Source organism: Pseudomonas sp. LB3P93, from assembly GCF_054898025.1.
The window spans coordinates 4,759,442-4,815,715 of the sequence record NZ_CM142713.1; the positions used below are offsets into that span (position 1 = coordinate 4,759,442).

Genomic DNA, 56,274 nt, shown 5'->3' on the forward strand with positions numbered 1-56,274 from the left:
ACAACTCGCCGCGCATCGCGCCTTCGCAGAGCACCAGGATGCGGTCGGAAATGCCCATCACTTCCATCAGGTCGCTGGACACCACGATCACCGCAATGCCGCTGGCGGCCAGGTTGTGGATGATCTGGTAAATCTCGGCTTTGGCGCCGATATCGATGCCGCGAGTGGGCTCGTCCAGCAGCAGGACTTTCATCGGCATCGACAGCCAGCGGCCGAGAATGGCCTTCTGCTGATTGCCGCCGGACAGGTACATGATTTTCTGCGCCGCGTCAGGCGTCTTCACTTTCAGCGCCTTGATCTGCTTGTCGGCGTTGCCCTTCTCCCACAGGCCGCGCAACAGGCAACCGAAAGTGGAGTGGGCGCCGCGCGCGCTGATGTTGATGTTCTCGGCGACACTGGCGAGCGGAATGATGCCTTCCTTCTTGCGGTCTTCGGGGCACAGCAGAATGCCGGCAGCGATGGCGTCGCGGGGGGAACGCAGTTTCACCTCATGACCACGAAGCTCCAGGCGTCCGGCGGTATTGCGCGTCAACCCACTGAGCATCCGGAACAGCTCGGTACGACCGGCACCGACCAAGCCGAACAGCCCGAGAATCTCGCCCTTGTGCACCTCGAAACTCACCGGTTCACGCAAGCCCGGCCCGAGCAAACCGTCAACCTTGAGCGCCACGGCGCCACGCTGGCGATTGCGGTAATCGTAAATGTCCTGAATGTCGCGACCGACCATGCACGTCACCAACTGGTCGTGGGTCAGTTCGTTCATGTCCTCGAACGTGCGCACGTAGCGGCCGTCCTTGAACACCGTCACCGCGTTGCAGATGCGGAACACTTCCTCCATGCGATGGGACACATAAAGCACCACTTTGCCTTCGTCGCGCAGGCGACCGATGATCGCCATCAGACGATCGATCTCCCGCGCCGACAGGCTGCTGGTGGGTTCGTCGAAGGCAATCACATGCGCGCCACGGGACAACGCCTTCGCAATCTCCACGAGCTGTCGCTGACCGAGGGACAGGCGCCCTACTTTCTCTTGCGGATCGATTTCATCGGCCAGGCCTTTGAGGCAGGCCAACGCTTGTTGTCGCAGCGCGCCACGATTGATCAGGCCGAAACAGGCCGGCAGATGACCGAGGAACAAGTTCTCCGCCACGGTCATTTCCGGAACCAGGTGCAGCTCCTGATGGATCACCGCCACCCGGCTGGCGATGCTGTCGGCGGTGGACTTGAAGACCATCGTCTGTTCGCCGATTTGCAGGTCGCCGCTGCTCGGCGTGTAGGCACCGCCGAGGATTTTCAGCAGGGTCGATTTGCCGGCGCCGTTCTCGCCCATCAAGGCATGAACCTGCCCCGGATGAGCGACGAAGCTGATGCTGTCCAGCGCCTTCACCCCGGGAAAGGTTTTGCCAATCCCGTTGAAGCGCAAGCTGCCGCTGACGCTGTGCTCATGTGTCTGTAATTGCGCGTGCATAAAACCACCTCATCACACAGATCAGGCAGCCCTGTCGCCAGGGCCGCCGATGAAATCAACCAGCCCTCAGTTCCACAGGCCGATCTTTTCCAGTTCCTGCTTGAAGTTCTCGCGAGTGATCAGTGTCACGTCGTCCATCGCGGTGTATTTCGGTGGCTCTTTGCCGGTGGTGACCCACTCGAACATCATGCTGGCGGTGTTGTAGCCCTCGATGTGCGGGCTTGGCAGCATCGAACCGAAGAAACCGCTGTTGGCTTTCTTCAGCTCGCCGATGGCGTCGGTGCCGTTGATGCCGATGCCGATCACGTTGGCCGCAGCAAAACCGGCACTTTCGGTGGCGCGCACGCCACCCAATACGGTGTTGTCGTTCATGCCGCCGATGATCAGGTTTTTCGCCCCTCCGGGCAGTTTCACCAGCGCCGAGTTGGTGGCGTCCATGCTGCCGGGTACGTCGAGGGTTTTCTGCGCGGTGAAGAGGATGTGATCTTTAGGAAAACCTGCATCTTCCAGCGCCTTGGCTGAACCGTCGGTGCGTTTCTTGCCAGTGTCGAGTTCGTTGAACGTGTTGATGACCGCGTAGGTTTCTTTCCAGTCCCAACCGCGCTTCTTCGCTTCGGTGGCCATGGCATTGCCTTGTTTCTGGCCGACCTCAAACGCGGCCATGCCGAGGTACGGAACGTCTTCCATAAACTTGCCGCTGGCATCGACGAAACGGTCATCGACCGCTATCACTTTCAAACCGTTGGCCTTGGCCTTGGCCACGATGGCCGGGCCGAGGCCGACGTCCGGCGGGCAGATCACAAAGCCCTTGGCGCCGTTGGCCGCGAGACTGTCGATGGCCGAGAGGGTTTTCTCACCGTCCGGCACGGCGATCTTGATCACGGTGAAGCCCTTCTCTTTCCCGGCCTTTTCGGCGAATGCCCATTCGGTCTGGAACCAGGGCTCTTCCGCCTGCTTGACCAGGAAGCCGATTTTCACTTCCTCAGCCGCCAGCAGCGTGCTGCTCAGGCTGACCGCAGTAACCGCCAAAGCGGCACAGCACAGGGAACGGATCCCACGACGACGATTCATAAGCTGACTCCTTGTTATTTTTTTTGAGCGTTATTTTGAAAGCCGGTACCGCAAATAGTCATATCGTATGATGATTGGATTTCAGACAGAGTTACGCGTCTGAATCCGGTTTTATTCAGTCGTGATACATGACCGAGCGACCACCATCGATGGTGATGCACGAGGCATTGATAAACGGCGCTTCATCGCTGGCCAGAAATACGGCAGTCATTGCCACTTCCATCGGCTGCCCGATACGGCGCGGCGGATGCAGGTCGAAGGCCCGCTGACGTTCGGCGTGGGGGTCGGCAAAACCGTTCCAGTAATCGACGTTCAATTGGGTTTCGATGTAGCCCGGCGCGATCGCATTCACGCGAATGCCCTTCGGCGCGTATTCGATGCCCAGTGCGCGGGTCAGCCCGAGCAAGCCGTGTTTGGCCACCGGGTACGGGAAGCAACCCGGGATGATGTGCGTGGAATGGGTCGAGGCGATATTGATGATGCTGCCGATGCCCTGCTCGATCATCTGCGGCAGCACAGCCTTGCAGCCATACCAGGCGCCGTCGAGGTCGATCGCGAAGCAGCGATGCCAGTCTTCTTCGGTCATTTCCAGTGGATCGCGGAACACGTTGACCCCGGCGCAGTTGACCAGCACGTCGATCCGGCCATGTCGCTCGAGGGCCAGTTCAGCCATCGCGTGCAGATCCTGCTGACGAGACACGTCAGCCGTGATCGCATGAACGTTGCAGCCTTGATCACGCCACCTAGCCGCGACTTTTTCAACTTTGTCGCCCTGGATGTCGCTGATGATTATTTTGGCCTGTTGATTGACGAAGGCCGCGACGATCGCCTCGCCGATGCCCTGAGCGGCGCCGGTGACCAGCACGACCTTGTCTTTCAGGCGCTTACCCTTCGGCGGTTCGATCATTGGCGGCAGGGAGAGACGTTCAGCCATGAATCAGGGCTCCCTTTTCCAGGCACGACAAAAACCGGGCATCTGTCGATGGCCGGTCAAAAGTCTCTTTGGAAAATCGCTGCATCACTTCACCTGTTTTGTTTTTTTAAGTGTGAGTGCGTGTAACTGATGGCCGACTATAAACCCGACCACCAAATAATCTCAATATATAATTTTACATCCCATATTTTGGGATTCATCCAGCAAAGCGAGTGCAGGCTTTTCCTGGCACATCGACTCGAATCGACAGCAGCGCACCGTCCAGCGGATGGTTGAGCGGGCTCGCCGCGCTGGTGATGTACAGGGTTTTCAAATCTTCGCCGCCAAACACGCAACTGGTGGGACGACTGACCGGCAGCTCGATCACCCGGTCGACATAGCCGTCCGGCGTCAGCCTGATCAGGCAGCTGCCGTCCCAGCGAGCATTCCAGATGAAACCCTCGGCATCCATCGCCGAGCCGTCCGGGCCGCCTCGCTCATGGGGACCGAACCAGACGTACGCCGTGTCCAGGTTACCGTCGGTGTGGACGAAATAGCGGTACAACGTTTTGTCCATGCTGTCGGCGAAGAACAGCGTGGTCTCGTCCTCGCTCCACAACAATGTGTTGGGAATGCCCAGCCCGCGAAGCAGCGGCGTGACCCGGGCATCGCGGTCGATGCGAAACAGGCCACCAGAGCGACGCACGATGGGCAGGTCTTCACCGTTTTCGCCGATGTTGTTTTGCATGGTGCCGAGCCACAACCGGCCCTGCGCATCGCAGCGGGCTTCGTTGGCGCGATTGCCGGGTTGCGGGTCGGCGACGCAGAGCAAGGTCAATCTAGGTTCAAGCCCTGGTGAATCCAGGTCCAGCCGATAGACGCCGCTGCTTAACGTCACCAGCGCATCGCCGCTTTCGCAGGGGATGAACGCGGACACGTGTTCCGGCATTTCCCAGATCTGCACGTTGGCACCGATCAAACGCAGGGCTTGCTTGCCGGCGATGTCCACCCAGTACAGCGCCTGGGTCGGCACATCCCAGAACGGGCCTTCACCGAGTTGCGCACGGTGTCCGGTAACCGCATTCCACGTCATGAAACCTCCTGCTGTTGTTTTTATGTGGGCCTGCTCGAGAAATCGGTGTGTCAGACGACATCAATGTTGAATGTCCTGACCTCATCGCGAGCAAGCTCGCTCCCACAGGGTTGTCTGTTGTCAGCTGGCTTTTTTGTCGGCCATGACTTTGGGGTAGAAACGTTTGATCGCCAGGTCCGCGTTATCGATCAGGGTCATGCAGGCCCAGACACCCCGCGCGGCATCCCGGGCGGCGATGGCATCGGCCATGTCTTTGTGAATCGGCAGCGTGCGACGCAGTTCGTCCGGGTCGGCGGCGGATACTTCGAAAGATACCGCCAGCAGCGCACCGAGGGCCGGGACCATTTGTTCGATGAACTGATTGTGACTGGCGGCGAGAATGCACTCATGGAAAATCTGGTCGGCGTGGTTGTAATCGATGCCGCTGTCCACCGCCCGTTCCAACGCGTTGTAGGCCTGCAATATTGCCTGAACCTGTTCGACCGTAGCGCGCTCGCACGCCCAGCGCACTGCCATCGGTTCGATGGTGCGGCGCAGGTCGAGCAAGTCGTCGACGAAGTTTTCCGGCAAGCCACTGCGCGACAGCCACCCCACGACTTGCGGGTCGAAGAGATTCCAGCGTCGCACCGGCAACACCCGCGTGCCGACCTTTGGCCCGACTTCGAGCATGCCTTTGGCGACCAGGGTTTTGATGGCTTCGCGGATAACCGTGCGACTGACACCGAGTTGCTCACCCAGGTCGGCTTCGACCTTGATGGTTTCACCGGGCCTGACCTGGCCTGCGGCTATCCAGCAACCCAGCCAATCGACGGTCGACGCATGAAAACTGCTGGACATGGGCACCTCGATGCAGGAACGGCACAGAGTCGTTCGCAAGGTGTTCAAGCTAATCATCATACGATTGGGTGTCAATTTGATTTTTTGCCTGACCGCATCCAGGCAAGCGATTTGAAGGATCTCACTTTGTGACCTACGGTTAGCCGCGACAGATCAAGCAGTCAATAGCATCTGTTCCACTTGAGTCCGCTATCGACAGGTATAAGCATGAACATGGATGCGTCTACGCAATACCCGATTGTTTTGGTCCACGGTCTTTTCGGTTTCGACAAGATCGCCGGTTACCCCTACTTTTTCGAAATCAAGGAAGCGTTGGAACACGCGGGCGCCAAGGTGTTTGCCGTTAACATTCCAGCCGTCAACGGTAACGAGGAGCGCGGTGAAAAACTGCTCGAACACGTCAACCGCATTTTGCAGAAAACGGGAGCCGCCAAAGTCAATCTGATCGGCCACAGCCAAGGTCCACTGGCCGCACGCTACGTCGCGGCGCTACACCCGGAAAAGGTCGCTTCAGTCACTTCTGTCAGCTGCCCCAATCATGGCTCCGAGATTGCCGACCAATTGCATAAGGCGCTGACGCCTGGCGAATTGCCCGAAGCGCTCGTTCTTGCCCTGTTCAAGGCAGTCGGCACTTTCATTTCGTTGATCAGCGGCCATCCGGAAAACCCTCAGGACGCTCAAGCAGCGTTCGAATCCCTGACCAGCGCGGGATTGGCCGCCTTCAATCGCAAATACCCGCAAGGGATACCGAAACAATGGGGCGGGGAAGGCAATGAAATTGAAAATGGCGTGTACTACTACTCATGGAGCGGGATCGTACAAAACTCCCAAAGCCTGCAACCTCTCGATCCGTCCCACTTGAACTGTATCGTGCTGTCGAAGTTATTTTATAAAGAGAAAAACGCCAACGACGGGCTGGTCGGTCAATACAGTTCGCATTTGGGGAAAGTGATTCGCTCGGATTACCCGATGGACCACTTTGACGCAGTCAATCAGATGGCCGGGATTACCAGCTGGAATGTGAGCCCGGTCAGGCTGTACCTTGATCATGCGGCTCTGCTCAAGAGCAAAGGTTTGTAACCTCAATAAAACGGCCCGCTTATAACGGGCCGCTTTCCAGAACAGAGCAACTCAGCGGTTTCACGGCTCAAGACCGATCGGAAAGAACTCACCGCCGCTCCACACGCCAAGCCAGCGTTGCCCGTCAATTTCACGGGTCACAGCCAGTTCCACCAGTTGGTAGAACACGTTGCGATGGATCAGGGCTTCGAGGTTGGTGCGCACATGCACATACGGCGCAGGTTCCTGGGTGACCGGATCAATCACCACACGGATCGGGTGTTCAGTGCCGGCTTCCGTGGTCTCGTCGACGTTGGTAGTGAAGCGCAGCAGCTGGGATTCACCCTCGCCCTCCACGTCCACGGCAATCGCCACAAACGGCGCGTCATCGACCTTGATGCCAACCTTCTCGACCGGGGTGATCAGGAAGTAATCATCGCCATCGCGACGAATGATGGTGGAGAACAGCTTGACCATCGGTTTGCGTCCGATCGGCGTACCCAAGTAGAACCAGGTGCCGTCGCGGGCGATGCGCATGTCGATGTCGCCACAGAAGTCAGGGTTCCACAGGTGGACCGGCGGCAAGCCTTTGGTTTTGGGGATTTGCCCCAACAAGTCGTTGGCTTTTTGCGGGCCACTCATGGCGTTCTCCTTGAATTACTGGTCGCTGAGCCCGATCAGGCTGCGCGCGTACTGCTCCAGCGGCGGGCCAATCAGGTCTTGTGGCTTGTTGTCGTGGAACGTCAGTAAACCGCCACGACTCTTGATACGTGCAGTATCAATCAAATACTGGGTGCTGGTCTCGATCAACATGATCTGAATCACGCCGCTGTCGATGCCGAGGCGATCCACGTATTCCTGATCGAGCCATTCGTCCGAGTTACCAATACGGTCATCAGCCTTGGCAAACCGCGTGTAAAGCAGGTAATGGGCGCCGGCGGCGCGAGCTTCACCCATGGCCTGGTCGAGGCCTTCGGGAGTGCGCGCGCGGCGAACCATCGGAAAGTATTCGATGAAGCCATTGAAGGCTTCTTCAGCGACCACGTTCGGTCGCGGATAGGCACTGCCCGGCGGTGCGAAGGCACCTTGGGCGATGTAGATGAACGAGTCCGGCTGGATGCGCAGGTTATTCACCCGACGGCTATCGCTGTGATCCAGCAGCCCTGCATCGCTCATGTGGTAGCGAGTTCCTTCAGCCATATCGCTGACATTCATGCAGCCACCAAGCGCCAAAACGGCCAGCAGCAAAACCAGGCTACGCATCCTACCCTCCAGAGGCCGGTGACGGAAAACCGGCGAATGGCCATGGGATGCAGCTTCCGCGCCAGCTCGGCCTCCCAGACATTTCAGATGGATTATGCCGACTTGTGGCGAGGGAGCTTGCTCCCGTCCGCGGCTGCGTAGCAGTCGTAAATACTGAGGAATGCGGTGACTTTGATAATTTGGGGCCGCTTCGCGCCCCAGCGGGAGCAAGCTCCCTCGCCACAGGCCGGTTCAGCCCCCGATGATTTTCATGACCGTCGCACCACCCGAAAACGCCACTTCCTGCTTGTCCCCCAACGCTTTCACCAGAAGGCGCTGCAACGCCGGCAATGCCTGATGGCGTGGCTTGTCCAACAGATCGCCGACATAGTGGCGATTGCTCGACGACAAACAGCCATGCAGCCAACCGGTGGATGACAATCGCAGGCGCGAGCAGGTCCGGCAGAAGGGAACGCTTTCATTGGCAATCACGCCAAAGTGCCCTAACCCCGGTATTTCGTAGCGCACGGCAGTCGCGTCTACAGGCGCATCGGCTTGCAGGTATTCGTAGCGCTCGCCGATCAGGCTCAACAACTGCTGAAGGCTGACGAACTGCTGCAGGAAGGCGTTGTTGTCGCTGGCCAGGTGTCCCATGCGCATCAGCTCGATGAAGCGCAACTCATAGCCACGCTCCAGGCAGTAATCGAGCAGCGGCATCACCTGATCGAGGTTTTGCCCGCGCAGGGGCACCATGTTGACCTTGATCTTCAGGCCGGCCGCTTTGGCTTGATCCATCCCGTCAAGAACGGTCGCCAGATCACCGCCGCGGGCAATGCTACGGAACGCGCTGGCATCCAGGGTATCGAGGGAAACGTTGATGCGACGGATGCCGGCGTCCACCAGCAATGGCAGTTTCTTTGCCAGCAGCTGACCATTGGTGGTCAGGCTGATGTCTTCCAGGCCCATCTTGCCGACGGCGGTCATGAAAGCTTCGAGTTTAGGGCTGACCAGCGGCTCGCCACCGGTGATGCGCAAACGCTCAATGCCCGCCGCTTCGATCAGATACGCCACGCCGCGTGCCATGGCCTCGGCCGACAATTCATCCTGCGCAGCCACCAGCCGCTTGCCGTTAGGCACGCAGTAAGTACACGCGTAATTGCAGGCTGAGGTGAGGCTGATCCGCAAATTGCGGAAACGCCTGCCTTGACGGTCAACGATCATGGATCACTCCGGCAAAAGGAATTCGAACGCGCAAAACTTGACTCAAAAATCAAGTTTTAGCAAGTCCTATGCCTGAGTATATTCCTGAGGTACTGCGCCATATAGCGAAATCATGGCGCGATAAGGCAACTGAATGGTTCAGCTGCTTGGCGTGTCGGTATCGCGTTTACGCTTGTTGCCCATGCGCACGCCGATATCCATCAGGAACTGGAAGAAACCTTCCTGATCTTCCAGCACATTGCTCCAGAACGGCGAGTGATACAGCGCCACAGCGCCGTGCACCAGCGCCCAGGACGCGCAGTAATGGAAGTAAGGCGGCACGTCTTCGAGCTTGCCTTCGCTGATCCGGCCTTTGATCAGCAAGGTCAGGCGTTCGAAGTTCGAGGCGCGGATCTTGTGCAACTCCTCGACCATCTCCGGGACCTGGTTGCCCTTGACGACCTTCTCTTCCAGACGATCGAACAACCGATAGCGTTGCGGATCGCGCATGCGGAATTCGAAGTAGGCCCGGGACAGGGCTTCCTTGTCCTTGTCGACATCTGCCGAATGCAACAGCTCGTTCAGATCACGCTCGTAATCGAGCATCAGGCGCAGATAGATCTCCGCCTTGGATTTGAAATGCTTGTAGATCGTGCCTTTGCCGATACCGACGGCATCAGCAATCATCTCGACGGTGACACTGTCTTCACCTTGGTCGAGGAACAGCTTGAGCGCGGTATCGAGAATTTCTTGCTCGCGGCGACGAAACTCACGGACCTTACGAGGTTCTTTATGCATAAGAAAAGGTCTGTTGGGGGTCAAAATTCGAAGCCGCGTATTATGCCTAACTTACGCAAAAATGCACGGATCATCCGACCATATCTGTGTTTCTTGACCATTTCACACAGGGTCGCCCGTTGATGAGAACACTTCCGAAGCGGGCGTATTCCAAAATTGTTTAAAAACCTGGGTCGGTAAACTGGACTCGGCGCAATACTGATCAATACTTGAACTGTCGGCGGGGCATCTCCCCCAAGTGTCGCGTCGATATAGGTACCAACGGACCGCGTGCCTTTGTTTTACTCCTAATGGTCTTAACCCGGATTCACCCCCCAGAACCCGGGTTTTTTTTGCCTGCGATTTAGCCTTTCACATGCGCCAGCGGGAACAGCCGCTTGAAGTTTTCAGTGGTCTGCTCGGCAAATCGCTCATAGGACTCACCACGCAACATTGCCAGAAATTCCGCAACCTCGCGTACGTACTGCGGCAGGTTTGGTTTGCCGCGATAAGGGATCGGCGCGAGATACGGCGAGTCGGTTTCCACCAGTAATCGATCAGCCGGCACTTTGCTGGCGACATCACGCAACGCATCGGCATTGCGAAAAGTGACAATGCCGGACAGGGAAATGTAATAACCCATATCCAGCGCAGCCTTGGCCATGTCCCAGTCTTCAGTGAAGCAATGCAACACGCCTGCCTGAGGCAACGCGGCCTCGCGCAGCAAACTCAACGTATCCTCGCGGGCGCCACGGGTGTGGATGATCACCGGTTTGCCGGTTTGCTGAGCGGCTTGCAGGTGCAAGCGAAACGATTCCTGCTGCAACTCGGCAGCTTCCGGCTCGTAGTGATAATCCAGACCGGTTTCACCGATCGCTACCACTCGCGGGTGATTGAGTTCACGCAACAGCCAATCCAGCGCTGGCGCGGCACCCGGCTGTACATCCAGCGGATGCACACCCACCGAACAGTCGACATCGTCATAACGCTCGGCCAGGGCTTTGACGTCTGCGGCATTTTCGACGCTGACGCCGATACACAGAAAGTGCCCTACCCCGCGCTCACGAGCCGCATCGAGGGCGGCATCCAGTGAGCCGGCGTGGGCGGCGAGGTCAAGACGATCAAGGTGGCAATGGGAATCTACGAGCATAAAAGGGCTGCAACTTACATCGTATGAGTGGGACGGTCGGACTTCATGGCTCCGGCCAGATGGGTTTCGATTCGACTGCGCGCGGTGTTGTCGCCGTCGTTGAATTGTACGCCGACACCGGCTGCCCGGTTGCCCTGAGCGCCTTTTGGGGTAATCCAGGCAACCTTGCCGGCGACCGGGATCTTCTCGGCATCATCCATCAGGTTCAGCAGCATGAATACCTCATCGCCCAACTTGTAGCTTTTGTTGGTCGGGATAAACAGGCCTCCGTTCTTGATGAATGGCATGTAGGCCGCGTAAAGCACGGAGTTGTCCTTGATGGTCAGGGACAAAATACCGTTGCGTGGCCCCGGATTGACGGCTTCGTTCATGCTGACCTCCATTGCTGATGATCAGAGTCTAGGCGCAGACGATCACTTCTGGGTAGGCAGGGATGCCCATTGCACCAGCAGCGCCTCGAGCAACAATGCCGGATTGAGGTTGGCTTTGCTCATGACCTTCTGGCGCTGGGCGAGAATCCAGTCCTGGATACTCAAGACTTTGTCCTGAGCGGTTTTCTGCGCCAGGTATTGAATGACCTTGCGCATGTCCGTCAATCCAAGCCCTGCTTCATCCTGGGTCAACTGATAGCGCAGGATCAGACTCGACCAGTCGCAGAACCAGTCGAACAACAGCAACTGGGGAACGGTTTTCCATTCTTCGGCCAACTGCGTCGGCGATTGCTGTTGCTTGAGCAACTTCTTCACGCCTTCGACCACCAGCGCCCGCTGCTCGCGCACGCCCTGTGCCTGTAACTTGACCGCGGCCAGCGGGGAGCCGGCGGCCAGGGTCAGCAGTTCGACACGCTCTTCTTCCGAGCTGTCCGGCAAGGCCTTGGCCAGCCAGGCAAGACTCATCGCTTCGCTCGGCAGTGGGCAGGCCTGCTGCACGCAGCGGCTCTTGATGGTTGGCAGCAGACGACTGGTCTGGTGGCTGACCAACAGTAAAACGGTATCGCCGGACGGTTCTTCAAGACTTTTGAGCAAGGCGTTCGCGGCGTTGACGTTCATCGACTCGACCGGCTCGATCAACACCACCTTGCGCCCGCCCATTTGTGCGGTCTGAACCACGAAACTGACCAGGTCACGCACCTGATCGACCTTGATCGCCTTGTCGGCTTCTTCCGGTTCCAGGATGTAATTGTCAGGGTGGCTGCCGGCCTTGAGCAGCAGGCAGGATTTGCATTCGCCGCAGGCGTCCTGCGCGGTCGGACGCTGGCACAGCAGACTGGCCATCAAACGCTCGGCCAGCGCACGCTTGCCGATCCCGGCCGGGCCATGCAGCAGATAGGCGTGCGCATGTTGCTTGCGACCGGCCAACTGCTGCCAGAGGCTGTCCTGCCACGGATAGGCTTCAGCCACGGGTCAGCTCCAGCAAACGTGGCAGCAAGGCGTCCAGCGACTGCTGAACCTGCGGCAGCGGCTGAGCGGCATCGACCAGCACATAACGCGCCGGGTCAGCGTCAGCGCGCTTGAGGAACGCACTGCGCACGGCATCGAAAAAGGTCCGGCCTTCGAGTTCGAAACGGTCCAGGCGACCGCGAGCATTGGCACGAGCCAGACCCACTTCTACCGGCAGATCAAAGATCAACGTCAGGTCAGGACGAAGATCGCCCTGGACAAACGTTTCCAGAGTCGCGATGCGCTCCAGCGACAAACCGCGACCGCCGCCCTGATAGGCATAGGTCGAATCGGTAAAACGATCACACAAGACCACCGCACCGCGGGCGAGCGCGGGGCGAATCACCTCGGCCAGATGCTGGGCCCGCGCGGCGAACACCAACAACAACTCGGTGTCGGGGTTCATGACTTCATCAACCGGCGCCAACAACACTTCGCGAATCCGCTCGGCCAATGGCGTACCACCCGGTTCGCGGGTCAGCACCACCTCGATACCGGCGGCGCGCAGACGCTCGGCCAGGTATTCGCGATTCGTGCTTTTGCCGGCGCCTTCCGGGCCTTCCAGGGTAATAAACAAGCCAGTCACAGGCAGTCCTTAATCAGGGTCATTGCGGGTTTTGCGGCGCGGTTGCATCCGGCTCAGGCACGGGGTCTGGCTGCGGAGCAGGCTCCGGAGCAGGTGCAGCAGCGGGTTCTTGCGGCGCTACGGGCGGCACAGCCTCGGCTTCTGGGTTGGGCGACGCGACCGGAATCGGCGCCTCGGCGTCCGGTGCTTCGCCATTCTGGAATTCGGACGCCGAGGCCGGCGCCGGGCTGGAGCGGTAGTCGGCACGACGCTTGAGCTGGAACTCACGCACCGCATTGTTGTGGGCATCCAGATCATCGGAGAACACGTGGCTACCATCACCGCGAGCGACGAAGTAGAGGCTGTTACCCGCCACCGGGTTCAACGCGGCGTGGATCGCTTCGCGGCCGACCATGGCAATCGGGGTCGGCGGCAGGCCCGAAATCATGTAGGTGTTGTACGGCGTTGGCTCCTTGAGGTGGGCACGGGTCAATTTGCCGCTGTAACGATCACCCAGGCCGTAGATCACCGTCGGATCGGTCTGCAGCAGCATGCCAATCGCCATGCGTCGCACAAACACACCAGCAATCTGACCGCGCTCTTGCGGCACCCCGGTTTCCTTTTCCACCAACGAGGCCATGATCAGCGCTTGATAGGGTTCGGTATACGGCACGTCAGCAGCACGTTGCTCCCATTCCTTGGCAAGGACTTCGTCGAGGCGATCGTAGGCTTTTTTCAGCAGATCGAGGTCGGTCATGCCACGCACGAAGCGGTACGTGTCGGGGAAGAATCGACCTTCGGGAAAGATCCCGGCGTGGCCGAGCTTTGTCATCACTTCGCTATCGCTCAAGCCGTTCAGGGTCTGCTCAAGTTTTTCATCCTTGGCCAATGCCGCCCGGACCTGATGAAAATTCCAGCCTTCGACCAGGGTCAGGCTGTACTGAACGATGTCCCCGCGCTTCCACAGGTCGATCAGCCCTTCGACGGTCATGCCGGGCTGCATGCGGTATTCGCCCTTGTGCAAGGGTTGTCCGGCCAAATTGAAACGCCAATACACACGCAACCAGAAAGCATCCTTGATGACGCCATCGGCTTCGAGTCGATAGAAAGTGCGGGTGGGAGTCGTGCCTTTGGGCACTTCCAGCAGTTCTTCCTGGGTGATGTTCAGCGGCTGTTCCAACGCCGAATGAATTTTCCAGGCGGCAGCGCCCAGACACAGCCCTGCCAGAACCAATCCGGTTTCCAGCAGCAGCAAGAATTTACGTCTCACGTATCAAGCATCCAGTAGCGCGCGGGCAATGGTTTGGAGTTTACGGGTGAGCGGCCCAACCGACCAGCTCAGCGCAGCATAGGCGCGCACCGGCCAAACGCCATACACGCTGTTGCAGACAAAGACTTCATCGGCCCATTGCAGCTGATCCAGACTGATGTCGGTGATTTGCGTGGGAATCCCCAGCGACTCGGCTTGAAACAATAATTCGGCACGCATCACGCCAGCCACGCCACAGCGCTTCAAATCAGCCGTGATCAATACACCATCGCGGATCAGGAACAGGTTGCTGAACACACCTTCGATCACGCGCCCCGCCAGATCGAGCATCAAGCCTTCGGCGTGCTCCGTATCTTGCCACTCGGCGCGGGCGATCACTTGCTCCAGACGGTTGAGGTGTTTGAGACCGGCAAGCAGTGGCTGCCTGGACAGACGTGTTGCACAGGGGAACAGGCGAACGCCCTGCTCGCCATGAACGGCAGGATAAACAGCGGGAGGATTGCCTTGCAGAATACGCCGGGCCTGAGCCGAAGGATCGGGGGCGTAACCGCGCAGACTGTCGCCACGGGTGATGATGAGTTTGAGCACACCCTCATCCAGTGCGTGGGCATAGGCCAGCAGCTCACTGCGGATCAATTCATGATCGGCAGCGATTGCCAGGCGCGAACAGCCGTCGACCAGACGCGCCAGGTGTCGGTCCAGCAGCAACGGTTGCCCGCCACGCACGGCGATGGTCTCGAACAGACCATCACCGTAAGCCAGGCCGCGATCCTTCAGCGACAAAGCGTCAGCCGGCTGACCGTCGACCCAGCTGTCCATCAGTCAGCGAACCGGCGGAACACCAGCGAGCCGTTGGTACCGCCAAACCCGAAGGAGTTGGACAGCACCACATCGATGTCCATGTTGCGCGCAGTGTGCGGTACGAAGTCGAGGTCGCAGCCTTCATCCGGCTCATCGAGGTTGATGGTCGGTGGCGCCACCTGGCTGTTGATTGCCAGCACGCTGAAGATCGCCTCGACCGCGCCCGCCGCACCCAGCAAGTGACCGGTCATGGACTTGGTCGAACTGACGGCCAGTTTGTAGGCGTGATCGCCGAACACCGACTTGATCGCACAGGCTTCGGCGAGGTCACCGGCCGACGTCGAGGTGCCGTGGGCGTTGATGTACTGGACCTGATCGCTATTGATCTTCGCGTCACGCAGGGCGTTGGTGATGCAACGCGCAGCACCTGCGCCATCTGCCGGAGGCGACGTCATATGGAACGCGTCGCCACTGGTGCCGAAACCGATCAGCTCGGCATAGATAGTCGCGCCACGCGCCTTGGCGTGTTCCAGTTCTTCGAGAACCAGAGCGCCGGCACCGTCGGACAACACGAAGCCATCACGGCCCTTGTCCCATGGACGACTGGCGCGGGTCGGCTCGTCGTTGCGGGTCGACAGCGCACGGGAAGCACCGAAGCCGCCCATGCCCAGACCGCAAGCTGCCATCTCGGCGCCGCCGGCAATCATCACGTCGGCTTCGTCGTACATGATGTTGCGGGCAGCCATGCCGATGCAGTGCGTACCAGTGGTACACGCGGTGGCGATGGCGTAGTTAGGTCCCTGTGCACCCAAGTGGATGGACAGGAAGCCGGAAATCATATTGATGATCGAGCCAGGCACGAAAAACGGAGAGATCCGTCGTGGGCCGGAATCATGCAGGGTGCGGCTGGTTTCTTCGATATTGGTCAGACCGCCAATACCCGAACCCATGGCCACGCCGATGCGCTCACGGTTGGCGTCGGTGACTTCAAGGCCTGCGTTACGTACCGCCTGAAAACCTGCGGCCAGACCGTACTGAATGAACAGGTCGAGCTTGCGAGCTTCCTTGACCGACAGGTATTCCTCGACATTGAAGCCCTTTACCGAGCCGCCAAAACGGGTGGAATAGGCAGAAAGGTCGGTGTGTTCGATCAGACCAATGCCACTGCGGCCAGCCAGAATGCCCTGCCAACTGCTTGGCACATCCGTGCCCAGTGGCGACAACATACCCATACCGGTGACTACGACGCGTCTACGCGACACAGCACTCTCCTTTTTCAAATGACGACTTTGCATCAGGCCTAAAGAAAAAACCGCACGCCATGAGGCAGTGCGGTTTTTCCATGACAGCAAGCAACGATTACAAGCTATTAAGCCTGGTGGTTTGTAACGTAATCGATTGCAGCTTGTACAGTAGTGATCTTCTCAGCTTCTTCGTCAGGGATTTCGGTCTCGAATTCCTCTTCCAGAGCCATCACCAGCTCAACGGTGTCAAGGGAGTCGGCACCCAGGTCTTCAACGAAGGAAGCAGTGTTGACCACTTCTTCTTCTTTAACGCCCAGTTGCTCAGCAACGATTTTCTTGACGCGCTCTTCGATGGTGCTCATACCTTGTTTTCACTCCTAATGGACAAATTCAGGCAGCTGGCCAGTGGGTAAGTGTATAGAAAGACTTTTCAGTTTTTCAACTGAAAGCTTCACTCCTCAAACCCGACAGCCCTCTGCCTATAAATAGATTGCAGCTTTATAACGGATTTTAGACAGCTCGTATGACATTTTTTTGAAGCAATCCGTCACATTTAACTCATGTACATCCCGCCGTTCACCGGGATTGTAGCCCCAGTAACGTAAGCCGCACCGTCGGATGCAAGAAAAGCGACCACAGACGCGATCTCTTGTGCTTGCCCCAGACGGCCCAGCGGAATCTGCGTCTGCAAGGCTTCACGCTGTGCCTCGGGCAGTTCGCGGGTCATATCGGTGTCGATGAACCCAGGAGCCACCGAGTTTACCGTAATCGAACGCGAACCGACTTCACGCGCCAGCGCACGGCTGAAACCTTCCAGACCGGCCTTGGCGGCTGCGTAGTTTACTTGGCCTGCGTTGCCCATGGCACCCACAACAGAGCCAATACTGATAATTCGTCCCCAACGGGCTTTGGTCATACCGCGCAAAACGCCCTTGGACAGGCGGAACAGACTGTTCAGGTTGGTATCGACGACGTCATGCCATTCGTCATCTTTCATGCGCATCATCAGATTATCGCGGGTGATACCGGCATTGTTGACCAGGATCGCCGGCGCACCGAACTGTGCAGAGATGCTTGCCAACACCGCAGCAACGGATTCGTCGCTGGTGACGTTGAGTTCCAGGCCAGTGCCTTGAATACCGTTTTCTTTAAGGGTGGCGGCAATTTTCTCGGCGCCGGAAGCGGACGTCGCGGTGCCCACAACGATGGCGCCCTGACGACCCAGCTCCAGGGCGATGGCTTGGCCAATACCGCGGCTCGCGCCGGTGACCAATGCAACTTTACCTTGCAGACTCATGCAAGTTTCTCCTGATTCAGGCCAGCGCTGCACGGGCGGCAGCGAAAGCGTCTGGGGTATTGAGGTTGGATGTCGACACGCCTTCGGCGCAACGCTTGTTCAGGCCAGCCAGCACTTTGCCAGGGCCGCATTCGACCAACTGGGTTGCGCCCTTGGCAGCCAGCGCCTGGACCGATTCGACCCAGCGCACAGGCTTGTAGAGCTGCTCAAGCAGATCGCGCTTGAGGGTTTCCAGATCGGCCGGCACGGTAGCACTGACATTCTGTACAACCGGAATCTGCGGCGCTTGCCAGTCGATCGCAGCGATCGACTCGGCGAAACGCTCGGCTGCCGGACGCATCAGCTCGCAGTGAGAAGGCACGCTGACCGGCAGTGGCATGGCGCGCTTGGCACCACGCGCCTTGCAGCCTTCGATGGCGCGCTCGACCGCCGCCTTGGCACCGGCGATAACCACCTGGCCCGGGGAGTTGAAGTTGACCGCACTGACCACTTCGCCTTGCGCCGCTTCGGCACAGGCTGCCAACACGTCAGCGTCGTCCAGACCGAGGATCGCGGCCATGCCGCCCTGCCCGGCCGGAACTGCTTCTTGCATCAACTGGCCACGGCGTTCAACCAGTTTGACGGCGTCGCCCAGGCTCAGACTGCCAGCCGCGACCAGCGCGCTGTATTCGCCCAGGCTGTGACCGGCAACGTAAGCCGGACGCGCACCGCCTTCAGCCAGCCACAGACGCCACAAGGCGATCGAGGCGGTCAGAATGGCCGGCTGGGTTTTATCGGTTTGATTGAGTTGCTCTTCCGGCCCTTGCTGGGTCAGTGCCCACAGGTCGTAACCCAGAGCATCGGAAGCTTCTTTGAATGTTTCGAGGACAACCGGATGTTGCGCGCCCAACTCGGCCAGCATGCCGAGGGACTGCGAACCCTGTCCTGGAAAGACGAATGCGAGGGAAGCAGACATGTAACAAGCCCCTAATGATCTTGTCGTCGGAGAATTTGACGTCCCGCTTGGGGGACGCAAGAAACTGACAGTTGGATGGCCAATTGAACTGAGCGGTCACATTTAAGCATTGTCCGACGAAAACGCCTAAAGCAACAAATCCTCCAGACGACCGTGAATGCGTTCCGGCAGGTTTTCCTGAATCTCGATCAGTGCACGTGAAATCGCACTCTGGAAACCCTGAACCCCAGCCGAACCGTGGCTTTTCACCACAATGCCCTGCAAACCCAGGAAACTTGCGCCGTTATGCCGCGCAGGTGCCAGATCGGCTTGCAGACGCCTCATCAGCGGCAACGCCAACGCGCCAACCATTTTCGAGGCGAGGTTTTTCTTGAACAAGGCTTCGATGCGTCCGGCAATCATGGTCGCCAGGCCTTCGCTGGACTTGAGCAGGATATTGCCGACAAAGCCGTCACACACCACCACGTCCGCCTCGCCACGGTACAAGCCGTCACCTTCGACGAAGCCGATGTAATTGATACCACGGGCACTTTGCAACAAGGTTGCAGCCAGCTTGACCTGCTGATTGCCCTTGATGTCTTCGGTGCCGATGTTCAGCAAGGCCACACGCGGGCGAACGACACCCAGTGTCTCCGCCGCCACCGACCCCATGATTGCGAACTGCAACAGGTGTTCGGCACTGCAATCAACATTGGCGCCCAGATCGAGCAACTGGCAATAACCCTTCTGCGTCGGAATGGCCGCAACCATCGCCGGCCGATCAATGCCCGGCAACGTCTTGAGCACAAACCGCGACAACGCCATCAGCGCACCGGTATTGCCGGCACTGACACACGCCTGGACCTTGCCATCACGCAACAGCTCGAGCGCCACACGCATCGACGAATCAGGCTTGCCGCGCAAGGCCTGGGCAGGCTTTTCATCCATGGTGATGACTTCGGATGCCGGAGCAATCGACAGGCGTGAGCGATCCACAGCCGATTGGCCAGAGAGCAGTTCTTCAAGAAGGGAGGGTTGACCGACGAGGGTCAGGTGCAGCGAGGGTGTAGCAGACAGGCAAGCAAGGCTGGCCTGAACAATGCTGCGGGGACCGAAGTCCCCGCCCATTGCGTCAATCGCGATGACTTGAGCAGACAAGTGATTACTCGTCAGCGCCCTTATCGATCACTTTACGGCCACGGTATACGCCTTCTGGCGATACGTGGTGACGCAGGTGAATTTCACCGGTGGTTTTTTCTACAGACAGAGTGCTTGCCGTCAGGGCGTCGTGCGAACGACGCATGTCACGGGCAGAGCGGGATTTTTTGTTCTGCTGAACAGCCATAATTGATTAACTCCTAAACGTTTGGGTCACGCTTTAACTGCGCCAATACACTGAACGGGTTGGACCGCGTTACCTCGTCCTCGCTCGGTTCGGGCTCATCGAGACCCGCCGGCTGCTGGCATTCTTCCGGATGATGAGCAGGCACAATGGGCAAGGCGAGCAGAAGCTCCTCCTCGATCAGTGACTGCAGATCCAAAGGATCTTCGCCCAGTTCCAGCACGTCATAACCTTTCGGCAACGACTGGGTATTCGCACCCTCCTTCACCACAGCATAACTGCATTCGCTATGGATCGGCAGGGTGACCAGCTCAAGACAACGCTGGCAAACCATTTTGACTTCGGTGTCGATAAAGCTGTGGATTACCACAGACTTACGTTCATCTCGTTCAAAAACGAATTTAGCCTGCACCGTACCGACAGTGTCGGAAAGCGGGTCGCAGAGTCTCTCCAAATCGGCCAGCAGCAGTTCACCTTGAAGGGTGGTGCCACGATCAGCCAATTTGCGCGGGTCAACGTGAGGTGGAATCGGGTCATTCAACATAGGCGCAGCATTATAGGGATGCACCCAGCCATGTCAAAGGAAATTCAGCCCTGTCCGTCACTTGGAAGCCTCGGTAGAATTCGCGCCTGTCTTCCGGAGATGCGTATGCTGCCTTTATTACTCGCTTCAAGCTCGGTTTATCGCCGGGAATTGCTGGCCCGCTTGCAGCTGCCATTCACCTGCAGCTCACCGGATATCGATGAAAACCATCGCCCGGGCGAGTCCGCCATTGAGCTGGTAAAACGCCTCGCCACAGAAAAAGCCCGGGCACTGGCCGACAGCCACCCCGCTCACCTGATCATCGGCTCAGATCAGGTCGCAGTCCTCGGCGAGCGGATTATCGGTAAACCTCACACCTTCGAAAAGGCCCGTGAGCAACTGCTGGCTTCGAGCGGTGCCAGCGTGACTTTCCTGACGGGCCTGGCGCTGCTCAACAGCGAAACCGGCGACTGCCAGGTTGACTGCGTGCCGTTCACCGTGCACATGCGCACGCTGGACCCTGCACGCATCGAGCGCTACCTGCGCGCCGAACAACCCTACGACTGCGCTGGCAGCTTCAAGGCTGAAGGCTTGGGAGTCAGCCTGTTTCAAAGCACCGAAGGCCCTGACGCCACCAGCCTGATCGGCCTGCCGCTGATTCGCCTGATCGACATGCTGCTGGCCGAAGGCGTGCAAATCCCCTGAACGCAAAAAAACCGGCCACTTGGGCCGGTTTTTTTATGCCGCAGGAGAACTCAGCGCATCGACGGGCCGCTAAAACCCATCCACATCGCCAGATGCTCAGCCACGCTGGCACCGAGTTTTTTCGAGAAGCGATCGAACGGCGATTCCTGAACGGTGAAGTCCACCAGTTCTTTCTCGCCAATCACATCACGCGCCACCGAACTGGCATTCCCCAGACCATCGATCAGACCCAGCGGCAATGCCTGCTCGCCGTTCCAGACCAGCCCGGAGAACAGCTCCGGATGCTCTTTGTCCTTGAGACGGTCGCCACGGCCCTTTTTCACGCTGTTGATGAACTGCTGATGCGTGGTATCCAGCACACCCTGCCAGAACTGAGTCTCCTCAGGCTTCTGCGGCTGGAACGGGTCGAGGAACGACTTGTGCTCGCCCGACGTGTAGGTCCGACGCTCGACACCGAGCTTCTCCATGGTGCCGACAAAACCGTAACCGGCCGCCGTCACACCAATGGAACCGACCAGGCTCGCCTTGTCGGCGTAAATCTGATCGGCTGCGCTGGCGATATAGTAAGCACCGGAAGCCCCCAGATCGGAGATCACCGCGTAGACCTTGGTATCCGGGTGCAAGCCGCGCAGACGAGCAATTTCGTCATACACATAACCCGATTGCACCGGACTGCCGCCAGGGCTGTTGATGCGCAGGATCACACCCTTGACCTTCTCGTCCTCGAAAGCCGCACGTAGACTGCCGACGATGTTGTCAGCACTGGCCGGTTCCTTGTCGGCGATCACACCCGTCACGTCGATCAACGCCGTGTAGTGGGAACCGCGGGTCGCGCTTTTTTCCATGTCCATCAGCGGCGTGAACAGAATCAACGCGCCAATCAGGTACACAAAGGTCAGCAGCTTGAAGAAAATCCCCCAGCGACGAGACCGGCGCTGCTCCTGGACACTGGCCAGCAGGGTCTTTTCCAGCAGCTTCCAGCTTTTTTCGTCACCGTTCTCTGCGCTCGCCTTGGCAGGCGCTTTCCATTCGTCGGTCATGACATCTTCCCCAGCAAAAACTTATTAAGCCCGCTGACTCAGCCAGGCACGCAACTCTGAAAAACGATCAATGGCCAGTACCGGCTCGAACAGCTTCAGCGCGTCGATCGATTGAGCGCCATAACTGACCGCCACCGAATCCATGCCGGCGTTACGCGCCATCTGCAGGTCGAAGGACGAATCGCCGACCATCAGCGCCTGCTCCGGGCGAACCTCGCAGTGGGCGAGAATCTGCTCAAGCATCAGCGGATGGGGCTTGCTGGCGGTTTCATCGGCCGCGCGGGTGATATCGAAATACTCTTCCCAGCCGTGAGCTTTCAGCACCCGATCCAGCCCGCGACGAGCCTTGCCCGTCGCCACAGCCAGATGATAACCCTCGGCACGAAACGCCTCCATCGACTCGAGCACACCCTCGAACAGCGGCGAAGGCACGGCTTCGGCGGCGATGTAGTGATCCGCATAGTGCTGACGGAACGCTATCAGCTCAGCATCGCCAATGTCGGGGTACAACGTGCGAATGGCCTCAGGCAAGCCCAGACCGATAATGCCTTTGACCGCAAAATCATCACGCAACTGAAACCCGGACCGCTCGGACGCGACGTGCATCGCCTCGACAATCCGACCAATGGAGTCAGCCAGTGTGCCGTCCCAATCGAAAATCAGCAGTTTGTAATCAGAGGGGTGCACTCAGGCGCTCCACAGTCTTGGCCCACATTTCGTCCACTGGCGCCTGCAACTTCAGCTCACCACCATCCGGCAGCGGCACGGTCAGCATGTAGGCGTGCAGGAACAGGCGCTTGCCGCCCAGATCACGAATCTCCTTGCTGAAACCTTCATCGCCATACTTGGTATCGCCAGCGATGCAGTGCCCGGCGTGCAGGGTATGGACGCGGATCTGGTGCGTGCGGCCGGTGATCGGCTTGGCTTCGATCAGGGTGGCAAAGTCGCCGAAGCGGCGCAGGACCTTGAACACGGTCACAGACTCCTTGCCCTCCTCCTCATCGACCTCGACCATGCGCTCGCCGGAGCGCAGGTTGCTCTTGCCGAGCGACGCACGAACCTGCTTGATCGAGGCCGCCCAGTTACCGCGGACCAACGCCATGTAGCGTTTATCGACGCCATCGCCGCGCAATGCCGTATGCAAGTGGCGCAGCATGCTGCGCTTCTTGGCGATCATCAGCAGGCCGGAGGTGTCACGATCGAGACGGTGAACCAGTTCGAGCTCCTTGCAATCCGGGCGTAACTGACGAAAGGCTTCGATCACCCCGTAAGTCAAGCCGCTGCCGCCATGAACCGCGATGCCGCAAGGCTTGTTGATCACGATCAACGCCTTGTCCTCGAACACAATCGAGGCTTCGAGGCGTTGCAGCAGGCCTTGGGCCAGCGGCACCGGCTCGTCACGCTCGGGCACACGAACCGGCGGCACGCGCACGATGTCGCCCGCCTGCAGCTTGTATTCGGGCTTGATCCGGCCTTTGTTCACTCGCACTTCGCCCTTGCGCAAAATGCGGTAAATCAAGGTCTTGGGCACGCCTTTGAGCCGAGCGAGAAGGAAGTTATCAATACGTTGGCCGGCATATTCCGGCGAGACCTCCAGCAGTTGTACGGCTGGGGTCGAAGGGGCAGTAGTCGTCATGCCGCGGATGATAACAATTTTTTATGGAATTGAAGCACTTAATCATTGCTGCTATAGTCGCGAACGCCGCCAAAAGCGGCCTGGACAGCGGACTAACGGTCAACAACCGGCCCTGACCAACGCAATTCACCAGGGCGCGAGGCCGTCCTACGGGGCTTTCGCTACGTAACGGTGGAGTTTGCAGCTGTAACAAGCGCAGGTGACATGAGGCCTGAATCAAGCCGCAAAGCAGAGTTTTCACTCGCCTTGCGAGCCAATATTCACGGCCAGTTCACAAAGTGCAGTCGGCTACGGACGACCCCGAGCGAACGCTTCGGAAACAACGCCTAAATTAGCCATGATGCGTGACCTCCCCCTTCGGAGCTCACGGTAAATGCCAACCCGCTGCGGATTCTGCGCGCGGCAGCACCCGAATTATCAGGGATACGTGTAGGGTGGAGATGCACAACCGCTGGACTGTGTAGCAATAGGCTTTATCAAGACGCTTCATCTCGTCCACAGCCGCTGGTTGATTCCTCCTCCTGACTGAGTGCTTAAGTAGCCACAGCAAGCAGGACGCGTACGTCGCGATAACGGCCCAATTGGCCGGACATCGCTGGACACGGGAATGGCCAACCACTCCCGACGCACCTGACACCGACCGTGAGAAGTCGTGTGTGCCGAACGCCGTTTCCGGCAGCCCGGAAACCGACGGTACTACATGAAAAGAATGCTGATTAACGCAACTCAACCCGAAGAGTTGCGTGTTGCACTGGTAGATGGCCAACGCCTCTACGACCTGGACATCGAATCCGGTGCACGCGAGCAGAAGAAGGCCAACATCTATAAAGGCCGGATTACTCGCATCGAACCAAGCCTTGAGGCTGCCTTTGTCGATTTCGGCTCCGAGCGCCACGGCTTCCTGCCCCTCAAAGAAATCTCCCGCGAATACTTCAAGAAAGCCCCCGAAGGCCGCGTCAACATCAAGGACGTCCTGAGCGAAGGCCAGGAAGTCATCGTTCAGGTGGAAAAAGAAGAACGTGGCAACAAGGGCGCAGCCCTGACCACTTTCATCAGCCTGGCCGGTCGTTACCTGGTTCTGATGCCGAACAACCCGCGTGCCGGCGGCATCTCCCGTCGCATCGAAGGTGAAGAGCGCAACGAACTGCGTGAAGCCCTGAACGGCCTGGTTGCCCCGGCCGACATGGGTCTGATCGTTCGCACTGCCGGCCTTGGCCGCAGCAGCGAAGAAATGCAGTGGGACCTCGATTACCTGCTGCAACTCTGGACCGCCATCAAAGAAGCCTCGCTGGATCGCTCCGCGCCATTCCTGATCTACCAGGAAAGCAACGTGATCATCCGCGCCATCCGCGATTACCTGCGCCAGGACATCGGCGAAGTGCTGATCGACAGCGTTGAAGCCCAGGACGAAGCCCTGACTTTCATTCGCCAGGTGATGCCGCAGTACGCCAGCAAGATCAAACTGTACGAAGACAGCGTTCCGCTGTTCAACCGTTTCCAGATCGAAAGCCAGATCGAGACCGCCTTCCAGCGCGTCGTTGAACTGCCTTCCGGCGGCTCCATCGTTATCGATCCGACCGAAGCCCTGGTGTCCATCGACATCAACTCGGCGCGCGCCACCAAAGGCAGCGACATCGAAGAAACCGCCCTGCAGACCAACCTTGAAGCCGCCGAAGAAATCGCCCGTCAGTTGCGCTTGCGCGACATCGGCGGTTTGATCGTCATCGACTTCATCGACATGACCCCTGCCAAGAACCAGCGCGCCGTGGAAGAGAAAGTCCGCGAATGCCTGGAAGCCGACCGCGCTCGCGTGCAAGTCGGTCGCATCTCGCGCTTCGGCCTGCTGGAAATGTCCCGTCAACGCCTGCGTCCATCGCTTGGCGAAAGCAGCGGCATCGTTTGCCCGCGTTGCAACGGCACCGGCATCATCCGTGACGTTGAATCGCTGTCTCTGGCGATCCTGCGCCTGATCGAAGAAGAAGCCCTGAAAGACCGCACCGCCGAAGTCCGCGCACAAGTGCCTATTCCGGTCGCAGCCTTCCTGCTCAACGAAAAACGCAACTCGATCACCAAGATCGAACTGCGCACCCGTGCCCGCATCGTCATTCTGCCGAACGATCACCTCGAAACGCCGCACTTCGAAGTTCAGCGTCTGCGCGATGACAGCCCGGAAGCCGCGGTCGGCCAGTCCAGCTACGAAATCGCTGCTGCTGCTGCCGAAGTCGAAGAAGTCCAGCCAGCCGCTGCGACCCGCACCCTGGTTCGCCAGGAAGCCGCGGTCAAGACTGCACCGGCTCGCGCCAACGCTCCGGTTCCGACCGAAGTCGTTGCCGCTCCGGTTGCCGCGCCAGCCGTTGTGCCAGAGCCAAGCCTGTTCAAAGGCCTGGTGAAGTCGCTGGTCGGCCTGTTTGCGACCAAGGAAGCGCCTGTTACTCCGGCCGCTGTTGAAAAGCCGGCGACCACCGAGCGCCCTGCCCGCAATGAGGAGCGTCGCAACGGTCGTCAGCAGAGCCGCAACCGTAACGGTCGCCGCGATGAAGAACGCAAGCCTCGTGAGGAACGTGCACCGCGTGAAGAACGCGCACCACGTGAACCGCGTGAAGAGCGTCAACCACGCGAAGCCCGTGAAGAAACCCCAGCAGTAGCCCGCGAAGAACGTGCTCCACGTGAAGAGCGCGCACCACGTGCCCCTCGTGAAGAACGTGCACCGCGCGCGCCTCGCGAAGATCGCAAGCCACGTGGCGAGCGTGAAGAACGAGTGCGTGAACTGCGCGAACCTCTGGATGCCACGGCTCCAGCCGTTGCCGCTACTGCTGCGACCGCTGAAGAGCGTCCGGCTCGCCAGCCACGTGAAGAACGTGCTCCGCGCCCACCGCGTGAAGAACGTCAGCCACGTGCCGAGCAAGCTGCTGCTGCCGTTGCCGAAGAAGAACTGGTGACCAACGAAGAGCAACTGCAGGAAGACGGTCAGGAAGGCGCCGAAGGCGATCGTCCACGCCGCCGCTCCCGTGGTCAGCGTCGTCGCAGCAACCGTCGCGAGCGTCAACGTGATGCCAACGGCAACGTGATCGAAGGTTCGGAAGAATCCGAGTCCGCCGAAGGCAACGAAGCTGACGAAAGCAACGAAGCGCCAAGCACTTCCGATCTGGCCGCCGGCCTGGCTGTTACCGCAGCCGTTGCCAGCACCGTGATCAGCGCACCTGCTGAAGCACAAGCCAACGAGCAAGCCGAACGCGCAACTGCCGCCACCCTGGACACTGCTCCGGTTGAAGCGCCAGTGGTAGAAGCGACGACTGCGGTCGAGGCTACTGCTGCTCCGGAAATCGAAGTGGCGCCGGTTCGTGAAGCTGAGCCGGTTGTTGAAACGGCTCCAGTTTTCGAGCCAGTGGTTGCTGCCGAGCCAGCGGTCGAAACTTCCAGCGAAACCGTGACCGAAGCTGTCCGCGAAGTTCGTGAAGAACAAACCGCGTTCAACTGGGTTGCCGAGCCGGTTGCGGTTGAAACGCCTGCGCCGGTTGCTGAAGCCCCAGTGGCTGAAGCTGTGTTCTCCGAGCCAGTGGTTGCTGCTGCCGAGCCTGCTCCGGTGGTTGAAGCGCCGGTTGTTGCCGAAGTGGCTGCACCGGTCGTCGAAGCGGCTCCAGTCAGCGCCTTGACCGAAAATGGCCGTGCGCCGAACGACCCGCGTGAAGTGCGTCGTCGCAAGCGTGAAGCCGAGCGTCTGCAGAAGGAAGCCGAACTGGCTGCCACTGCGGCTCCGGTTGAAGCGCCTGTCGCTGCCGAGCCTGCCCCGGTTGTGGCTGAAGTGGTCGAAGCGACACCTGCTGCCGAGTCGGTCATCGAAGAAGCGCCGCGTTCCGTACAGGAAGCGGTAGAGCAACACGAGCAAGCCCTGGAAAAAGAACACGAGCCTAAACCGCTCGTCTGATTCCATCGGCCACTAAAAAGCCCCGCCTGGTGATCCAGGCGGGGCTTTTTTATGTCTGTAAACATCACCGCGCTCACCCTGTGGGAGCGGGCTTGCCCGCGAAAGCGGTAGGTCAGCTTGCATCAACGTCGAATGATAAACCGCCTTCGCGAGCAAGCCCGCTCCCACAGGGTTAGGCGGCGATTACAAAACAGTGATCACACCGCAGATCCAATGTGGGAGTGAGCCTGCTCGCGATGACGGTAAATCAGGCGAAAACCAGCCTCTCAGGTGTATCCACATCCCACAACACCCCGACATCCTCCACCGCCACTTCAACCACCCTGCCCTGCGCAAACAACGGCTTGGCCCCATGATCACCCGACAACGCCATCAACCCCGGCCCAAAACTGCGACCGAAGCCCACCGGATGCCCATACTCACCCGTCTGCACTGGCACACTGACGCAATCTTCAGCAATCCCAGCCACCACCCGCTCAATACTCGACGGCAGAATAAACGGCATATCCCCCAGCACAATCAACCAGCCACTGAGCTCTGGACACACCTCCACCCCGGCTGCAATGCTATCGCCCATCCCGGTCGACTCGATCACCACAATTTCGAAGCCATACGCCTGAGCCATGCGCATCACTTGCGGGCGATCTTCAGTGGTCACCAGCACGCGCTTCCCAAGGCCGGCCGGCAAATTCACCAGCACCTGTTCGATCACCGAACGAACGGCGCCATCGCGACCGGCACAGTCCGCCAACAGCTTGTCCTTGTCCTCTCCCGCCACCTGCCTGAAACGACTGCCCTGCCCCGCCGCCAGCACAATGACGCCGATGGACTCACTCATACAACCTCCCGCAACGGCTTCTTCTGCTTCAGTTCGACGCCGTTCTTGATCGCCACAATCTCGGCCAGCAGCGACAAGGCGATTTCCGCCGGGCTATGGCTGCCGATATGCAAACCGATCGGGCCGTGCAGCCGCTCGATGGCCTGTTGCGACAAGCCTAGCTGAGCGAGGTTTTCCCGACGCTTCCGGCTGTTGACCCGCGACCCCAGGGCACCTACATAAAAAGCCCTGGAATCCAGAGCCGTCAACAAGGCCATGTCATCCAGGCGGGGATCGTGGGTCAAGGCGACAATCGCCGTACGTTCGTCGGTCTGGATGTTCAGCACCGCTTCATCCGGCATACCCGAGACGAAACGGCCGTGCTGCTCTTCCCAACCGTAGACGAACTCGCTGCGCGGATCGCAGATCAGCACTTCGAAATCCAGCAACCGCGCCATCTCGGCGACATACCGGGACAGTTGCCCCGCACCGATGAGCAATAGCCGCCAACGCGGACCGTAAATGGCGCGCAGCGTGTTGCCGTCAAAGTTCAGCACGTCGCTTTTGTTCGCCGCGTGCAAAACCACTTCGCCGGTCGCAAGATCCAGCGAGCGAGCCACGATTTCATGAGCCTCGCAGCGCGCCAGCAACTCGGCGACCCACTCTGGATCGCCGACCCGCTCCTCGGTCAGGCGCAACGTGCCGCCGCACGGCAAACCAAACCGTGCGGCCTCCTCACGGGTGACGCCGTAGGTGATCAACTGCACCGGCGGCCCGTCAGGCGGAATCCGCCCATCGTGCAACCGGGCAATCAAATCATCCTCCACACAGCCACCGGACACCGAGCCGATCACCACGCCATCTTCACGCAACGCCAGCATCGCGCCCGGCGCCCGGGGCGCGGTGCCCCAGGTCTGGACCACGCTGTACAACACCACCCGCTGACCGGCGCGGCGCCATTCCAGCACGCTGCGCAGGACATTCAGATCCGCGCTGTCCATCAGGCCTGCGCCTTCTGCCAACCTTGCAGTTGAAAGCGAACCGGCAAGCTACGAATTCGCTGGCCGGTAGCAGCGAAGATCGCGTTACACAGTGCTGGCGCAATCGGCGGTACGCCCGGCTCGCCGACACCGCCCAACGGCACAACGCCCGGTGGCGTGACCAGATGCACCGCCACTTCCTTCGGTGCCAGCGACATGCGCGCCACTTCGTACATGTGGAAGTTGTCCTGCTGCACTTTGCCGTCCTTGAAGCTGATTTCCCCGACCACCGCATTGCCCAGGCCCATGACGCAGGCGCCTTCGAATTGAGCGCGAATCCGTTCGGGGTTGATCTGCGGACCGCAATCCACAGCGATGTCGGCCTTGTGCACGATCAGCGTGCCGTCGTCTTTGACTTCGACCTCGATCACCGCCGCCACATAAGTGACGAAGCTGTAATGCACCGCCAGGCCCAGGCCTCGGCCCTTGGGCATTTCACGCCCCCAACCGGCGGCTTTGGCAGCGGTTTCCAACACCGTGCGCATCCGCCCGGTGTCGATAGGGTAACGCTCGGGGGATTCGCCGTAGTTCCATTCTTCACTCAAGGTACGCGGATCGATCTGGCGGTCCGGGCCGAGCAATTTGATCTGGTACTTGAGCGGATCTTGCTTGGCCTTGTGAGCCAATTCATCGACAAAGCTCTGAATCGCAAACCCGTGGGGAATGTTCGACACCGAGCGATACCAACCGACCCGCGTATGAATCGCCGCTTCCGGGTTTTCCAGGCGCACATTGGGAATCGCATAGGCCATGTTGGTGAAGCCCATGCCCAACTCGAAAGCCGCCTCGTGGTTCATGCCCGGGGCGAACAGTGCGGTGATGCTCGGGGCGACGGTGCGGTGCAACCAGCCGGATGGCAGGCCGTCCTTGTTCAGACTGGCCTTCAGGTACTCGGCGGACACGGTGTGGAAGTAGGAGCAGTGGATGTCGTCTTCACGGGTCCATTGCACCCGCACTGCCTTGCCGGGGAATTCCTTGGCGAGGATCGCCGCTTCGATGATGAAGTCCGGCTTGGACTTGCGACCGAAACCGCCGCCCAGCAAGGTGACATTGAAGGTGACCTTATCGAACGGAATGCCAAGGCGTTCGCCAATCCGCTCGCGACTGACTTGTGGCGCCTGACTCGGCGCCCAGGCCTCACACACACCGTCCTTGAAGCGGGCGATGGCGACCATCGGCTCCATCGGCGCCTGCGTCAGGTGCGGCAGGTAATAAGAGGCTTCGAGGGTGCTGTCGGCCCCTTTCATGGCGTCGTCGATGTTGCCGGTATTGCGCACCACTTTGCCGGGCTTGAGGGACGAGGCTTCCAGCTCTTTGCGGTAGGCGATCGAGTCGTAACTGGCATGAGGGCCATCATCCCACTCGATTTTCAGCGCCTCGCGGCCCTTGATCGCAGCCCAGGTGTTGCTGGCCACCACGGCCACGCCACCCAATGGCTGGAACTCGGACGGCAGCGGACGGCCTTCGATCTGAATGACTTTGAGCACGCCCGGGACTTTCATTGCGGCACTGGAGTCGACGGATTTAACCTTGCCACCGTAGACCGCCGGACGCGCAATCACCGCATAGAGCATGCCGTCGAAATGCACATCGGCCCCGTAAATGGCGCGGCCATTGACGATGTCGGCACCGTCGATCGCCTTGCTGCCTTCCTTGCCGATGTAGCGAAATTCCGACGGCTGTTTGAGCCGCAGGCTGTCGCGCGCCGGCACTGCCAGCGCACCCGCAGCGGCGGCCAGCGCACCGTAGCCCAGTTCGCGACCGGTCGGTTGGTGAACCACTTTATGCAGTTGCGCATGGCACTCGCTGACTGGCACTTTCCACTGCTCGGCAGCCGCTTGTTCCAGCATGGTCCGCGCGGCAGCACCGCAACGGCGCATCGGTTCGTACCAGTGACGCATGCTGCGCGAACCGTCGGTGTCCTGGTTACCGAAACGAACTTCGTCGCCCGGCGCCTGTTGCACTTTCATCATTGCCCAATCGGCATCCAACTCGTCAGCCACCACCATGGTCAGGCTGGTGCGCACACCCTGGCCCATTTCCGAGCGGTTGCAGACCACCGTCACCATGCCGTCAGCGGCAATGCTGATGTACACCTTGGGATCATCGATCCAGCCATTGGGCATGCCGTCGGCGCCGAACTTTTTCTCTTTTTCTGCGGCGAAAGCGTCTTGCCAGCCCCAACTGGCCACCAGCACCAACGCACTGGTGGCGCCGACCCCTTTCAAGAAGCCACGGCGGCTGAGGTTGCTCAGCGCAAAGTCATTCGGTAACTGGCTCATGCCTTGGCCTCCTTCAGGTGAGTGGATGCCTGGCGGATGGCGGTCTTGATGCGGTTGTAGGTGCCGCAACGGCAAATATTGCCGACCATCGCCTCTTCGATCTGTTCGTCACTGGGATTGGGGTTGGTCTTGAGCAGCGCCGTCGCCGACATGATCTGCCCGCCCTGGCAGAAACCACATTGGGCCACGGCGGTGTCGAGCCAGGCTTGTTGCACGACTTGCCCGACCGGGTCGGCGTGCAGGTTATCGATGGTGGTGACGTTCTGACCGACCACCGAGCCGATCGGCGTAATGCAACTGCGCGCCGGGGCGCCTTCGATATGAATGGTGCAAGCGCCACACAGGCCCATGCCGCAGCCGAATTTGGTGCCGTTGTAACCGGCCACGTCGCGGATGGCCCAGAGCAGCGGCATGTCCTCGGTGACGTCGAGTTGATGGTCTTGACCATTGAGCTTCAGGGTAATCATGGGCACGCCCGCATAGTTGTTTGTTATGGGGTCGAGCAATCTGCCGCCAGGGGATGGCGGTTGGCATCACGCAGATCGGCTCAGGCTAATGAGGCTCTCTTATGCGGACGATAGCGTCTGCATCGGGCCTTTGATGGAGCAAACGCTTGCATCGTTAGGGGGCTAAGTTAACCCAGCATTAACAAAAAAGCCCTGCACAGTTGAAGGTGTGCAGGGCTCTGAAAATCAGTTAATAAAGCGTAGCTTCAATACTGATTTGGCTCCATTTCCAGGTCGACCTTGAAACGTTCGGAAATGTCTTTTTGGATGCGTTGCGCGAGGCTCAGCAATTGGAAGCCGCTGGCAGTGCCGTAGTTGACCAGCACCAGCGCCTGCAACTTATGCACGCCAGCATCGCCATCACGAAAACCTTTCCAGCCAGCCCGCTCGATCAACCAGCCTGCCGCCAGTTTCATCTGTCCATCGGGTTGCGCGTAGGCCACCAGGTCCGGGTATTGGCTTTTCAACTGTGCGACCAGCGCCGCCGGCACCAGAGGGTTCTTGAAAAAACTGCCGGCATTGCCGAGCACGGCCGGGTCCGGGAGTTTTTCGTTACGAATGCTGCAGATCGCCTCGCTGACATCGGTGGCGGTCGGATGATCGATGCCTTGCTCGGTCAGGCGCTGACGAACCGGACCGTATTCCAGGTGCAGGTGCGCGGCGCGGTCCAGGTTGAAACGCACGCGCAGGATCAACCAGCGCCCCGGTTCCTGTTTGAACAGGCTGTCGCGATAAGCGAAGTTGCACTGTGCCAACGTGAAGTCGCGCAGCTCGCCGGTCTGTCGATCCAGCGCGGTCAGGCCGGCGAACACGTCTTTGATCTCGACGCCGTAGGCGCCGATGTTCTGCATCGGCGCCGCACCGACCGTGCCGGGGATCAGGCTGAGGTTCTCCAGCCCCGACAAACCCTGCGCCAGTGTGTCTTGCACGAATGGATGCCAAGGCTCGCCGGCCTCGGCTTCGATCACGACCTTGTTGCCGTCATCGCTGAGGATCCGAATCCCGCGGGTGGCCATGCGCAGCACCAGCGCCTGGATATCTGCGGTCAACAGCAAGTTGCTGCCGCCACCGATCACCAGCAACGGCACGTCATGGGCCGAAGCATACGCCAGGGCTTCACGCACATCGGCATCGCTGCGGGCTTCGGCGAACAACCGGGCCTGGACGTCGACACCAAACGTATTGAACGGCTTGAGCGAAACCTGGGGTTGAACCTGCAAACTCATAACCGCCCCTTCAGTTCGATCACCAGCCGATCACTGGCGCGCTCGATCAGGTCAAGCACCTGCTCGAAACCCTGATCGCCGTCGTAATACGGATCCGGCACTTCATCGATTTCCGAATCGTAGCGACGCAGGAACAGGTCCAGTTCGGCCTTGCCCTTGGCCGGTTGCAAGGCCTTGAGGTTGCGCAGGTTGCTGTTGTCCATCGCCAGAATCAGGTCGTAGGTGGCGAAATCGGCGCGGGTCACTTGCTGAGCGCGTTGGGCGGACAGGTCATAACCGCGCAGTCTGGCGGCGGCCTGGCTGCGTTTGTCCGGTGCCTTGCCGACATGCCAGTCACCGGTACCAGCGGAGGCGACTTCGATGTGATCGGCCAGCCCCGCTTCACGCAATTTATGCCGCAGCACACCTTCGGCCGTCGGAGAACGGCAGATGTTGCCCAGGCACACGAACAGAACGCGCATCAGGCCTCCAGCAGGCGACGAACGCGCTCGAGGTCTTCGACGGTGTCGACACCGGTCGGCGGCGCGATCAGCGCGTCGGCGACGTGAATCCGCACGCCGTGCCACAGGGCACGCAGCTGCTCCAGGGACTCGGTGTTTTCCAGCCAGCACGGGCCCCAGCTGACGAAGTCATGCAGGAAACCGGCGCGGTAGGCATAAATGCCGATGTGGCGACGATACGGCACGCCTTCCGGCAGTTGTTCGCGGCTTTTGGCGAACGCGTCCCGGGCCCACGGCAATGTGGCGCGACTAAAGGTCAGCGCCAGGCCATTGAGGTCGCTGACGACCTTGACCACATTAGGATTGAACAGGGTTTCCACGTCTTCGATCGGCTCGGCCAGGGTGGCCATGCGCGCCTCGGTGTGGGCGGCCAGGTTGGCGGCAACCTGATCGATCACGCTCGGCGGGATCAGCGGTTCGTCACCCTGGACGTTGACCACGATGGCGTCGGCGGCCAGGCCCAGCTTCTCGGCGACTTCAGCCAGACGATCAGTACCGGAATTGTGATCTTCGCGGGTCAACACCACTTCGGCACCGAACGCCTTGCACGCCTCAACGATGCGCGCGTCGTCAGTGGCGACCACCACACGTTCGGCGCTGCTTTTGCTCGCCTGTTCCCAGACGTGCTGGATCATCGGCTTGCCGGCGATCAGCAGCAGCGGCTTGCCCGGCAGACGGGTGGAGGCATAACGCGATGGAATGACAACGGTAAAGGCTGTGGTCATTTATCCAGACGCTCGTCGGTGGTCAGGGTGCGGGCTTCGGTTTCGAGCATCACCGGGATGCCGTCGCGAATCGGGTAAGCCAGGCCGGCGCCCTTGCTGATCAGCTCGGTCTTGTCGGCGCTGAGCTTGAGCGGGCCTTTGGTGACCGGGCAAGCGAGGATATCGAGCAATTTGGTGTCCATGAGCATTCCCTGGATAAAAACGGAGTTAAGGCAAAAGACGAGCCGGCAACAGGCGCATCAACTGCGTATCGAACCAGGCCACGAAGGCCGGCGATGGCGCAGCATCAACCGCCAGGTACCACCAATCGGCGGCGGCGAAGGCACGGCACTTCACCGCGTCTTTTTCAGTCATCACCAACGGCAATGACGGTGTGAAATTCAAGGCCTGCACGCTGTACTCGGCGTGGTCGGCAAACGCATGCGGCACTGGCCGCCAGTGTAGCGTTTCGAGGGTCGTGAAGAAACGCTGCGGATTGCCGATCCCGGCCACCGCGTGTAACGCCTGGCCTGCGGGAAAATGGTCGAGGGGACGACGTTCACCGCTTTGCAGGTTGACCAGTTCGGTAGGTTGCAACTGGAAGGCAAAACCGCCTTCGCGATCATTGGCGGCGCCGTTGTACAGCACCGCATCGACGCTTTGCAGGCGCTCGACCGGTTCACGCAAAGGGCCGGCCGGCAGGCAGCGTTTATTGCCCAAGCCTCGGGCGGCGTCGATCAGCACCAGCTCGAGGTCTCGCGCCAGACGGTAATGCTGCATACCGTCATCGGACAGGATCAGGTCCAGCGGCTCACTCGCCAGCAACGCTTTGACGGCGCTGCTGCGATCCGGGTCGATCATCAACGGTACGCCGGTGCGCTGGACGATCAACAGCGGCTCGTCGCCGGCAATGTCGGCGCTTTGCTCGGCCTCGACGCGCCACGGCAATTGCGGCGGTTTGGCGCCGTAACCCCGGCTGACCACGCCGACCCGCAGGCCGCTGCGCTGGCAATGCTGGATCATCCACAGAATCAGCGGTGTCTTGCCGGTACCGCCGACGGTGATATTGCCGACCACGATCAGCGGCACGGGCGGCTGATAGATCTCGCCCTCACCCGCCAGAAAGCGCTTGCGCTTGTTCATGACCACGCGCCGATACAGCCACTCGAGTGGCTGCAACAGCTTCAGGGCCGGATGCCCCTGGTACCACGCGGCGAGCAAGCGATCAGACATGGCCATCAGGGCGCGGGCGGCGCCGCTTCGACTGTGGTCATGCGCAAGTGGCTGAAACCCAGCTTGCCGGCGGCGTCCATGGCGGTGACGACGGACTGATGCTGGGTCTTGCCGTCCGCGCTGATGGACAGCGGCAGGTTGGTGTCGCCATTGGATTCTTTCTGCAACGCCTCCATCAGGCTGGTCAGGTCGTTCTTCGGCAACAATTGATTGTTCACCGAGAACACGCCTTCGGCACTGATGGCCACGTCCAGGTGTTTGACCTGCTGGTCTTCGGCAGGCGAACCGCTGACCGCTTCCGGCAGATCGACGCGCAACTGGGTTTCACGGGTAAACGTAGTGGTGACCACGAAAAACAGCAGCAGGATGAACACCACGTCGATCAGCGACGCGAGGTTGATGTCTACCGTTTCCCGCGGTTTGCGGCGGAATTTCACGCTTTGCCCTCGGCCAGGTCCACATCACGGTCGCCCTGCACCACTTCGACCAGTTTGATCGCTTCCTGCTCCATGCCCACCACCAGCTCATCGATCCGGCGTTGCAGGAATCGGTGAAAGAACACTGCCGGGATACCGACCATCAGGCCGGCGGCCGTAGTAATCAGTGCCTTGGAGATACCGCCCGCCAGCACCGCGGCATTGGTGCCCATGCCCGTGCCCATGAACGCGCTGAAAATATCGATCATGCCCAGCACCGTGCCCAAAAGGCCCAACAACGGGGCCATCGCGGCGATGGTGCCCAGCGCGTTGATGTAGCGTTCGAGCTCGTGAATCACCCGCGCGGCGGCTTCTTCGATGCACTCTTTCATGATCTCGCGACCATGCTTGGAGTTGGCCAGGCCCGCCGCCAGGATCTCGCCCAACGGTGAGTTGGCGCGCAGTTCCTTGAGCTTTTCCTTATTGAGCTGCTTGTCCTTGATCCACACCCAGACCTGCCCGAGCAAATGCTCCGGGGTCACACGGCTGGCTCGCAGGGTCCAGAGACGCTCGGCGACGATCGCCATGGCCGCGATGGAACTCAAAATGATCGGCAGCATCATCCAGCCGCCGGATTTGACCAATTCCCACACAGTGACAGTCCCCTCGAAAAAGTGCGCCACTCTAACATAGGGGCTGGACGCACCGAAGACCGTGATGTCGCATCCGGTCGGGGTTTCATAACTCATGGTTATGGGTCGGCCGGTGGAGGATCGCGCCAGAAACGCCGTTCCAGACGCATTGTCCACGGCGGCTTGAAGCGTCCCAGTTGCAGACGAATGGCGCCATGGGCGGCACTGTCGTAGATCGCCATCCCGCGCTTTCGGTAGCGCGCCATGACTGTGGGATGCGGGTGACCAAAAGAATTGCCCTGGCCACGGGAAATCAGCACAGCCCTGGGTTGCAACGCAGTGAGCAGTGCCATTGAAGAAGAACTGCGGCTGCCGTGGTGCGGCGATTGCAGCCAATCGGTAGGCACGGCGAGAGGACTGTCGAGCAGTGCCCGTTCGGCAGCGGCATCGATGTCACCGGTCAACAGCAGTCGCTCGCCATTGGCTTCGACCTGCAAGACACAGGATTTCTGATTGCTGTCGTGGGCTGATGTCCATTGCCAGAGCTGGAAATTCACACCGTCCCAGGTCCATTGCTGGTCGCTTTCACAGCCCTCGGCGCGCAATTCGGCTGGCAGCGCGTCGGGATCGCCGCTCAGGACCCGCGTCACCGACAATCCATTGGCAACCGCTCGTGCACCGCCAGCGTGATCGGCGTCAGCGTGGCTGATGAGCATCAGGTCGATCCCGGCCACGCCCAGTTTGCGCAATGACGGCAGCACCACCCGCTCGCCGAGGTCGAAATCACCAAAACGCGGCCCGGTGTCATACAACAACGTGTGATGGCGGGTGCGCACGAGGATGGCCAGGCCTTGGCCGACATCCAGTTGCCAGACTTCGGCGATGCCTTCGGGAAGCAGTGGGCGCGGTGGAAAGGCCAGCAACAGCAGCAGCGGCCAACCTAACGGGCGCAATGGCACGCCTTTAGGTAGTAATAGAAGAAAGGCGCCCAGCATGCCGAGCGCCCAAATCCACAACGGCACCGCGACCGGCACCCAGGCGGGCAATTGTCCGGCCATTAATGCCAGCCCCTTGAACAACAGGTCGACCAGCCCGCCCGCCAACCACAGCAATCCCTCACCCACATAAGGGACGGGCAACAACAATGTCCCGAGCAAGGCTGGTGGCAAGACCACCAGACTGACCCAGGGCACCGCCAGCAGATTGGCCACCGGCCCGCTGACGCTGATCGGCAACCCAAGTATCAACAGCAATGGGCACAAACCGATTGCGATCAGCCATTGCGCACGGGTCCAGGTTTGCCACCAGCGCCAAGGGCCCAGCCGTCCCCCGAAAGTGAAAATCAGCACCGCCACCGCCGCGAAGGACAACCAGAACCCCGGCTGCAGGCTCGCCAGCGGATCGAACAGTAAAACGCCGTTGAGCGCCAGCAACAGCGGCCACCAGGCACCGAGTTGACGAAATCGCAGTCGCCACAACAGCACCAGGCCGATCATCACGCAGGCCCGCCGCACCGGCACCTCAAAACCGGCCAGCAGTCCGTAACCCAGCGCCGCAGCAAACGCCAGTCCGCAGGCCCATGGCAGCCAGGGCAAACGGCTTGGCCACAAACCATAGCGGGCCAGCCCGGCGATCAGCAGATACACCAGCCCCGCCAGCAGCCCGATGTGCTGCCCGGAAATCACCAGCAGATGCACGGTGCCAGTGTCTTGCAGTACCTGCCAATCCTCGCGACTCAGCCCAGCGCCGTCACCCAATACCAAGGCCGTCAGCGCCCCCGTCCGGCCTTGGGCATCTACTGCCTGCAACCGTTGGCGAATGCTGTCGCGCCAGGCCCATTGAGCGGCGGCAAGCCGCTGGGCATCCTTGACCGTCCCGGTCGCACCAATTCGTTGGGCCAGCAGCCAGGCGTCGTAGTCGAAGGCATGCGGATTGAGCAGCCCGGCAGGACGTTTCAATTTGACCGCCAGTCGCCAGCGTTCGCCACTGTTGACGGGCGGTCCGTCATACCAGGCCAGACGCAGATGTCGGGGCAGCCGGGTGCTTCGGGACTGACTGTCCGTCAGCTCGAAGCGCACCACACCTTCGGCATTCTGCGGCAGCCCCGTCACCCGACCTTCGACCCAACGAGTCTCGCCATCGAGCCTCAGTGGCAGGCGATCATCCAGCGACCACTGCGCACTCGCGCACGCCCAACTGAAGCCGAACAGGAAAAACGCCAACGGGTAAGTCCGAAACGGCAACAACATCAAACCGACAACCGGCAGCAACATCCATAACCAGACCGGCGGTAAAACCGGTAAAAAACGCAGGGCTAGCAGACCCAACGCCAGCGCCATCATCCCTGTGCGCATACGCCCGTCCTTGAGAGTCCCCCCCTAGGCATAGCTGGCCGACCGCACGCACACGGTTATTAATTGTCACAAAGTCTGAATGGGCGGTTCATAGAATCCAGACATACTTGCCGCCTTAACCGACCGAGAAGCCTTATGCCCCGGCGCTTATTCAAACGTTACATGCCAGACCCGACCAGCATCAGGGAACACAAATCCTTACGCTTTCTCGGCACCCTGCTGCATGACCCGAACCTCTGGCACCTCAACCGTCACTCGGTCGCACGGGCCATGGCGGTGGGTCTGTTCGCGGCATTCCTGCCCATTCCGTTGCAGATGCTGGTCGCGGCCGTCCTTGCGATCGTGGTGCGCGGCAACATGCCCATTGCCGTCAGCCTGGTCTGGCTGACCAACCCGATCACCATGCCTGCCGTGTTCTTCTGCACTTATCAGACGGGAGCGTGGCTGATGGATGTGCCGGCCAGGCATTTGCCGGACGAGTTGACCTGGGAATGGATCAGCGGCGAGCTGTCCACTTTGTGGCAACCGTTTTTGTTGGGTTCAGTGGTGACGGGGCTGGTGCTGGGCGCCCTCGCCTATTGCCTGGTGATGATGTATTGGCGCTGGTGGGTGAGCCGGCAGTGGAAGCGGCGTAAGCAACGCCGGATGCAGTAGATGCAAAACGGCCTCCAATTATGGAGGCCGTTTTTTTTGTTGTGTCTGGACTGACGCCATCGCGGGCAAGCCCGCTCCCACATTGGATTGCTGTTGCCCACATCATTTGTGATCGACACAGATCCCTGTGGGAGCGGGCTTGCCCGCGATGAAGTCGACTAGGTCTTTCTTAAGTACGCATCCCGCGCCCACTCACCAGCAACCGTGCGCAGCCGACGTACAACACAACCGTCGCCACCAGCATGAAGGTGATCGCCACGCTGATCCTGATGTCCGAAACGCCAAGAATGCCGTAACGGAAGGCGTTGACCATGTGCAGCACCGGGTTCGCCAGGGACACGGTCTGCCAGAACGGCGGCAGCAAGCTGATCGAGTAGAACACCCCGCCCAGGTACGTCAGCGGTGTCAGCACGAAGGTCGGGATGATCGAGATGTCATCGAAGTTGCGTGCAAACACGGCGTTGATGAAACCCAGCAGAGAGAAGATCGTCGCCGTCAGCACCACCACCAGAATGGTCACGCCCAGGTGATGCACCTGCAAATCGGTGAAGAACAGCGACAGCAGCGTCACGATGACCCCGACCATCAACCCGCGCAGCACACCTCCCAAGGTGTAGCCGATCAGAATCGTATGTGGCGAAACCGGCGAGACCATCAATTCCTCGATCGAGCGCTGGAACTTGCTGCCGAAGAAACTTGAGACCACGTTGCCGTAAGAGTTGGTAATCACCGACATCATGATCAACCCCGGCACGATGTACTCCATGTAGGTGAAGCCACCCATGCCACCAATTTGCTTGCCGATCAGGTTGCCGAAGATCACGAAGTACAGAACCATGGTGATGGCCGGCGGCAGCAGGGTCTGCGGCCAGATCCGGGTAAAGCGCTTCACCTCACGGTAAACGATGGTGTTGAGGGCAACGAGGTTGGGTTGCAGCTCGGAACTCATACCGCCACCTTCGACAGATTCTTCTCCACCAGGGACACGAACAACTCCTCAAGGCGATTGGTTTTGTTGCGCAGGCTCAGCACTTCGATGTTCTGCTGCGCCAATTGAGTGAACAGCGCGGTGATGCCCATGGCCTTGTCGACCTGAACTTCAAGGGTGTGGCTGTCGAGCAGCTTGGTCGGATAACCGAGCAACTGCGGCGCGACGTTCAGCGTGTTCTTGAGGTCGAGCAGGAAGGTTTCCACATGCAGCTGGCCGAGCAGCTGTTTCATGCTGGTGTTCTCGACAATGGTGCCGTGGTCGATGATGCCGATATTGCGGCACAACTGCTCAGCCTCTTCCAGGTAGTGGGTGGTGAGGATGATGGTGATGCCTTTCTGGTTCAGCTCGGTGAGGAAGCTCCACATCGAGCGACGCAGTTCGATGTCCACACCCGCCGTCGGTTCATCGAGGATCAGCAGGCGTGGTTCGTGGACCAGTGCGCGGGCGATCATCAGGCGACGCTTCATGCCGCCGGACAACGAACGGGACGGCACATCGCGCTTGTCCCAGAGGCCGAGCTGGGTCAGATACTGCTCGGCGCGTTCCTTGGCGATCTTCGGCGGGATGCCGTAGTAACCGGCCTGGGTCACGACGATGTCGAAGGTTTTTTCGAACTGGTTGAAGTTGAATTCCTGGGGCACCACGCCGATGGAGCGCTTGAGCTGCGCAGGATTTTTGTCCAGGTCGTGACCGAAGATATTCACGGTGCCGCTGGTCTTGTTCACCAGGGTCGAGAGAATGCCGATGGTCGTGGATTTGCCGGCACCGTTAGGGCCGAGCAAGGCGAAAAAGTCACCTTCGGCGACGTCCAGATCGATACCACTCAGGGCCTGGAAACCGTTGCCGTAGGTTTTGGTTAGCTGCCGGATGGACAGAGCGGAACTCATATCGGATTTACGCACCAAGAAGGGAAGAAAGGGATAACTAAGGGCGGGCGGCGATCAATGCAACCGCGGCGCGTGAGCGCAATGGTGCTTGTCGCTGCCACACAAGTACAGTCAAGTGTGTCGATAGTGAGTATTAAGTCAACGCGGTCATAACGGCTTTTTTATACGCCGGACGCTGTTTCAGTCGTGCGTACCAGGCTTCGAGATGCGGCTGCTTTGCGCGCTCGATCGGCATCTCGAACCAGGCATAAATGAAACTGCCGAGGGGGATGTCGCCCATGCCGATTTCGTCGCCGGACAGATACGGCTTGGCCGCCAACGCCTCGTTGGCCATCGCCAGCAGGTCATCGCATTCCTTGATCGCGGCCTTGATGGCGGGCCAGTCCTGTTTGTCTTCGGGGGTACGCAACACGCCCCAGAACACGGTGCGGAACGGACCGGCAAAACTTGAGGTGGTCCAGTCCATCCACTTGTCAGCCGTCGCGCGGGCCTTTATATCCGCCGGATACCAAGCAGTGTTATCGGCGTGACTGGCCATCAGGTAACGCACGATGGCGTTCGATTCCCAGAGCACGAAGCCGTCGTCTTCGATCACCGGCACACGGCCATTGGGATTCATCGCACGGTACTGCGGCGTATCTACGACACCAAAGGCGCCGCCCGCATCAATGGCCTCATAAGCCAGGCCCAGTTCTTCGGCGGCCCACAACGGCTTTCTGACATTCGACGAATTTTTCCGACCCCAGATCTTCAGCATGACCGCCTCTTTATGGATGAATGCGCAGGCAGCATACGCCGGATCAGGCGCGGCTCAAATCACTCTGCATATCCCCCAACTGTGCAGGCAATTTATCGCTGAACAGATGCGGATAGCACTTTTCCAGGTGCTCGAAAAAGAACGTTTCGGGCACGTCGGTGAACTGGCCGTGATCGACCAGGTACTCCATCAGCTGCTTGCCGTCGCGGTTGAAGGGATGAAAAACACTGTCGTTGATGCCGTCGAACTCCAGCGGCGCCACGTTGAACAGTTCGCAGAGTTTTTGATTGAAGGCCGGCGTGGCTTTGACCCAGCGACCGTTCAGATACAGTTCCGTATAGCCGTGCATGGCGAATACATCGCTCTTGAGCAACTCGAGCAAACGCGGTGTCGACAGGTGATTGCGCACGTCCGCCAGACCGATGCGGGCCGGGATCCCGCAATGTCGCGCGGCGCCGGCCAGGAGCGTGGCCTTGGGTACGCAATAACTTTCCCCGGTTGCCAGTGCATAACTGCCACGCAAGGTCTGCGGGTCGCGACTGAACGTGTAGGGGTTGTAGCGCACGGCTTCGCGCACCGCGTAATAGAGGTTGATCGCCTGCTCAAGCGGATCGCGACTGGCACCACGATGTTTTTCGGCGAACTCCACCACCGAGGGGTGGTCACTATCGATGAAGCGGCCGGGACTCAGATACTCGTGCATGAGAACAATCTCCTGGGGAAGCCACGAGTCTAGCGACACCTTCAGCACAGAGATAACGACGTTTCGGCCAAACATGGGCGCATAGCCGCGTAGGAAACGAACGATTTCCCGGGCGTGTTGCCAACCCAACCTACAAAACTCATCGATGGTTTCCCACGAATTCAATCACCTCGCTCCGACCACCCTGTTTTGCGGATGCCGTCTAAGCTCTGAAGGTTGGTTTTGCCCTGGTTCACGGAGGATTAAATATGCTGCTGTTGTGGATACTGGTTCTGGTTGTCGGGATAGCTTTTTTAGCCCACCGTCGTATCGCTCCCCTGCCCGCCTTGTGCATCGTCGCTGTCTATATCGTCGCGATGGGTGCCTTCAGCCACGCTCCAGGCTGGCTGCTGCTGGTTTTATGGGTGTTGATCGCCGCGGTGGCGGCGCCATTGTTGCTGCCTGACCTGCGCCGTAAATTCTTCAGCGCGCCGCTGTTCAGCTGGTTCCAGAAAACCCTGCCGCCGATGTCGCAGACCGAACGCGATGCGATCGATGCCGGGACCGTGTGGTGGGACGGTGAACTGTTCAGTGGTCGCCCGGACTGGAACAAGCTGCTTTCTTATCCAAAAGCGCAGCTGAGTGAAGAGGAACAGGCCTTTATCGACGGCCCGACTGAAGAACTCTGCGCCATGGTCACCGACTGGCAGATCGGGCAAGACATGGACTTGCCTCCCGAAGCCTGGACTCATATCAAGGAAAACGGCTTCTTTGCGCTGATCATTCCCAAGGAGTTCGGCGGCAAGGGCTTCTCGGCCTATGCCCACTCCCAAGTCGCGATGAAACTGGCGACCCGCAGCGGCGACCTCGCGTCCACCGTGATGGTCCCTAACTCGCTGGGCCCCGCCGAACTGCTGCTGCATTACGGCACCGACGAACAACGCAACCATTACCTGCCAAGGCTGGCCCGTGGTGACGACATCCCGTGCTTCGCACTGACTGGTCCACTGGCCGGTTCCGACGCCGGCGCCATGCCCGACACCGGGGTCATCTGCAAAGGTGAATGGGAAGGCAAGGAAACCCTCGGTCTGCGCCTCAACTGGGAAAAGCGTTACATCACGCTGGGCCCGGTGGCCACCCTCCTCGGCCTGGCCTTCAAGGCCTATGACCCGGACCATTTGCTGGGTGACAAGGAAGACCTGGGCATCAGCCTGGCGCTGATCCCGACAGACACCGCCGGTGTTGAAATCGGCCGTCGTCACCTGCCGCTGGGCGCCGCCTTCATGAATGGCCCGAACTCCGGCAAGGACGTATTCGTGCCGCTGGACTTCCTCATCGGTGGTCAGGACATGCTCGGCAAAGGCTGGATGATGCTGATGAACTGCCTGTCGGTCGGGCGTTCGATCTCCCTGCCTGCGGTCGGCACCGGCGCGGCCAAGTTCACCAGCCTGGTCACCGGCCAGTACGCGCAGGTGCGTGAGCAATTCAACGTGCCACTGTCGGCATTCGAAGGTATTCAGGAAGCCATGGCACGCATCGGTGGCAACGCCTGGATGATGGACGCCGCCCGAATGTTGACCGCCAACGCGGTGGACCTTGGCGAGAAACCGTCGGTGCTGTCGGCGATTCTCAAGTACCACCTCACCGAACGCGGCCGCGAGTGCATCAGCCACGCCATGGACGTACACGGCGGCAAGGCGATCATCATGGGGCCGAACAACTACCTCGGTCGCAGCTGGAATGGCGCACCCATCTTCATCACCGTGGAAGGTGCGAACATTCTCTCGCGCAACCTGATGATCTTCGGCCAGGGCGCCATTCGCTGCCATCCGTTCGTGTTGAAAGAAATGGCCCTCGCCGGTCGTGAAGACAAGGATCAGGCACTCACCGAGTTCGATGGCCTGCTGCTCAAGCACATCGGTTTCGCCGTGAGCAACGCCGCCAGCACGCTGGTGCTGAACCTCGGCTTCGGACATTTCGAACACGCGCCCGGTAACAAGCTCAGCCAGAGTTATTTCCGCGCACTCAATCGTCAGGCCGCCGCGTTCGCCATGCTCGCCGACCTGAGCATGATGCTGCTGGGTGGTGAACTGAAACGTCGCGAGCGTCTGTCGGCGCGTCTCGGTGATGTGCTCAGCAACATGTACCTCGCCTCCGCCGCGCTCAAGCGTTACCACGACCTCGATTCGCCGGAGCACATGGCGCCGCTGTTTACCTGGGCCATGGAAGAAAGCCTTGGCCAGTCGGAACGTGCGCTGGATGAACTGCTGAGCAACTTCCCGAACAAGGTGCTGGGTTGCCTGTTGCGGGTGATCGTGTTCCCGTTCGGCCGTCGTCACAAAGGGCCATCGGACAAACTCGGCGCCGAAGTTGCGGCGGTGATTGGCCGGGCCAAGGGCGATCCAACCCTCGAAGAACTGCTTGGCGGTTGCTATCGTCCGCAATCGGCAGACGACGCGGTCGGGGCCTTGCAACATGCCTGCAACCTGTTGAACGCGGCGCAGCCATTGCAGAAAAAACTGCACGTGGCGCTCAAAAACGGGCAGGTCAAACCGACTGCCGGTGAACACGTCATCGATGCAGCGCTGGAGGCCGGGGTGTTGCAGCCGGTGGAAGCGCAGACCTTGCGTGAAGCAGAAACGGCGCGGCGCAAGGTGATCGATGTCGATGATTTCGACAAAGAGGAGTTGGCGCTGGCCGACGGAAAGGTCCGCTGATCCTGTAAAAAGGGGCGTGGGGGCTTTATACTCCCGCGCCCGTTTTGCTCTTGAGGACTTATCTCGTGTCCAACGTCGTTGCCGATCATCTTGTCTTGCTCGACCACCTGCGCAGCATCCTGGTCGCCGTAGGTGAGGCCGAACAGGTTCCCGAAGAAAGCCATGCCTTGTTCCTGGAGCGCTTTGACGAACTGCGTGCCTTGTTGCCGGTCGACCCGATCGAAAGCCAGTACCTGGGCCAGGACATTCTGTGCCAGGTAATCACCCGCTATCCGCAAATCGCACACCTGGTCCCGCGCGACCTACTGTGGTACTTCGCCGGTGACTGCCTGCATTACATGCCCGATGATGAAATCGATTTGTACCAGGCACTGGAAGAGCGTCGTTTCGAAGCCGAGCAGAACGACGAACCTTTCGACTGGAATCAGGAAAAACAGTTGCTGGCGATGTCGAACGACGACAGCAAGCACTGATCAGAAATGTAAAAGGCCCGCATGATTAATCATGCGGGCCTTTTTTTGTGGCATTCCCCACTGATGCGGCGTCAGTCAGAGCAACCCATCACTCTCAGGCAACTCATACTCCGTCGCCCCCCTGCCCAGTGCACTTGGCTTCCCCGGCTTGCCCAACGTCGGCTCCTTCTCCAGACACTCCACCAGATAATCGATAAACACCCGCAACTTCGGCGGCAAATACCGCGTTGGCGAATGCAGCAACCAGGCGCCACCATGGTAGGAAGCGAGAAAGGTCCAGTCCGGCAGCACTTGCACAATCAGCCCCTGCTCCAGCGCATAACGCGCAGTGAAGTACGGCAGACTGCCAATCCCGATGTGCTGCAACACCGCCCCCAGTCGCACGCCCGTGTGATTCGCCGCGTACCGCCCGCGTACGCCGACCGTCACAGCCTTGGTGCCTCTCTTGAATTTCCACCGCGCATCGCTCGGGGTTTCCCCCAGGTAAATACAACTATGGTTGAGCAAGTCATGGGGATGCGTCGGCGTGCCATGTTCGGCCAGGTACTGCGGTGTTGCGCAGAGCAAATGGTCGATGGTCAGCAACTGCCGCCCGACCAATCCAGCGGGGGGGCGATCGGTAATGCGAATCGCCAGATCAACGTTGTCGTCGATCAGATCCACCTGCCGATCCTCAAGCAACAACTCCACATCGACTTTGGGATAACGGCGCAGAAATTCCGGCATATGCGGGTGAATCACAAATCGACCGACCGCCTTGGGGACGCTGACCCGCACCAGACCTTCTGCTTCATGGGTGAACTGCCCGCTGATTTCCATCACTGACTTGGCTGCACTGACCATTTCCTGGCAGCGCTTGAACACCTCTTCGCCACCGTCACTCAAGCGCAGTTTGCGCGTGGTTCGCTGTAGCAAACGCGTGGCCAGCGCTTTTTCCAGACGTGAAATGCTGCGACTCACCGCCGAGGGTGAAGAACCCAATTGGCGAGCCGCTTCGGAAAAGCTGCCGGTCTCGACAACCTTGACGAAAATCGCCATTTCACCCAGCAGTGGAAGTGGGAGATTTATGCTCACAGCGCAACAGTCCTTTGATGTTTGAACGGATTATCACGCAATTCCACGCTTCATATAATAAAAAAAGAAACTTTAATGAGGACATGGAATATGACGCTTCGCCTCTTTTTCCATAGTGATGACCTCAAGGCCAATGTGGAAGTCCTGGATTGCACGCCCCAGGAGAACGAATTTGCAGTGGTGCTGCGCGCCACATTGTTTCACCCCCAAGGTGGCGGTCAGCCTTGCGATACCGGCTGGATCGGCGAAAGCCAGGTGCTGCGCGTGATCCAGGACCCGGACCGGATCATTCACTTCGTCGACCGCCCGGTGAAACCGGGCATGACCCAGATTCGTATTGACGAGCAACGCCGTCAGTTCAATTCGCGCATGCATTCGGCCGGCCACCTGATCGGCCACTTTGTCCAGGCGCTGGGCTGGATGCCGATCAAGGCTCATCACTGGCCGGGCGAAGGACGCGTGCAATTCAAACCCCTGGAGTCGGCAAAAGAGGTGGATGCCGAGATCCTTCAGCAGGGGATCGAGCAATGGGTTGACCATGACCTGCCACGCCTGACGTCGATGCGCGAAGGCGCCCGGGAAATCGGTTTCGGTGAACTGCCCGCCTACGGCTGCGGCGGCACCCATGTACGTAGCCTGAAGGATTTGGGCACGGTCACGATCGCTTCCCTTTCACTGAAAAAGGGAACGCTGTCAGTCCACTACAGCGTGGATTGAGCTTTTGGGCGATGCCGTCCCCGTCATCGCCTGACGCCCGGGGGAGCCCGCGTTCGCGGGTTCTGTTGACTATCTGATAGATGGACCTAAGACATGATGCTTGACGTCGAGCGTCTCGATGAGACGTGCATAAAAAAACTGGCCAACGAAGAAGTCCTCGCCATACGCGTCAAAGGCCTGTTGCCCCGGCCGCTGGCGATTCAGATTGGCGACAAGATCCTCGCCCCGGGCTTCGAAGGCTATATCAACGCGCCGAGCATCGGTCGCATCGGCATGGCGTTTTATGAGGCGGAAAACCAACCGCTGCTGATCGAAGACTACTTCGAACGCGCCACCCGCAACATCGCGGAGTTGCGCAGTCGTTGCGCCCCCTACTCGTCCCCGGTCGATACCCTGCGCTGCATGCTCGATGAGTCCTGGCCCGCGGGTGCGCATCTGGAAAATCTCTACGGTCGCAAGATGTATGTCGGATTGTCCCGGGTGGTGAAACCGGGCGTGTGCTTCCTCGCCCACCACGACATTTTCGCCAAGGACGCCCCGGACAGTTACCAGGCCAGAAGCCTGGAGGCACAGTTCGCCTGCAACGTTTACCTGAATATGCCGACCGAAGGCGGCGCGTTGCAGATGTGGGACCACGACATTTCCCCGGACCAATTCGACGAAATGCGTGGCGACAGCTACGGCATCGACCCGGCCTTGCTCGGTACTCCAACCCTGGAGATTCGTCCTGAGCCGGGTGACTTCATCATGTTCAATTCGCGCTGCATGCACTCGGTGACGCCGGGCGTAGCGGATCCGCGATTGAGCCTTTCGTTCTTTGTCGGTTATCGCGGCAATGCTTCACCCCTTACTTTTTGGAGTTGAGATGTTTTCGAATTACCTGGGCGAGTTCCTGGCGCTGGCGACCATTCACTTTCTGGCAGTGGTCGCACCCGGACCGGACTTCGCGGTGACCATCCGCCAAAGTGTGCGTTTCGGCCGACTGGTCGGGATTTGCACGGCGCTGGGCATTGGCGCGGGGATCTCAGTGCACGTGCTTTACACCCTGCTCGGAGTCGGGGCGCTGATGCACACGACGCCCTGGTTGTTGACCGTGGCCAAGGTGGTGGGCGGCACCTACATTTTGTACCTCGGTGTCAGCCTGCTGCGTAGCAAGCCCAAGTCTTCGCTTGAAGGTGACAAAGTTGCGGATGAGCCGGTTGTCGAGCAAACGTTGCTGAAGGCGTTCACCACCGGTTTTCTGACCAACGCGACCAACCCCAAGGCGACGCTGTTTTTCCTGGCGATTTTCACCACGATCATCAGCGCCACGACACCGTTGAAGGTCCAGGCGCTGTATGGGGTGTGGATGTGTTTTGTGAACGCGCTGTGGTTCGTGATCGTCGCGCTGTTCTTTTCCAGCGCCCGGGTGCGATTGCTGTTCATGCGCATGGGGCATTGGTTCGAACGCACCATGGGGGTGATTCTGATCCTGTTCGCCGGGCGCCTGATTCTGTCGATGTAAAACCTGCGCCCATGCAAAAGGCCCGCTCAGTCAGACTGACGGGCCTTTTTCGTTTCTGCGTCGCTTTTGCATTTCTGTGCGACAGATCCCACTTCAGGGCTCCCGTAACACTCTGTTGCAGTGTTAGGTTGGAAACGTTTCTGTCTCATCGATCAGAAACTTCTCACAAACTGCCTGCAAAGGAATGCCCTCAACAATGAATTTCACACTCAAGCACCTGGCTGCGTCAACCCTGATACTGGCCAGCCTTTCGTCGTTCACCTTGACCGCACAAGCCAACATTACCCCGCAACAGAGCGCGGCGATCCTCAAGACCTTCAGCGATGCATCGGTCACGGATTTCAGGCAGTTCCTGGGAGGTCTGGCCAAGAGCGACCTCGGCAAAACCGACAATCTCGGCTCGGCCATCAGCGCCTTCCTCGGCAACAAGACCCTTACGCCAGAACAACAGAACGAAGTCCATCGCCTGCTTGGTCTCTATGCACGGGTGAAATATGGCGCCGCTGCCACCGAGACCCTGCGCGAGCTGGTAGCCATCCCGACCTTCCGCGTGGACGGCGTTGATCAGCACGACAATCCCGAATTCATCAAGATCGCCGACAAGATCAAGGGCCTGGCCCAAGCCTTCAACCTGAATTTCCGCAACATCGACAATCGCGTCTATGAAATCACCCTTGAGGGCAGCAGCGATGAAGTGGTGGGCATTCACGCGCATGCCGACGTAGTGCCGGTGACGCCAGAAAACTGGGTCCTGAAAGACGGCACCAAACTCGATCCGTTCAAGGTCACCCTGATCGGCGACCGCATGTATGGCCGAGGCACCGAAGATGACAAGAACGGTATCGTGGTAGCCCTCTATGCGATGAAGATCATCAAGGAAGAGAAGCTGCCGCTGGCGCGCAATTTCAAGCTGCTGGTCGACACCACCGAGGAAACCACCGGCGACGCCATTCCTTATTACTTCGAACACAACCCGACACCTAACTACAACCTGGCGCTGGATGGTGGCTACCCGGTAGTGATTGCCGAGAAAGGTTACGGCACCGTGATGGCGAACTTCCCGAAACGTAAGGCCGAGGGCAAAGGCGCGGAAATCATCTCGATGACTGGCGGCCTGGCCACAAACCAGATTCCGTCGGCTTCCGTCGTCACATTGGTGACTGACAAGCCTGCCGAACTAGCCGCAAGCCTGCAAAAAGCCGGCACTGAATATGCCAAGCGCAACGGCGGCGATTTCGAAGTGAACGCCAAGGTCGATGGCAAGGACGTCAAGCTGACGGTCACTGGCGTTTCCGCCCACTCCTCCGAGCCCGAATCCGGCGTCAACCCGGTGTCCAGAATGCTGGTCTTCATCAACAGCCTCGACGGCAAGGTCGCGCTCAAGCACAACCACATCACCGACGCCGCCCGCTACGTAGCGGACAACTGGGGGCTGGATTACCTGGGTGGCAAATTGGGAGTCGGTTTTTCCGATGACTTCATGGGCCCGCTGACCACTTCCCTGACCTATGTCGCAATGGATGACAAAGCCTTCAAGCTTGCGGTCAACCTGCGCGTGCCGAAGGGCAGATCTCCCGAAGAGCTCAAGGCTCAAATCGCCGAAAAACTTGGCGCCTGGAGCAAGAAGACCCACGTTGCGGTGGCCTTCGACTACTCAATCGCGGAACCGATGTACCGCAACCCTGAGGGTGAATGGGTCAAGGCCTTGCTCGCCGTGGCCAGCGAAAACCTTGGCATGGAACACAAGTACGGCACCTCCGCCGGCGCCACCTCGGTCCATGAACTGCCCAACGGCGTGCAATTCGGCCTGGCAAGACCCGAGGTCAAGTACACCGGCCACACCGACAACGAGTTCAAGACGGTTGACCAGTTCCTGCTGGACCTGCAGATCGTGACGGAAATGATGGGGCGCATCGGGCAGTTGCCGAAACTCTGATCGCTTTTTCGGGCCCGCTGTTGTGGCGGGTCCGACACGTTGAAGTCTTGATTCCTACACAAACAAAAAAAGGACCTTGAGGTCCTTTTTTATGAATGACGCACAAACAAAAACGCCGCTCATTGCTGAGCGGCGTTTTTGTTAAATATGGAGCGGGAAACGAGACTCGAACTCGCGACCCCGACCTTGGCAAGGTCGTGCTCTACCAACTGAGCTATTCCCGCAAATGGCGTCCCCTAGGGGACTCGAACCCCTGTTACCGCCGTGAAAGGGCGGTGTCCTAGGCCACTAGACGAAGGGGACACGCTAACTGAAACACATGGTGTGTATTTCAGTGCCCAAATCCGCATCCGAAGATGTCGGCTCTGGCTTCACTCAGCGCCGCCCGAAAGCAACGCTGCTTAAAATTGGAGCGGGAAACGAGACTCGAACTCGCGACCCCGACCTTGGCAAGGTCGTGCTCTACCAACTGAGCTATTCCCGCTTATGGCGTCCCCTAGGGGACTCGAACCCCTGTTACCGCCGTGAAAGGGCGGTGTCCTAGGCCACTAGACGAAGGGGACACACGTACAACATTCACTCCCTACCGCGTTTCGCTGTGTGCTTTACGCTGTAAGTGGCGCGCATTCTATGGATGGATTGAGGGGTCGTCAACCCCCAGATATAAATTTATTTAAATCAATGACTTCGCCCCGCTTTCAGGCGCGATTCAGGCTTTTGCGCCTCCTGACCTTTGGCGACTATATTCTGGCAACCACCAAGACGTTATAGTCCGCCGTTGTAGATGGTGGCAATGTGATTCGCAGTTGCCAGCATTTATATAAGTAGAACGACGGCCGATATAAAGACAGCCCCAACCGATTCAACTCGTCGAGCGGTCCTATGCGCCCAAATGCCAAGCCACTACACTCGATCGCGAACCCTATAAAGAGGTCTTACCGGTGACACCACTCATGATCACCCTGCTAGTCGTAGCCGGGATCGCACTATTGATCGCCATTGGCTACATGAACCATGTGGTGGAAAACAATAAGCTGGAAAGGGCCCGTACCAAGGTTGAACTCAACGACCGCCTGCGTCGCTGCGGCGAAATCACCGAGACCTTCCCCGGTCAGCTGATGACACCCGGGCTCAAGCTGCTGTTGACCCGCCTGGAGCTCAACGTCTGCCAGCGTTTGCTCAACCTGGAAAAAACCAGCTCCAACCTCAGGGCGCGGATTACTGAACTGGAAGCCCTGGCCGCTCAAGGCGAATCGATTCCGGTCAACAACCCGCCGGCACCGATCCAGACCGAAGCCAAGGCCAAGGACGTACGTTTTCTGCTGGAAGCCCTGCACGGCCAAATCACCCGTGCCGCACAGGACGGCTACCTGCCGACCAACGAAGCCAAGCGCTGGATCCGCGAAGTGCGCCACATTCTGGTCCTGCTGCACATCGAGTTTTTCAACAACCTCGGCCAGCACTGCCTGCAACAAAACCAGCCAGGCCAGGCTCGCCTCGCCTTCGAACGCGGTGTGCAATACCTGCGCAAACAGCAGGAACCGCAGGTCTACGCTGAACAACTCGAATACCTGGAAAAACTCCTGGCGCGCGCCAACGCCATGGTGATGGACAACATCGCAGCGGTTGAAAGCGAGGCAAACCAACTGAACGTAGGCCTCAAAGACGTCGAGGCGGATGCGGACTGGAAGAAGAAAGTGATCTACGACTGATCAAAAGAATCAAAGAAAGCCACCGCGAGGTGGCTTTTTTTATGGGTTGGATTTGGTGGTATACAGCAGGAAGATAGGTCGGCTGTCAGGCCGCCATCGCTGGCAGGCCAGCTCCCACAAGGTCCGTGCCATCTGCAAACGATTGGTCGGCTGGCAGGCCGCCATCGCAGGCAAGCCAGCTCCCACAGGGTTCGGTGTACATCTGCAAGTAATTGGTCGGCGTGGATACGCTTCGCTCCTCACCACTCATCAGGCCGAGCGTTAGCTCGCCTGCAGCTTTTGATTTTGATCTGCCCGCCCCGTCGGGAGGCTGAGAGGAGGCGTTCATCTGGGGGGTAGGCGCGTAGCGCCGTTCGACGAAGTCGAACACATCGAGAGGAGGTCGAAGCGAAGCCGACCGGAGGCGATGCCCCCAGATGAATGCCGGAGCGAAGGAACGCCGAGCCTAGGCGAGGGGCCGGACGTTGGGGCGAAGACCTTTGCTTCCTTTGGGGCGTTTGCCAAAGGGAGTCGCCGTAAGGGCGAAACCATAAGCGGCCGTTACCGCAGGAATGGATATGTACACCGGAAAGAGATAGGTCCGCTGTCAGGCCGCCTTCGCGAGCAAGCTGAACTGGTCAAGTAAATCCGGACACCGGTTACGGTGCTTATGCCGCTTTTTGCTCCATAGCTAGTGGCGACAGGTAGTTGTTGTAGCTGTGGAGCCTGGTGCGGTTGTAGTACATGAAGAAACGCGTCATATCAGTTTCGGCTTCCTTGACCGTGCTGTAGCCGTTACGAGGGACCCATTCTGACTTTAGCGTGCCGAAAAAGCGTTCTGTCGGCGCATTGTCCCAGCACTGCCCGCGACGACTCATGCTTTGCAAAATGTCATGGCGTCTCAGCTCTTCTTGAAACTTGCGACTGGTGTACTGACAACCCTGATCCGAATGGAACATTACTCCTGACGGGCATTTACGAAGCTCTGTCGCCATCCGTAGCGCCTTGCTGACCAGGTTCGCGTCGTTGACCAGAGAGAATGCCCAGCCGATGACCCGGCGTGCATACAAGTCGATCACGATGGCCAGATGAACCCAACGTTTACCCACCATCAGGCTTGTAACATCGCCACACCAGACCTGATTGACTGCGGTCGGTTTGAAATTGCGCTTGAGCAAATTGGGTGCGACGAACGCTTCAACCCCTTTGGATCTGAATAGGTGCGGCTGGCGTTGTTTACTGACAATGTTGGCCTCTCTCATCAATGCTCTAACAAGGCTTCTTCCGGCAGATATATCTAGTGCCTTCAGGTTTTTGCTGATCGCTCTGGAGCCCAGGGCTTCCCGACTTTCGCTGTGCAACTCGACCACTTTCTCTTTGAGTTCTTCGCGTCTGATCTTTGGCTTGGCGCGCCGCTGCATCCATTCATAAAAGCTGCTGCGCTTCACATCGAAAACGCGACACAGGGTGGCGGTCGGAAATGACTCTCTTAGCTCCGCGATCATCGAAAACGATCGGGGTCCGACATCAAGAGAGCGGTAGCCTTTTTTAAGATTTCGGCTTCCAGTTCCAGGCGTTTGATCTTGGCTTTCAATTCCTGAATCTGGCGCTGATCCTCAGTAATTGCCTTGGTGCCCTGAACGGGTTGCCCTTTGCGCTCCTTGCGAACCTGCTCGACCCACCGCCGCAGGGCGGTAGGTCCAATACCTAAAGACGCGCAGACATCTGGAACGGGGCAATTATCGTCAATTACCATGCTGGCTGCACGATGCTTGAATTCGCGGGAATAGACCTTTCTTTCGTTCATGGAACCTCCAAATTGGCGAAATCATATCGCCCTTAAGAGGTGTCCGGAATTATTAGGCCAGTTCAAGCCCGCTCCCACAGTAGATCTATGTACACCTGTGGGAGCCAGATCAGAGCCGAAAGTGCCCGACCATCCCTTTCAACTCAACCCCCAACTGCGCCAGCTCAATACTCGAAGCCGCATTCCCCCGCATCGCCAACGAAGACTGATCCGCACTCGCACGAATACTCGTCACACTGCGATTAATCTCCTCGGCCACCGAACTCTGCTCCTCGGCGGCCGCCGCAATCTGCTGGTTCATTTGCTGAATCAAAGACACCGCCGCCGCAATACTCCCCAGCGCACTCTCAGTCTGCAACGCGTCACTCACCGCCAGCTTCACCAGCTCTCCACTGTTCTGAATCTGCTGCACCGACGACTGCGCCGCCGAACGCAAGGCACTCACCAGACGCTCAATCTCCTCGGTCGATTGCTGAGTGCGCTTGGCCAGCGCCCGAACCTCATCCGCCACTACCGCAAACCCCCTGCCCTGCTCACCGGCCCGGGCCGCCTCGATCGCCGCATTGAGCGCCAACAGATTGGTTTGCTCGGCAACGCTCTTGATCACACTGAGCACCGTGCCGATGTTCTGGATTTCCGCACTCAAGCTTTCGATACTCGAACTGGCCGAAGTCGCCGAGTCCGCCAATTGCTCGATCCGCGCCATGCTCTGACGCACCACCTGCTGACCACTTTCAACCTTGCCGTCCGCCGTTTGCGCTGCCTGCGCGGCTTCCTCCGCGTTACGCGCAACGTCGTGCACCGTCGCCGTCATCTGATTCATCGCCGTGGCAACCTGCTCGGTTTCTTCTTTCTGGCTACTGACCTCCAGATTGGTCTGCTCGGTCACCGCCGACAACGATTGCGCTGAACTCGCCAACTGCTCGATACCGGCCTGCAAACCACTGACGATGGTGCTCAGCCCCGCGCCCATCTGTTGCATGGCCTGCATCAACTGGCCGATCTCGTCACGGCGCGTCACTTCAACCGTCGCACTCAAATCACCCGCAGCGATCTGCTGCGCGACACGAATCACACTGCGCAACGGCGCCACGATCAACCGGGTAATCACCCACGCCGCAATCAACCCGACCAGCAACGCCA

General features: G+C 59.3%; 56 protein-coding genes, 4 tRNA genes and 1 pseudogene (2 of these 61 only partly in view). 11 read left to right on the forward strand and 50 right to left on the reverse strand.

The genetic code is table 11. The annotated features are described in order from the left end of the window. The 5 genes from araG to ACYZT8_RS21595 form a co-directional block, all read right to left on the reverse strand. Window positions 1–1,468, reverse strand: partial view of an L-arabinose ABC transporter ATP-binding protein AraG gene (gene araG / locus ACYZT8_RS21575; RefSeq protein ID WP_461975780.1) — the 5' portion only. It extends 77 nt beyond the left edge of the window; only the first 1,468 of its 1,545 coding nucleotides appear in the window; the start codon lies at window positions 1,466–1,468; the stop codon falls past the left edge of the window. Between the two features lie 66 nt (window positions 1,469–1,534). Beyond that, the gene (locus ACYZT8_RS21580) at window positions 1,535–2,539 is read right to left on the reverse strand and encodes a substrate-binding domain-containing protein (protein WP_461975782.1); all 1,005 of its coding nucleotides are present in this window, start codon (window positions 2,537–2,539) and stop codon (window positions 1,535–1,537) included. A gap of 115 nt (window positions 2,540–2,654) precedes the next feature. Then, window positions 2,655–3,473, reverse strand: coding sequence for an SDR family oxidoreductase (locus ACYZT8_RS21585; protein WP_461975784.1), 819 nt, complete (start codon window positions 3,471–3,473; stop codon window positions 2,655–2,657). Between the two features lie 196 nt (window positions 3,474–3,669). Next, window positions 3,670–4,545 (reverse strand): SMP-30/gluconolactonase/LRE family protein, encoded by an 876-nt coding sequence (locus tag ACYZT8_RS21590; protein WP_461975786.1) that lies wholly within the window; start codon window positions 4,543–4,545, stop codon window positions 3,670–3,672. Window positions 4,546–4,665: 120 nt separating this feature from the next. Beyond that, window positions 4,666–5,382: a FadR/GntR family transcriptional regulator gene (locus tag ACYZT8_RS21595; RefSeq protein WP_461975788.1), complete on the reverse strand. Its 717-nt coding sequence runs from the start codon at window positions 5,380–5,382 to the stop codon at window positions 4,666–4,668. Between the two features lie 207 nt (window positions 5,383–5,589). Between ACYZT8_RS21595 and ACYZT8_RS21600 the strand changes: the two genes are divergently transcribed. Continuing rightward, window positions 5,590–6,462, forward strand: a complete 873-nt coding sequence (locus ACYZT8_RS21600; RefSeq protein WP_461975790.1) for an esterase/lipase family protein — start codon at window positions 5,590–5,592, stop codon at window positions 6,460–6,462. 60 nt (window positions 6,463–6,522) lie between these two features. Here the strand turns inward: ACYZT8_RS21600 and ACYZT8_RS21605 are convergent, their stop codons facing one another. The 17 genes from ACYZT8_RS21605 to ACYZT8_RS21685 form a co-directional block, all read right to left on the reverse strand. Continuing rightward, window positions 6,523–7,083 carry a DUF1285 domain-containing protein gene (locus tag ACYZT8_RS21605; RefSeq protein WP_461975792.1) on the reverse strand — a complete coding sequence of 187 codons (561 nt, stop codon included), beginning with the start codon at window positions 7,081–7,083 and terminating at the stop codon, window positions 6,523–6,525. Window positions 7,084–7,098: 15 nt separating this feature from the next. Further along, window positions 7,099–7,704, reverse strand: coding sequence for a DUF4823 domain-containing protein (locus ACYZT8_RS21610; protein WP_438657882.1), 606 nt, complete (start codon window positions 7,702–7,704; stop codon window positions 7,099–7,101). Window positions 7,705–7,935: 231 nt separating this feature from the next. After that, window positions 7,936–8,904, reverse strand: coding sequence for a GTP 3',8-cyclase MoaA (locus tag ACYZT8_RS21615; protein WP_403108147.1), 969 nt, complete (start codon window positions 8,902–8,904; stop codon window positions 7,936–7,938). Window positions 8,905–9,042: 138 nt separating this feature from the next. Further along, a complete protein-coding gene (locus ACYZT8_RS21620) occupies window positions 9,043–9,681 on the reverse strand; it encodes a TetR/AcrR family transcriptional regulator (protein ID WP_008152317.1) in 639 nt (212 codons plus the stop codon). 343 nt (window positions 9,682–10,024) lie between these two features. Then, complete coding sequence (locus ACYZT8_RS21625; RefSeq protein WP_461975794.1) at window positions 10,025–10,810, reverse strand: TatD family hydrolase; 786 nt, start codon at window positions 10,808–10,810, stop codon at window positions 10,025–10,027. A 14-nt stretch (window positions 10,811–10,824) separates the two neighbouring features. Beyond that, window positions 10,825–11,181, reverse strand: a complete 357-nt coding sequence (locus ACYZT8_RS21630) for a PilZ domain-containing protein (protein ID WP_461975796.1) — start codon at window positions 11,179–11,181, stop codon at window positions 10,825–10,827. 42 nt (window positions 11,182–11,223) lie between these two features. After that, complete coding sequence (locus ACYZT8_RS21635; protein ID WP_461975798.1) at window positions 11,224–12,210, reverse strand: DNA polymerase III subunit delta'; 987 nt, start codon at window positions 12,208–12,210, stop codon at window positions 11,224–11,226. After that, window positions 12,203–12,835 (reverse strand): dTMP kinase, encoded by a 633-nt coding sequence (gene tmk, locus ACYZT8_RS21640; RefSeq protein WP_461975800.1) that lies wholly within the window; start codon window positions 12,833–12,835, stop codon window positions 12,203–12,205. The genes ACYZT8_RS21635 and tmk overlap by 8 nt, the downstream gene beginning before the upstream one ends. A 19-nt stretch (window positions 12,836–12,854) precedes the next feature. Continuing rightward, a complete protein-coding gene (gene mltG, locus ACYZT8_RS21645) occupies window positions 12,855–14,084 on the reverse strand; it encodes an endolytic transglycosylase MltG (RefSeq protein WP_461975802.1) in 1,230 nt (409 codons plus the stop codon). A gap of 3 nt (window positions 14,085–14,087) precedes the next feature. Further along, the gene (gene pabC, locus ACYZT8_RS21650; protein WP_461975804.1) at window positions 14,088–14,903 is read right to left on the reverse strand and encodes an aminodeoxychorismate lyase; all 816 of its coding nucleotides are present in this window, start codon (window positions 14,901–14,903) and stop codon (window positions 14,088–14,090) included. After that, the gene (gene fabF, locus ACYZT8_RS21655; protein WP_131062725.1) at window positions 14,903–16,147 is read right to left on the reverse strand and encodes a beta-ketoacyl-ACP synthase II; all 1,245 of its coding nucleotides are present in this window, start codon (window positions 16,145–16,147) and stop codon (window positions 14,903–14,905) included. Before fabF ends, pabC begins: the two co-directional genes overlap by 1 nt. A gap of 107 nt (window positions 16,148–16,254) precedes the next feature. Continuing rightward, the gene (acpP, locus tag ACYZT8_RS21660; protein WP_003442511.1) at window positions 16,255–16,491 is read right to left on the reverse strand and encodes an acyl carrier protein; all 237 of its coding nucleotides are present in this window, start codon (window positions 16,489–16,491) and stop codon (window positions 16,255–16,257) included. A gap of 191 nt (window positions 16,492–16,682) precedes the next feature. Continuing rightward, window positions 16,683–17,426 (reverse strand): 3-oxoacyl-ACP reductase FabG, encoded by a 744-nt coding sequence (fabG, locus tag ACYZT8_RS21665; RefSeq protein ID WP_461975806.1) that lies wholly within the window; start codon window positions 17,424–17,426, stop codon window positions 16,683–16,685. A 16-nt stretch (window positions 17,427–17,442) separates the two neighbouring features. Next, window positions 17,443–18,381, reverse strand: coding sequence for an ACP S-malonyltransferase (fabD, locus tag ACYZT8_RS21670; RefSeq protein WP_008152335.1), 939 nt, complete (start codon window positions 18,379–18,381; stop codon window positions 17,443–17,445). Window positions 18,382–18,507: 126 nt separating this feature from the next. Next, entirely contained in the window at window positions 18,508–19,518 is a 1,011-nt protein-coding gene (plsX, locus tag ACYZT8_RS21675) for a phosphate acyltransferase PlsX (protein WP_461975808.1), read from the reverse strand. A 4-nt stretch (window positions 19,519–19,522) separates the two neighbouring features. Beyond that, the gene (gene rpmF, locus ACYZT8_RS21680) at window positions 19,523–19,705 is read right to left on the reverse strand and encodes a 50S ribosomal protein L32 (RefSeq protein ID WP_008152339.1); all 183 of its coding nucleotides are present in this window, start codon (window positions 19,703–19,705) and stop codon (window positions 19,523–19,525) included. 13 nt (window positions 19,706–19,718) lie between these two features. Then, complete coding sequence (locus tag ACYZT8_RS21685; protein ID WP_004371317.1) at window positions 19,719–20,246, reverse strand: YceD family protein; 528 nt, start codon at window positions 20,244–20,246, stop codon at window positions 19,719–19,721. Window positions 20,247–20,351: 105 nt separating this feature from the next. Here ACYZT8_RS21685 and ACYZT8_RS21690 point away from each other — a divergent pair, with 105 nt between their 5' ends. Further along, window positions 20,352–20,930, forward strand: coding sequence for a Maf family protein (locus ACYZT8_RS21690; RefSeq protein ID WP_461975810.1), 579 nt, complete (start codon window positions 20,352–20,354; stop codon window positions 20,928–20,930). A gap of 50 nt (window positions 20,931–20,980) precedes the next feature. Here ACYZT8_RS21690 and sppA read toward each other — a convergent pair whose 3' ends face one another. From sppA to rluC, 3 genes are read right to left on the reverse strand one after another with little or no spacing between them, the layout of a single operon-like run. Continuing rightward, complete coding sequence (gene sppA / locus ACYZT8_RS21695) at window positions 20,981–21,970, reverse strand: signal peptide peptidase SppA (RefSeq protein ID WP_461975812.1); 990 nt, start codon at window positions 21,968–21,970, stop codon at window positions 20,981–20,983. A 24-nt stretch (window positions 21,971–21,994) separates the two neighbouring features. Continuing rightward, window positions 21,995–22,657 (reverse strand): HAD-IA family hydrolase, encoded by a 663-nt coding sequence (locus ACYZT8_RS21700; protein ID WP_461975814.1) that lies wholly within the window; start codon window positions 22,655–22,657, stop codon window positions 21,995–21,997. Beyond that, window positions 22,644–23,606: a 23S rRNA pseudouridine(955/2504/2580) synthase RluC gene (rluC, locus tag ACYZT8_RS21705; protein ID WP_461955184.1), complete on the reverse strand. Its 963-nt coding sequence runs from the start codon at window positions 23,604–23,606 to the stop codon at window positions 22,644–22,646. The genes ACYZT8_RS21700 and rluC overlap by 14 nt, the downstream gene beginning before the upstream one ends. A 700-nt stretch (window positions 23,607–24,306) precedes the next feature. On the opposite strand from rluC, the gene rne reads away from it, so the two are divergent. Further along, window positions 24,307–27,531, forward strand: coding sequence for a ribonuclease E (gene rne / locus ACYZT8_RS21710; protein WP_461975816.1), 3,225 nt, complete (start codon window positions 24,307–24,309; stop codon window positions 27,529–27,531). 247 nt (window positions 27,532–27,778) lie between these two features. Here rne and ACYZT8_RS21715 read toward each other — a convergent pair whose 3' ends face one another. The 12 genes from ACYZT8_RS21715 to ACYZT8_RS21770 all read right to left on the reverse strand — a co-directional run bounded on the left by ACYZT8_RS21715 (window position 27,779) and on the right by ACYZT8_RS21770 (window position 39,241). Next, window positions 27,779–28,369, reverse strand: a complete 591-nt coding sequence (locus ACYZT8_RS21715; protein WP_461975817.1) for a nucleotidyltransferase family protein — start codon at window positions 28,367–28,369, stop codon at window positions 27,779–27,781. Continuing rightward, a complete protein-coding gene (locus ACYZT8_RS21720) occupies window positions 28,366–29,349 on the reverse strand; it encodes an XdhC family protein (RefSeq protein ID WP_461975819.1) in 984 nt (327 codons plus the stop codon). The genes ACYZT8_RS21715 and ACYZT8_RS21720 overlap by 4 nt, the downstream gene beginning before the upstream one ends. Beyond that, entirely contained in the window at window positions 29,349–31,670 is a 2,322-nt protein-coding gene (locus tag ACYZT8_RS21725; RefSeq protein WP_461975821.1) for a xanthine dehydrogenase family protein molybdopterin-binding subunit, read from the reverse strand. The genes ACYZT8_RS21720 and ACYZT8_RS21725 overlap by 1 nt, the downstream gene beginning before the upstream one ends. Next, on the reverse strand, window positions 31,667–32,137 hold the full coding sequence (locus ACYZT8_RS21730) for a (2Fe-2S)-binding protein (RefSeq protein WP_008152370.1): 471 nt from the start codon (window positions 32,135–32,137) through the stop codon (window positions 31,667–31,669). The genes ACYZT8_RS21725 and ACYZT8_RS21730 overlap by 4 nt, the downstream gene beginning before the upstream one ends. A gap of 245 nt (window positions 32,138–32,382) precedes the next feature. Continuing rightward, on the reverse strand, window positions 32,383–33,402 hold the full coding sequence (gene murB, locus ACYZT8_RS21735; RefSeq protein WP_461975823.1) for a UDP-N-acetylmuramate dehydrogenase: 1,020 nt from the start codon (window positions 33,400–33,402) through the stop codon (window positions 32,383–32,385). Beyond that, entirely contained in the window at window positions 33,399–33,863 is a 465-nt protein-coding gene (locus tag ACYZT8_RS21740; protein WP_461955190.1) for a low molecular weight protein-tyrosine-phosphatase, read from the reverse strand. The genes murB and ACYZT8_RS21740 overlap by 4 nt, the downstream gene beginning before the upstream one ends. After that, the gene (kdsB, locus tag ACYZT8_RS21745) at window positions 33,863–34,627 is read right to left on the reverse strand and encodes a 3-deoxy-manno-octulosonate cytidylyltransferase (RefSeq protein ID WP_461975825.1); all 765 of its coding nucleotides are present in this window, start codon (window positions 34,625–34,627) and stop codon (window positions 33,863–33,865) included. Before kdsB ends, ACYZT8_RS21740 begins: the two co-directional genes overlap by 1 nt. After that, window positions 34,624–34,809 (reverse strand): Trm112 family protein, encoded by a 186-nt coding sequence (locus ACYZT8_RS21750; protein WP_010461887.1) that lies wholly within the window; start codon window positions 34,807–34,809, stop codon window positions 34,624–34,626. The genes kdsB and ACYZT8_RS21750 overlap by 4 nt, the downstream gene beginning before the upstream one ends. 25 nt (window positions 34,810–34,834) lie before the next feature. Beyond that, the gene (lpxK, locus tag ACYZT8_RS21755) at window positions 34,835–35,845 is read right to left on the reverse strand and encodes a tetraacyldisaccharide 4'-kinase (protein ID WP_461975827.1); all 1,011 of its coding nucleotides are present in this window, start codon (window positions 35,843–35,845) and stop codon (window positions 34,835–34,837) included. Next, the gene (locus ACYZT8_RS21760; protein ID WP_461975829.1) at window positions 35,845–36,276 is read right to left on the reverse strand and encodes an ExbD/TolR family protein; all 432 of its coding nucleotides are present in this window, start codon (window positions 36,274–36,276) and stop codon (window positions 35,845–35,847) included. The genes lpxK and ACYZT8_RS21760 overlap by 1 nt, the downstream gene beginning before the upstream one ends. Continuing rightward, entirely contained in the window at window positions 36,273–36,908 is a 636-nt protein-coding gene (locus ACYZT8_RS21765) for a MotA/TolQ/ExbB proton channel family protein (protein ID WP_162556235.1), read from the reverse strand. The genes ACYZT8_RS21760 and ACYZT8_RS21765 overlap by 4 nt, the downstream gene beginning before the upstream one ends. Before the next feature lie 98 nt (window positions 36,909–37,006). After that, the gene (locus ACYZT8_RS21770; protein ID WP_461975831.1) at window positions 37,007–39,241 is read right to left on the reverse strand and encodes a DNA internalization-related competence protein ComEC/Rec2; all 2,235 of its coding nucleotides are present in this window, start codon (window positions 39,239–39,241) and stop codon (window positions 37,007–37,009) included. A 135-nt stretch (window positions 39,242–39,376) separates the two neighbouring features. On the opposite strand from ACYZT8_RS21770, the gene ACYZT8_RS21775 reads away from it, so the two are divergent. Then, window positions 39,377–39,895: a DUF2062 domain-containing protein gene (locus ACYZT8_RS21775; RefSeq protein WP_461975833.1), complete on the forward strand. Its 519-nt coding sequence runs from the start codon at window positions 39,377–39,379 to the stop codon at window positions 39,893–39,895. Between the two features lie 169 nt (window positions 39,896–40,064). On the opposite strand, the gene ACYZT8_RS21780 is transcribed toward ACYZT8_RS21775, so the two are convergent. The 4 genes from ACYZT8_RS21780 to ACYZT8_RS21795 all read right to left on the reverse strand — a co-directional run bounded on the left by ACYZT8_RS21780 (window position 40,065) and on the right by ACYZT8_RS21795 (window position 43,233). Further along, window positions 40,065–40,844 carry an ABC transporter permease gene (locus tag ACYZT8_RS21780; RefSeq protein WP_461975835.1) on the reverse strand — a complete coding sequence of 260 codons (780 nt, stop codon included), beginning with the start codon at window positions 40,842–40,844 and terminating at the stop codon, window positions 40,065–40,067. Next, window positions 40,841–41,773, reverse strand: coding sequence for an ABC transporter ATP-binding protein (locus tag ACYZT8_RS21785; protein ID WP_461975837.1), 933 nt, complete (start codon window positions 41,771–41,773; stop codon window positions 40,841–40,843). Before ACYZT8_RS21785 ends, ACYZT8_RS21780 begins: the two co-directional genes overlap by 4 nt. 133 nt (window positions 41,774–41,906) lie before the next feature. Continuing rightward, a complete protein-coding gene (locus ACYZT8_RS21790; RefSeq protein ID WP_461975839.1) occupies window positions 41,907–42,530 on the reverse strand; it encodes a glutathione S-transferase family protein in 624 nt (207 codons plus the stop codon). 43 nt (window positions 42,531–42,573) lie between these two features. Then, the gene (locus ACYZT8_RS21795; RefSeq protein ID WP_461975841.1) at window positions 42,574–43,233 is read right to left on the reverse strand and encodes a transglutaminase-like domain-containing protein; all 660 of its coding nucleotides are present in this window, start codon (window positions 43,231–43,233) and stop codon (window positions 42,574–42,576) included. Between the two features lie 248 nt (window positions 43,234–43,481). Between ACYZT8_RS21795 and ACYZT8_RS21800 the strand changes: the two genes are divergently transcribed. Both ACYZT8_RS21800 and ACYZT8_RS21805 read left to right on the forward strand, forming a co-directional pair. Then, window positions 43,482–45,929 (forward strand): acyl-CoA dehydrogenase, encoded by a 2,448-nt coding sequence (locus tag ACYZT8_RS21800; RefSeq protein ID WP_461975843.1) that lies wholly within the window; start codon window positions 43,482–43,484, stop codon window positions 45,927–45,929. A gap of 65 nt (window positions 45,930–45,994) precedes the next feature. After that, the gene (locus ACYZT8_RS21805; RefSeq protein ID WP_027924016.1) at window positions 45,995–46,402 is read left to right on the forward strand and encodes a PA2817 family protein; all 408 of its coding nucleotides are present in this window, start codon (window positions 45,995–45,997) and stop codon (window positions 46,400–46,402) included. A 75-nt stretch (window positions 46,403–46,477) separates the two neighbouring features. Here the strand turns inward: ACYZT8_RS21805 and ACYZT8_RS21810 are convergent, their stop codons facing one another. Then, window positions 46,478–47,476, reverse strand: coding sequence for a LysR family transcriptional regulator (locus tag ACYZT8_RS21810; RefSeq protein ID WP_461975846.1), 999 nt, complete (start codon window positions 47,474–47,476; stop codon window positions 46,478–46,480). A 90-nt stretch (window positions 47,477–47,566) separates the two neighbouring features. Between ACYZT8_RS21810 and ACYZT8_RS21815 the strand changes: the two genes are divergently transcribed. From ACYZT8_RS21815 to ACYZT8_RS21830, 4 genes are all read left to right on the forward strand, one after another. Continuing rightward, complete coding sequence (locus ACYZT8_RS21815) at window positions 47,567–48,193, forward strand: alanyl-tRNA editing protein (RefSeq protein ID WP_461975848.1); 627 nt, start codon at window positions 47,567–47,569, stop codon at window positions 48,191–48,193. Window positions 48,194–48,286: 93 nt separating this feature from the next. Continuing rightward, window positions 48,287–49,057 (forward strand): 2OG-Fe(II) oxygenase, encoded by a 771-nt coding sequence (locus ACYZT8_RS21820; protein WP_461975850.1) that lies wholly within the window; start codon window positions 48,287–48,289, stop codon window positions 49,055–49,057. 1 nt (window position 49,058) lies between these two features. Next, complete coding sequence (locus tag ACYZT8_RS21825; protein ID WP_461975851.1) at window positions 49,059–49,697, forward strand: LysE family translocator; 639 nt, start codon at window positions 49,059–49,061, stop codon at window positions 49,695–49,697. 196 nt (window positions 49,698–49,893) lie between these two features. Beyond that, the gene (locus ACYZT8_RS21830) at window positions 49,894–51,633 is read left to right on the forward strand and encodes a dipeptidase (protein ID WP_461975853.1); all 1,740 of its coding nucleotides are present in this window, start codon (window positions 49,894–49,896) and stop codon (window positions 51,631–51,633) included. 148 nt (window positions 51,634–51,781) lie between these two features. Here the strand turns inward: ACYZT8_RS21830 and ACYZT8_RS21835 are convergent. The 4 genes from ACYZT8_RS21835 to ACYZT8_RS21850 form a co-directional block, all read right to left on the reverse strand. Beyond that, window positions 51,782–51,857, reverse strand: a tRNA-Gly gene (locus ACYZT8_RS21835). Window positions 51,858–51,860: 3 nt separating this feature from the next. Then, a tRNA-Glu gene (locus ACYZT8_RS21840) sits at window positions 51,861–51,936 on the reverse strand. 105 nt (window positions 51,937–52,041) lie between these two features. Further along, window positions 52,042–52,117, reverse strand: a tRNA-Gly gene (locus tag ACYZT8_RS21845). A 3-nt stretch (window positions 52,118–52,120) separates the two neighbouring features. After that, window positions 52,121–52,196, reverse strand: a tRNA-Glu gene (locus ACYZT8_RS21850). Between the two features lie 378 nt (window positions 52,197–52,574). Between ACYZT8_RS21850 and ACYZT8_RS21855 the strand changes: the two genes are divergently transcribed. Further along, window positions 52,575–53,345: a hypothetical protein gene (locus ACYZT8_RS21855; protein ID WP_461975855.1), complete on the forward strand. Its 771-nt coding sequence runs from the start codon at window positions 52,575–52,577 to the stop codon at window positions 53,343–53,345. A gap of 647 nt (window positions 53,346–53,992) precedes the next feature. Here ACYZT8_RS21855 and ACYZT8_RS21860 read toward each other — a convergent pair. From ACYZT8_RS21860 to ACYZT8_RS21875, 4 genes and pseudogenes are all read right to left on the reverse strand, one after another. Further along, the gene (locus tag ACYZT8_RS21860; RefSeq protein ID WP_461973779.1) at window positions 53,993–54,829 is read right to left on the reverse strand and encodes an IS3 family transposase; all 837 of its coding nucleotides are present in this window, start codon (window positions 54,827–54,829) and stop codon (window positions 53,993–53,995) included. Then, window positions 54,826–55,131 carry a transposase gene (locus tag ACYZT8_RS21865; protein WP_461973777.1) on the reverse strand — a complete coding sequence of 102 codons (306 nt, stop codon included), beginning with the start codon at window positions 55,129–55,131 and terminating at the stop codon, window positions 54,826–54,828. The genes ACYZT8_RS21860 and ACYZT8_RS21865 overlap by 4 nt, the downstream gene beginning before the upstream one ends. 109 nt (window positions 55,132–55,240) lie before the next feature. Next, window positions 55,241–56,122: a methyl-accepting chemotaxis protein gene (locus ACYZT8_RS21870; protein WP_370655173.1), complete on the reverse strand. Its 882-nt coding sequence runs from the start codon at window positions 56,120–56,122 to the stop codon at window positions 55,241–55,243. A 27-nt stretch (window positions 56,123–56,149) separates the two neighbouring features. Continuing rightward, window positions 56,150–56,274 (reverse strand): annotated as a pseudogene (locus tag ACYZT8_RS21875) (HAMP domain-containing protein) (its annotated part continues 931 nt past the right edge of the window); the annotation flags it as partial.

Bases quoted from the DNA above. Each gene is read 5' to 3' on its own strand.
- ACYZT8_RS21580 (WP_461975782.1), bottom strand. From the start codon at position 2,539: ATGAATCGTCGTCGTGGGATCCGTTCCCTGTGCTGTGCCGCTTTGGCG.
- ACYZT8_RS21585 (WP_461975784.1), bottom strand. From the start codon at position 3,473: ATGGCTGAACGTCTCTCCCTGCCGCCAATGATCGAACCGCCGAAGGGT.
- ACYZT8_RS21590 (WP_461975786.1), bottom strand. From the start codon at position 4,545: ATGACGTGGAATGCGGTTACCGGACACCGTGCGCAACTCGGTGAAGGC.
- ACYZT8_RS21595 (WP_461975788.1), bottom strand. From the start codon at position 5,382: ATGTCCAGCAGTTTTCATGCGTCGACCGTCGATTGGCTGGGTTGCTGG.
- ACYZT8_RS21600 (WP_461975790.1), top strand. From the start codon at position 5,590: ATGAACATGGATGCGTCTACGCAATACCCGATTGTTTTGGTCCACGGT.
- ACYZT8_RS21605 (WP_461975792.1), bottom strand. From the start codon at position 7,083: ATGAGTGGCCCGCAAAAAGCCAACGACTTGTTGGGGCAAATCCCCAAA.
- ACYZT8_RS21610 (WP_438657882.1), bottom strand. From the start codon at position 7,704: ATGCGTAGCCTGGTTTTGCTGCTGGCCGTTTTGGCGCTTGGTGGCTGC.
- ACYZT8_RS21615 (WP_403108147.1), bottom strand. From the start codon at position 8,904: ATGATCGTTGACCGTCAAGGCAGGCGTTTCCGCAATTTGCGGATCAGC.
- ACYZT8_RS21620 (WP_008152317.1), bottom strand. From the start codon at position 9,681: ATGCATAAAGAACCTCGTAAGGTCCGTGAGTTTCGTCGCCGCGAGCAA.
- ACYZT8_RS21625 (WP_461975794.1), bottom strand. From the start codon at position 10,810: ATGCTCGTAGATTCCCATTGCCACCTTGATCGTCTTGACCTCGCCGCC.
- ACYZT8_RS21630 (WP_461975796.1), bottom strand. From the start codon at position 11,181: ATGAACGAAGCCGTCAATCCGGGGCCACGCAACGGTATTTTGTCCCTG.
- pabC (WP_461975804.1), bottom strand. From the start codon at position 14,903: ATGGACAGCTGGGTCGACGGTCAGCCGGCTGACGCTTTGTCGCTGAAG.
- acpP (WP_003442511.1), bottom strand. From the start codon at position 16,491: ATGAGCACCATCGAAGAGCGCGTCAAGAAAATCGTTGCTGAGCAACTG.
- fabG (WP_461975806.1), bottom strand. From the start codon at position 17,426: ATGAGTCTGCAAGGTAAAGTTGCATTGGTCACCGGCGCGAGCCGCGGT.
- fabD (WP_008152335.1), bottom strand. From the start codon at position 18,381: ATGTCTGCTTCCCTCGCATTCGTCTTTCCAGGACAGGGTTCGCAGTCC.
- rpmF (WP_008152339.1), bottom strand. From the start codon at position 19,705: ATGGCTGTTCAGCAGAACAAAAAATCCCGCTCTGCCCGTGACATGCGT.
- ACYZT8_RS21685 (WP_004371317.1), bottom strand. From the start codon at position 20,246: ATGTTGAATGACCCGATTCCACCTCACGTTGACCCGCGCAAATTGGCT.
- ACYZT8_RS21690 (WP_461975810.1), top strand. From the start codon at position 20,352: ATGCTGCCTTTATTACTCGCTTCAAGCTCGGTTTATCGCCGGGAATTG.
- sppA (WP_461975812.1), bottom strand. From the start codon at position 21,970: ATGACCGACGAATGGAAAGCGCCTGCCAAGGCGAGCGCAGAGAACGGT.
- rluC (WP_461955184.1), bottom strand. From the start codon at position 23,606: ATGACGACTACTGCCCCTTCGACCCCAGCCGTACAACTGCTGGAGGTC.
- rne (WP_461975816.1), top strand. From the start codon at position 24,307: ATGAAAAGAATGCTGATTAACGCAACTCAACCCGAAGAGTTGCGTGTT.
- ACYZT8_RS21715 (WP_461975817.1), bottom strand. From the start codon at position 28,369: ATGAGTGAGTCCATCGGCGTCATTGTGCTGGCGGCGGGGCAGGGCAGT.
- ACYZT8_RS21720 (WP_461975819.1), bottom strand. From the start codon at position 29,349: ATGGACAGCGCGGATCTGAATGTCCTGCGCAGCGTGCTGGAATGGCGC.
- ACYZT8_RS21725 (WP_461975821.1), bottom strand. From the start codon at position 31,670: ATGAGCCAGTTACCGAATGACTTTGCGCTGAGCAACCTCAGCCGCCGT.
- ACYZT8_RS21730 (WP_008152370.1), bottom strand. From the start codon at position 32,137: ATGATTACCCTGAAGCTCAATGGTCAAGACCATCAACTCGACGTCACC.
- murB (WP_461975823.1), bottom strand. From the start codon at position 33,402: ATGAGTTTGCAGGTTCAACCCCAGGTTTCGCTCAAGCCGTTCAATACG.
- ACYZT8_RS21740 (WP_461955190.1), bottom strand. From the start codon at position 33,863: ATGCGCGTTCTGTTCGTGTGCCTGGGCAACATCTGCCGTTCTCCGACG.
- kdsB (WP_461975825.1), bottom strand. From the start codon at position 34,627: ATGACCACAGCCTTTACCGTTGTCATTCCATCGCGTTATGCCTCCACC.
- ACYZT8_RS21750 (WP_010461887.1), bottom strand. From the start codon at position 34,809: ATGGACACCAAATTGCTCGATATCCTCGCTTGCCCGGTCACCAAAGGC.
- lpxK (WP_461975827.1), bottom strand. From the start codon at position 35,845: ATGGCCATGTCTGATCGCTTGCTCGCCGCGTGGTACCAGGGGCATCCG.
- ACYZT8_RS21770 (WP_461975831.1), bottom strand. From the start codon at position 39,241: ATGCGCACAGGGATGATGGCGCTGGCGTTGGGTCTGCTAGCCCTGCGT.
- ACYZT8_RS21775 (WP_461975833.1), top strand. From the start codon at position 39,377: ATGCCCCGGCGCTTATTCAAACGTTACATGCCAGACCCGACCAGCATC.
- ACYZT8_RS21780 (WP_461975835.1), bottom strand. From the start codon at position 40,844: ATGAGTTCCGAGCTGCAACCCAACCTCGTTGCCCTCAACACCATCGTT.
- ACYZT8_RS21785 (WP_461975837.1), bottom strand. From the start codon at position 41,773: ATGAGTTCCGCTCTGTCCATCCGGCAGCTAACCAAAACCTACGGCAAC.
- ACYZT8_RS21790 (WP_461975839.1), bottom strand. From the start codon at position 42,530: ATGCTGAAGATCTGGGGTCGGAAAAATTCGTCGAATGTCAGAAAGCCG.
- ACYZT8_RS21795 (WP_461975841.1), bottom strand. From the start codon at position 43,233: ATGCACGAGTATCTGAGTCCCGGCCGCTTCATCGATAGTGACCACCCC.
- ACYZT8_RS21800 (WP_461975843.1), top strand. From the start codon at position 43,482: ATGCTGCTGTTGTGGATACTGGTTCTGGTTGTCGGGATAGCTTTTTTA.
- ACYZT8_RS21815 (WP_461975848.1), top strand. From the start codon at position 47,567: ATGACGCTTCGCCTCTTTTTCCATAGTGATGACCTCAAGGCCAATGTG.
- ACYZT8_RS21820 (WP_461975850.1), top strand. From the start codon at position 48,287: ATGATGCTTGACGTCGAGCGTCTCGATGAGACGTGCATAAAAAAACTG.
- ACYZT8_RS21825 (WP_461975851.1), top strand. From the start codon at position 49,059: ATGTTTTCGAATTACCTGGGCGAGTTCCTGGCGCTGGCGACCATTCAC.
- ACYZT8_RS21830 (WP_461975853.1), top strand. From the start codon at position 49,894: ATGAATTTCACACTCAAGCACCTGGCTGCGTCAACCCTGATACTGGCC.
- ACYZT8_RS21860 (WP_461973779.1), bottom strand. From the start codon at position 54,829: ATGATCGCGGAGCTAAGAGAGTCATTTCCGACCGCCACCCTGTGTCGC.
- ACYZT8_RS21865 (WP_461973777.1), bottom strand. From the start codon at position 55,131: ATGAACGAAAGAAAGGTCTATTCCCGCGAATTCAAGCATCGTGCAGCC.
- ACYZT8_RS21870 (WP_370655173.1), bottom strand. From the start codon at position 56,122: ATGCAGGCCATGCAACAGATGGGCGCGGGGCTGAGCACCATCGTCAGT.